General features: G+C 63.6%; 55 protein-coding genes and 1 tRNA gene (1 of these 56 cut by a window edge). 27 read left to right on the top strand and 29 right to left on the bottom strand.

Annotated elements, in window-relative coordinates; genetic code table 11:
* Positions 1-236: the 5' end (the start) of a tRNA glutamyl-Q(34) synthetase GluQRS gene (gene gluQRS / locus C7441_RS06835; protein WP_109612236.1), read on the bottom strand. 649 nt of this gene lie to the left of the window's left edge; 236 of the gene's 885 nt are visible here — the first part of the coding sequence; it begins with the start codon at positions 234-236; the stop codon falls past the left edge of the window.
* Between the two features lie 73 nt (positions 237-309).
* Between gluQRS and C7441_RS06830 the strand changes: the two genes are divergently transcribed.
* Entirely contained in the window at positions 310-969 is a 660-nt protein-coding gene (locus C7441_RS06830) for a DNA-3-methyladenine glycosylase family protein (RefSeq protein ID WP_109612235.1), read from the top strand.
* Positions 970-1,079: 110 nt separating this feature from the next.
* A complete protein-coding gene (locus C7441_RS06825; protein WP_019172221.1) occupies positions 1,080-1,637 on the top strand; it encodes an HNH endonuclease in 558 nt (185 codons plus the stop codon).
* Positions 1,638-1,774: 137 nt separating this feature from the next.
* Here C7441_RS06825 and C7441_RS06820 read toward each other — a convergent pair whose 3' ends face one another.
* The 4 genes from C7441_RS06820 to C7441_RS06805 all read right to left on the bottom strand — a co-directional run bounded on the left by C7441_RS06820 (position 1,775) and on the right by C7441_RS06805 (position 4,902).
* Entirely contained in the window at positions 1,775-2,290 is a 516-nt protein-coding gene (locus tag C7441_RS06820) for a disulfide bond formation protein B (RefSeq protein ID WP_019172220.1), read from the bottom strand.
* A gap of 30 nt (positions 2,291-2,320) precedes the next feature.
* Entirely contained in the window at positions 2,321-2,908 is a 588-nt protein-coding gene (locus tag C7441_RS06815) for a YqaA family protein (RefSeq protein ID WP_109612234.1), read from the bottom strand.
* A gap of 236 nt (positions 2,909-3,144) precedes the next feature.
* Positions 3,145-4,377, bottom strand: a complete 1,233-nt coding sequence (locus tag C7441_RS06810) for an HlyD family secretion protein (RefSeq protein ID WP_109612233.1) — start codon at positions 4,375-4,377, stop codon at positions 3,145-3,147.
* A gap of 3 nt (positions 4,378-4,380) precedes the next feature.
* A complete protein-coding gene (locus tag C7441_RS06805; protein WP_109612232.1) occupies positions 4,381-4,902 on the bottom strand; it encodes a hypothetical protein in 522 nt (173 codons plus the stop codon).
* 364 nt (positions 4,903-5,266) lie between these two features.
* Here C7441_RS06805 and C7441_RS23995 point away from each other — a divergent pair, with 364 nt between their 5' ends.
* Positions 5,267-5,416, top strand: a complete 150-nt coding sequence (locus C7441_RS23995) for a hypothetical protein (protein ID WP_170125035.1) — start codon at positions 5,267-5,269, stop codon at positions 5,414-5,416.
* Positions 5,417-5,623: 207 nt separating this feature from the next.
* Here C7441_RS23995 and C7441_RS06800 read toward each other — a convergent pair.
* A tRNA-Leu gene (locus C7441_RS06800) sits at positions 5,624-5,708 on the bottom strand.
* A gap of 341 nt (positions 5,709-6,049) precedes the next feature.
* Between C7441_RS06800 and C7441_RS06795 the strand changes: the two genes are divergently transcribed.
* The 4 genes from C7441_RS06795 to C7441_RS06780 are packed head-to-tail and all read left to right on the top strand — an operon-like array spanning position 6,050 to position 9,553.
* On the top strand, positions 6,050-6,958 hold the full coding sequence (locus C7441_RS06795) for a metal ABC transporter substrate-binding protein (protein WP_109612231.1): 909 nt from the start codon (positions 6,050-6,052) through the stop codon (positions 6,956-6,958).
* The gene (locus tag C7441_RS06790; protein WP_019173971.1) at positions 6,955-7,860 is read left to right on the top strand and encodes a manganese/iron ABC transporter ATP-binding protein; all 906 of its coding nucleotides are present in this window, start codon (positions 6,955-6,957) and stop codon (positions 7,858-7,860) included. Before C7441_RS06795 ends, C7441_RS06790 begins: the two co-directional genes overlap by 4 nt.
* The gene (locus C7441_RS06785; RefSeq protein ID WP_109612230.1) at positions 7,857-8,717 is read left to right on the top strand and encodes a metal ABC transporter permease; all 861 of its coding nucleotides are present in this window, start codon (positions 7,857-7,859) and stop codon (positions 8,715-8,717) included. Before C7441_RS06790 ends, C7441_RS06785 begins: the two co-directional genes overlap by 4 nt.
* Positions 8,714-9,553, top strand: coding sequence for a metal ABC transporter permease (locus C7441_RS06780; protein WP_109612229.1), 840 nt, complete (start codon positions 8,714-8,716; stop codon positions 9,551-9,553). Before C7441_RS06785 ends, C7441_RS06780 begins: the two co-directional genes overlap by 4 nt.
* Before the next feature lie 54 nt (positions 9,554-9,607).
* Here C7441_RS06780 and C7441_RS06775 read toward each other — a convergent pair whose 3' ends face one another.
* Together C7441_RS06775 and C7441_RS23990 are read right to left on the bottom strand one after the other, a co-directional pair.
* Positions 9,608-9,880, bottom strand: a complete 273-nt coding sequence (locus C7441_RS06775) for a hypothetical protein (RefSeq protein ID WP_109612228.1) — start codon at positions 9,878-9,880, stop codon at positions 9,608-9,610.
* A 159-nt stretch (positions 9,881-10,039) separates the two neighbouring features.
* Complete coding sequence (locus tag C7441_RS23990) at positions 10,040-10,183, bottom strand: hypothetical protein (protein ID WP_157173767.1); 144 nt, start codon at positions 10,181-10,183, stop codon at positions 10,040-10,042.
* A 171-nt stretch (positions 10,184-10,354) separates the two neighbouring features.
* On the opposite strand from C7441_RS23990, the gene C7441_RS06770 reads away from it, so the two are divergent.
* Positions 10,355-12,148 (top strand): ABC transporter ATP-binding protein/permease, encoded by a 1,794-nt coding sequence (locus tag C7441_RS06770; protein WP_109612227.1) that lies wholly within the window; start codon positions 10,355-10,357, stop codon positions 12,146-12,148.
* Between the two features lie 84 nt (positions 12,149-12,232).
* On the opposite strand, the gene C7441_RS06765 is transcribed toward C7441_RS06770, so the two are convergent.
* Both C7441_RS06765 and C7441_RS06760 read right to left on the bottom strand, forming a co-directional pair.
* Positions 12,233-12,850, bottom strand: a complete 618-nt coding sequence (locus C7441_RS06765) for a methylated-DNA--[protein]-cysteine S-methyltransferase (protein ID WP_109612226.1) — start codon at positions 12,848-12,850, stop codon at positions 12,233-12,235.
* A 7-nt stretch (positions 12,851-12,857) separates the two neighbouring features.
* The gene (locus C7441_RS06760) at positions 12,858-13,610 is read right to left on the bottom strand and encodes a 2OG-Fe(II) oxygenase (RefSeq protein ID WP_170125034.1); all 753 of its coding nucleotides are present in this window, start codon (positions 13,608-13,610) and stop codon (positions 12,858-12,860) included.
* 220 nt (positions 13,611-13,830) lie between these two features.
* On the opposite strand from C7441_RS06760, the gene C7441_RS06755 reads away from it, so the two are divergent.
* Positions 13,831-14,229, top strand: a complete 399-nt coding sequence (locus tag C7441_RS06755; RefSeq protein WP_109612433.1) for a low affinity iron permease family protein — start codon at positions 13,831-13,833, stop codon at positions 14,227-14,229.
* Positions 14,230-14,336: 107 nt separating this feature from the next.
* On the opposite strand, the gene C7441_RS06750 is transcribed toward C7441_RS06755, so the two are convergent.
* Genes C7441_RS06750 through C7441_RS06740 form a run of 3 tightly spaced genes read right to left on the bottom strand, consistent with a single transcriptional unit; the run spans position 14,337 to position 16,342 of the window.
* A complete protein-coding gene (locus C7441_RS06750; RefSeq protein ID WP_026060754.1) occupies positions 14,337-14,984 on the bottom strand; it encodes a response regulator in 648 nt (215 codons plus the stop codon).
* A gap of 9 nt (positions 14,985-14,993) precedes the next feature.
* Entirely contained in the window at positions 14,994-15,791 is a 798-nt protein-coding gene (locus C7441_RS06745; protein ID WP_109612225.1) for a sensor histidine kinase, read from the bottom strand.
* Positions 15,713-16,342, bottom strand: a complete 630-nt coding sequence (locus C7441_RS06740) for a PAS domain-containing protein (protein ID WP_109612224.1) — start codon at positions 16,340-16,342, stop codon at positions 15,713-15,715. The genes C7441_RS06745 and C7441_RS06740 overlap by 79 nt, the downstream gene beginning before the upstream one ends.
* Before the next feature lie 453 nt (positions 16,343-16,795).
* Here C7441_RS06740 and C7441_RS23985 point away from each other — a divergent pair, with 453 nt between their 5' ends.
* The 4 genes from C7441_RS23985 (at position 16,796) to C7441_RS06715 (ending at position 20,722) form a co-directional block, all read left to right on the top strand.
* Positions 16,796-17,362 carry a hypothetical protein gene (locus C7441_RS23985; RefSeq protein ID WP_210205611.1) on the top strand — a complete coding sequence of 189 codons (567 nt, stop codon included), beginning with the start codon at positions 16,796-16,798 and terminating at the stop codon, positions 17,360-17,362.
* A 119-nt stretch (positions 17,363-17,481) separates the two neighbouring features.
* Entirely contained in the window at positions 17,482-18,051 is a 570-nt protein-coding gene (locus C7441_RS24485; protein WP_019173914.1) for a hypothetical protein, read from the top strand.
* Entirely contained in the window at positions 18,020-18,829 is an 810-nt protein-coding gene (locus C7441_RS24480) for a hypothetical protein (RefSeq protein ID WP_210205610.1), read from the top strand. The genes C7441_RS24485 and C7441_RS24480 overlap by 32 nt, the downstream gene beginning before the upstream one ends.
* A gap of 258 nt (positions 18,830-19,087) precedes the next feature.
* A complete protein-coding gene (locus tag C7441_RS06715; protein ID WP_109612221.1) occupies positions 19,088-20,722 on the top strand; it encodes an AMP-binding protein in 1,635 nt (544 codons plus the stop codon).
* A gap of 12 nt (positions 20,723-20,734) precedes the next feature.
* Here C7441_RS06715 and C7441_RS06710 read toward each other — a convergent pair whose 3' ends face one another.
* Positions 20,735-22,018 carry a GNAT family N-acetyltransferase gene (locus C7441_RS06710; RefSeq protein WP_109612432.1) on the bottom strand — a complete coding sequence of 428 codons (1,284 nt, stop codon included), beginning with the start codon at positions 22,016-22,018 and terminating at the stop codon, positions 20,735-20,737.
* Complete coding sequence (locus C7441_RS06705; RefSeq protein ID WP_109612220.1) at positions 22,015-23,424, bottom strand: lipopolysaccharide biosynthesis protein; 1,410 nt, start codon at positions 23,422-23,424, stop codon at positions 22,015-22,017. Before C7441_RS06705 ends, C7441_RS06710 begins: the two co-directional genes overlap by 4 nt.
* A 170-nt stretch (positions 23,425-23,594) precedes the next feature.
* Here C7441_RS06705 and ubiG point away from each other — a divergent pair, with 170 nt between their 5' ends.
* A complete protein-coding gene (ubiG, locus tag C7441_RS06700; RefSeq protein ID WP_109612219.1) occupies positions 23,595-24,344 on the top strand; it encodes a bifunctional 2-polyprenyl-6-hydroxyphenol methylase/3-demethylubiquinol 3-O-methyltransferase UbiG in 750 nt (249 codons plus the stop codon).
* 5 nt (positions 24,345-24,349) lie between these two features.
* Here the strand turns inward: ubiG and C7441_RS06695 are convergent, their stop codons facing one another.
* From C7441_RS06695 to C7441_RS06675, 5 genes are all read right to left on the bottom strand, one after another.
* Entirely contained in the window at positions 24,350-25,243 is an 894-nt protein-coding gene (locus C7441_RS06695) for a DMT family transporter (protein ID WP_109612218.1), read from the bottom strand.
* 153 nt (positions 25,244-25,396) lie between these two features.
* Positions 25,397-25,822, bottom strand: coding sequence for a DUF1178 family protein (locus C7441_RS06690; RefSeq protein WP_109612217.1), 426 nt, complete (start codon positions 25,820-25,822; stop codon positions 25,397-25,399).
* On the bottom strand, positions 25,819-26,688 hold the full coding sequence (locus tag C7441_RS06685; protein WP_109612216.1) for a carbon-nitrogen hydrolase family protein: 870 nt from the start codon (positions 26,686-26,688) through the stop codon (positions 25,819-25,821). Before C7441_RS06685 ends, C7441_RS06690 begins: the two co-directional genes overlap by 4 nt.
* Before the next feature lie 10 nt (positions 26,689-26,698).
* Entirely contained in the window at positions 26,699-26,965 is a 267-nt protein-coding gene (grxC, locus tag C7441_RS06680) for a glutaredoxin 3 (RefSeq protein WP_109612431.1), read from the bottom strand.
* A 135-nt stretch (positions 26,966-27,100) separates the two neighbouring features.
* A complete protein-coding gene (locus C7441_RS06675; RefSeq protein WP_109612430.1) occupies positions 27,101-27,886 on the bottom strand; it encodes a ComF family protein in 786 nt (261 codons plus the stop codon).
* Between the two features lie 63 nt (positions 27,887-27,949).
* On the opposite strand from C7441_RS06675, the gene C7441_RS06670 reads away from it, so the two are divergent.
* A complete protein-coding gene (locus C7441_RS06670; protein WP_019173925.1) occupies positions 27,950-28,825 on the top strand; it encodes a methyltransferase domain-containing protein in 876 nt (291 codons plus the stop codon).
* Between the two features lie 24 nt (positions 28,826-28,849).
* Here the strand turns inward: C7441_RS06670 and C7441_RS06665 are convergent, their stop codons facing one another.
* The 3 genes from C7441_RS06665 to C7441_RS06655 all read right to left on the bottom strand — a co-directional run bounded on the left by C7441_RS06665 (position 28,850) and on the right by C7441_RS06655 (position 30,745).
* Positions 28,850-29,029: a Flp family type IVb pilin gene (locus tag C7441_RS06665; protein ID WP_019173926.1), complete on the bottom strand. Its 180-nt coding sequence runs from the start codon at positions 29,027-29,029 to the stop codon at positions 28,850-28,852.
* Between the two features lie 100 nt (positions 29,030-29,129).
* Positions 29,130-29,426, bottom strand: a complete 297-nt coding sequence (locus tag C7441_RS06660) for a hypothetical protein (protein WP_244916078.1) — start codon at positions 29,424-29,426, stop codon at positions 29,130-29,132.
* A 56-nt stretch (positions 29,427-29,482) separates the two neighbouring features.
* A complete protein-coding gene (locus C7441_RS06655) occupies positions 29,483-30,745 on the bottom strand; it encodes a multidrug efflux MFS transporter (protein ID WP_244916077.1) in 1,263 nt (420 codons plus the stop codon).
* A 180-nt stretch (positions 30,746-30,925) separates the two neighbouring features.
* On the opposite strand from C7441_RS06655, the gene C7441_RS06650 reads away from it, so the two are divergent.
* Positions 30,926-31,672, top strand: coding sequence for a DUF4336 domain-containing protein (locus C7441_RS06650; RefSeq protein WP_109612213.1), 747 nt, complete (start codon positions 30,926-30,928; stop codon positions 31,670-31,672).
* A gap of 9 nt (positions 31,673-31,681) precedes the next feature.
* Here C7441_RS06650 and mutT read toward each other — a convergent pair whose 3' ends face one another.
* The 4 genes from mutT to C7441_RS06630 all read right to left on the bottom strand — a co-directional run bounded on the left by mutT (position 31,682) and on the right by C7441_RS06630 (position 34,438).
* Positions 31,682-32,086: an 8-oxo-dGTP diphosphatase MutT gene (gene mutT, locus C7441_RS06645; RefSeq protein WP_019173930.1), complete on the bottom strand. Its 405-nt coding sequence runs from the start codon at positions 32,084-32,086 to the stop codon at positions 31,682-31,684.
* Positions 32,083-32,865, bottom strand: a complete 783-nt coding sequence (locus tag C7441_RS06640; protein WP_019173931.1) for a GNAT family N-acetyltransferase — start codon at positions 32,863-32,865, stop codon at positions 32,083-32,085. Before C7441_RS06640 ends, mutT begins: the two co-directional genes overlap by 4 nt.
* Before the next feature lie 8 nt (positions 32,866-32,873).
* Positions 32,874-34,115, bottom strand: coding sequence for a bifunctional glutamate N-acetyltransferase/amino-acid acetyltransferase ArgJ (gene argJ / locus C7441_RS06635; protein WP_109612211.1), 1,242 nt, complete (start codon positions 34,113-34,115; stop codon positions 32,874-32,876).
* 89 nt (positions 34,116-34,204) lie between these two features.
* Positions 34,205-34,438, bottom strand: a complete 234-nt coding sequence (locus tag C7441_RS06630) for a putative antibiotic biosynthesis monooxygenase (protein WP_019173933.1) — start codon at positions 34,436-34,438, stop codon at positions 34,205-34,207.
* Between the two features lie 117 nt (positions 34,439-34,555).
* On the opposite strand from C7441_RS06630, the gene C7441_RS06625 reads away from it, so the two are divergent.
* Both C7441_RS06625 and C7441_RS06620 read left to right on the top strand, forming a co-directional pair.
* Complete coding sequence (locus tag C7441_RS06625) at positions 34,556-35,152, top strand: TetR/AcrR family transcriptional regulator (RefSeq protein ID WP_019173934.1); 597 nt, start codon at positions 34,556-34,558, stop codon at positions 35,150-35,152.
* A 107-nt stretch (positions 35,153-35,259) separates the two neighbouring features.
* Positions 35,260-36,666, top strand: coding sequence for an MFS transporter (locus C7441_RS06620; protein WP_109612210.1), 1,407 nt, complete (start codon positions 35,260-35,262; stop codon positions 36,664-36,666).
* Positions 36,667-36,763: 97 nt separating this feature from the next.
* Here C7441_RS06620 and C7441_RS06615 read toward each other — a convergent pair whose 3' ends face one another.
* Positions 36,764-37,669 (bottom strand): peptidylprolyl isomerase, encoded by a 906-nt coding sequence (locus C7441_RS06615; protein ID WP_019173936.1) that lies wholly within the window; start codon positions 37,667-37,669, stop codon positions 36,764-36,766.
* Between the two features lie 235 nt (positions 37,670-37,904).
* Between C7441_RS06615 and secA the strand changes: the two genes are divergently transcribed.
* The 9 genes from secA (at position 37,905) to C7441_RS06570 (ending at position 53,845) form a co-directional block, all read left to right on the top strand.
* Positions 37,905-40,637 carry a preprotein translocase subunit SecA gene (gene secA, locus C7441_RS06610; protein ID WP_109612209.1) on the top strand — a complete coding sequence of 911 codons (2,733 nt, stop codon included), beginning with the start codon at positions 37,905-37,907 and terminating at the stop codon, positions 40,635-40,637.
* A 423-nt stretch (positions 40,638-41,060) separates the two neighbouring features.
* Entirely contained in the window at positions 41,061-42,314 is a 1,254-nt protein-coding gene (locus C7441_RS06605; RefSeq protein WP_109612208.1) for an aspartate kinase, read from the top strand.
* A gap of 78 nt (positions 42,315-42,392) precedes the next feature.
* Complete coding sequence (gene ptsP / locus C7441_RS06600) at positions 42,393-44,666, top strand: phosphoenolpyruvate--protein phosphotransferase (RefSeq protein WP_109612207.1); 2,274 nt, start codon at positions 42,393-42,395, stop codon at positions 44,664-44,666.
* A 16-nt stretch (positions 44,667-44,682) separates the two neighbouring features.
* Positions 44,683-45,759 (top strand): peptide chain release factor 1, encoded by a 1,077-nt coding sequence (gene prfA / locus C7441_RS06595; RefSeq protein WP_109612206.1) that lies wholly within the window; start codon positions 44,683-44,685, stop codon positions 45,757-45,759.
* A gap of 55 nt (positions 45,760-45,814) precedes the next feature.
* A complete protein-coding gene (prmC, locus tag C7441_RS06590; protein WP_109612205.1) occupies positions 45,815-46,687 on the top strand; it encodes a peptide chain release factor N(5)-glutamine methyltransferase in 873 nt (290 codons plus the stop codon).
* A gap of 308 nt (positions 46,688-46,995) precedes the next feature.
* A complete protein-coding gene (locus C7441_RS06585; protein ID WP_019173941.1) occupies positions 46,996-47,814 on the top strand; it encodes a DUF4167 domain-containing protein in 819 nt (272 codons plus the stop codon).
* Between the two features lie 199 nt (positions 47,815-48,013).
* Positions 48,014-50,629, top strand: a complete 2,616-nt coding sequence (gene clpB, locus C7441_RS06580; protein ID WP_109612204.1) for an ATP-dependent chaperone ClpB — start codon at positions 48,014-48,016, stop codon at positions 50,627-50,629.
* Between the two features lie 150 nt (positions 50,630-50,779).
* Positions 50,780-52,246, top strand: a complete 1,467-nt coding sequence (locus tag C7441_RS06575; protein WP_109612203.1) for a L,D-transpeptidase family protein — start codon at positions 50,780-50,782, stop codon at positions 52,244-52,246.
* Positions 52,247-52,408: 162 nt separating this feature from the next.
* Positions 52,409-53,845 (top strand): MFS transporter, encoded by a 1,437-nt coding sequence (locus tag C7441_RS06570; RefSeq protein ID WP_244916076.1) that lies wholly within the window; start codon positions 52,409-52,411, stop codon positions 53,843-53,845.
* 27 nt (positions 53,846-53,872) lie between these two features.
* On the opposite strand, the gene C7441_RS06565 is transcribed toward C7441_RS06570, so the two are convergent.
* Complete coding sequence (locus C7441_RS06565; protein ID WP_019173948.1) at positions 53,873-55,825, bottom strand: M23 family metallopeptidase; 1,953 nt, start codon at positions 55,823-55,825, stop codon at positions 53,873-53,875.
* Positions 55,826-56,221 lie beyond the last annotated feature (396 nt).

Below are 56,221 nucleotides of genomic sequence, written 5' to 3'. Positions count from 1 at the left end.
TGGCGGCGGACCGGCTCCTCCCAGCCTATGCCCAGCCAGGCAAGGTCACGCAGCAGCGCCGCCTCGAAGGCGGGCGTGCAACGGGTGATGTCGATATCCTCGATGCGCAGCAGCAGGCGGCCGCGCAGGGCTGCGGCAAGGTCCGAGTTGAGCAGCGCCGAACAGGCATGGCCCAGATGCAATTCGCCGTTCGGGCTTGGCGCGAAGCGGAAGACCGGCCTGGCAGGAGAGTTCATCTGCAATGCCTGTATCGGATTGAACGGATCATGATCCGATTGCTACTTTGCCGCCCGAACCGGAACAAGACCCATGCGCCGAATCACCTGCCTGGACGACATTGCCGAAGGGCTCGACGCGCTCTGCGCCATCGATCCGCGCCTGAGCGACGTGCGCGCGCAGGCGGGCGAGGTGCCGCTGCGGCTGTCGGAACCGGGGTTTTTCAGCCTCGCCTCGATCATCGTTTCGCAGCAGGTGTCGCGCGCCAGCGCCGACGCCATCTTCGGGCGGCTGATCCGGCTGGTCGATCCGCTCACCCCGCAGGCGCTGCTCGATGCGGGCGAGCCGGTGTTTCGCGAGGCCGGCCTGTCGCGGCCCAAGATACGCACCCTGCTTGCCGTGTCGCGGGCCGTTCAGGAGGGGCTCGACCTCAATCATCTGTGCAGGCTCGACGCGGAGGATGCAATCCATCACATGACGGCCGTGCCGGGCATCGGCCCGTGGACGGCGGAGGTCTATCTGCTGTTCGCCGCCGGCCATCCCGACATATTTCCCGCGCGCGACGTGGCATTGCAAACGGCGGTGGGGCAGGCGCTCCGCGTGGACCCGCGCCCGGGCGAGAAAGCGCTGATCGGGCTGGCCGAATCATGGAGCCCGTGGCGGGGCGTCGCGGCCCGGCTTTTCTGGTCATATTATCGTGAAACGCGTGGCAGAGACGCCGCACCTCCCTCGCAAATGCCAAAAAAAGCCTGAAATCGGTGTTTTTTCCACGGGGTGAATGACACCGAAACTGCTTCACATCCCTGTCATGCCGGGCGTACAGTATTTGCGCCGACAGGTTCGATGAACAAGGAGGTACGTCAGTGACGGTCACCGTCTCACCGGATGGCCTTCCCGCACTTGTGCTGAACGCGGATTATCGCCCGCTCAGCTATTACCCCTTGTCGCTCTGGTCGTGGCAGGATGCCATCAAGGCTGTGTTCCTCGACCGGGTCAACATCGTCGCCGAATATGAGCACGCGGTTTCGTCGCCGTCCTTCTCGATGCGCCTGCCCAGCGTCGTCAGTCTCAAGACCTACGTCAAGCCGTCGCGCTATCCGGCCTTCACCCGCTTCAACGTGTTCCTGCGCGATCGCTTCCAGTGCCAGTATTGCGGCACCCCGGAGGACCTGACCTTCGATCATGTCATCCCGCGCCATCGCGGCGGGGCCACCACCTGGGAGAACGTGGTTGCCGCCTGCTCCCCCTGCAATCTGAAGAAGGGCGGGCTGATGCCGGCGCAGGCCAGGATGTGGCCGAAGCAGACGCCCTATCAGCCGACCGTGCACGACCTGCACAACAATGGCCGGCTGTTCCCGCCCAACTATCTGCACGAAAGCTGGATGGACTATCTCTACTGGGATGTCGAACTGGAACCGTAGAGGCTGATCCCGGAAATCGGGAGCCCGTATTCGTGGAAAATGGCCACTCTTTTGGGTAAAATGAGAGGGACCGGGGCGACGATTCATGCAAATCGTCGTCCCGATTTGATGGTTTCAAGCCGCCTTTTTGCAGATATTCACGGCTTTCCGGTCGCGCCGCGAAAGGCGATGACCGTCAGGATCAGGCTGGCGATGACGTTCCAGCCGGCCATGGAAAGACCCAGGATACGCAAGGCCGCCTTCTCGCAGGAGGGTGGCATCACCGTGTTGAGGGCGTCGAGAATGCCGCCGCCATTGGTGTTCACCGGCGCCGAAACCGCCGTGCAGTCGGCCGGACCGGGCCACCAGCCCCATTCGACGCCCGAGTGATAGGCCGCGAGGCCGAGGCCGTAGAGCATCAGCAAGCCGCCGATCAGGAGAAGCCCGCGGGTGATCATCGCTGGCCAGTGCAGGGTCGACGACAGCGCGGCGACGGCCATCAGCGGCACGCCGATATAGTATGGCGTGCGCTGCTCAAGGCACAGTTTGCAGGGTATGTAGCCGCCGATATGCTCGAAGCCGAGCGCCGTGCCGACAACCGCCGCCATGGCGACGAGCAGCAGGAGCGCGGTGACGGTCTGGACGCTGCTGGTGGGTTGGGTGAGGCTGGACATGAGGGTCTTCCGTTGCCGTGATTTGCGGGGTCAGAGGGCGTATCTGACCGCGACGTAGAGAACGATGAGCGCGGCCGCCGCACCGCCCGCGATAAGCCCCAGGCGCTCCTCGATGAAATGGCGGATCGGTGCGCCATAGCGGCGCAGCAGCCAGGCCAGGAAGAAGAAGCGCGCACCGCGCGCGATGATCGCCGAGACGATGAACAGGCCCAGATTGACATGCATGACCCCGGCCAGGATCGTCACCACCTTGATCGGCGGCAGATGGGCCACGCCGGAGGTGACGAGCATCAGCAGGATGAAGCCCATGCCCGAAGACGTCCGGAGCGCTTCGAACTCGTCGAACTTGCCGTAGAATTCCAGCACCGGCCTGGCGATGCTCTCATAGGCGTAATAGCCGAGATACCAGCCGGCGATGCCGCCCAGCACCGAAGCGATGGTGGCGACCAGCGCGTAGCGATAGGCCCGGTCGGGCCGTGACAGCGCCATCGGCAGATAAAGCACGTCGGCCGGAACGAGGAAGACGGAGCTTTCCACGAAGGCAATGAAGGCGAGCCACCATTCGGCGGATTTGCGCGCGGCCAGCGACAGGGTCCAGTCGTAAAGTCTGCGAAGCATGGAATGTTCCGTTGGTGGGTTGCCTTGTCTAGAAAGATTTCCGTGGCTTCACAATGGCGGACGCTTCACGAAATCGACAGAATGACCCCGTGCGCGCGCCAGCGCGGCGTATGTGAGCCAATGCGGGCAACGCGGCGACTGGGTATAATTCCAGATTTAGGGCCGGTTTTGTCCGATGCCCCGGGCCGGCGTCCCGAACGATCCGTGAACCGGTGCTGTCGTGATGTGGGCGCCAGTCAATGTCCGCTGAAGACAAGGGTTTGAACCGGCAGCAGCAGCGCCTGTATCCGCAAGATCATGGCATGTACGACCCCGACGGTGTCCACCACATGGAGGAACAGTGAATGTGGCGTGCTCAGCTTGCCTGACGCGATGGCGTCGTGATTGTTGGTGTAGGCATTGGCGATGCAACTGCTTCCCGGCGGGATACCCTCGAGTTGCCCTGCGAAGAGCGGCTCCAGAAAGACCGTTATCGTTCCCGGCCGCGCTATCTGCTGAACATCGATCAGTTGATCGGTCGGACGGATTTGACCCGCGGCAATAACGTCCTGGACCTGCGTTACGACCATTGGAATGATGGTGAAGGGTTTGCCGATGCAGGTAACCTCCGCGATCATGCCGGCTTTCATGACCTGCGCTTCGATCTGGCCAAAGCCTGCAATCAGGGCCTTGCGCCCTGCTTCGGCAGGAACGAGGATGCCTGCCGCGCGCAGCATGGGATTGACGATGTCGCCGGGCCGAAGCGTGAACTGCTGGACCGTTCCGGCAATGCCGGCACGGACAAGCGTTTTGTCCAGATCGATCTGTGCCTGGGCCAGGGCCGCTTCCGCGCTGTCCTTCTGGGCGGGCAGAAGTGAAGACAGCTTCGTTTCCAGGGTCCGCTTGTTGGCGACCGCCGCGTCGACCGCGCCCTGTTGGGCATCAACCGCGACTTGCAGGCGCTCGATTTCACGAGCCGCGACGACATCCTTGTTTCGTGCCCGCAACTGGGTTTTGGTCTCCAGTTCGTTGATGGCCTGGGAATGAGCGCCCTGCGCCTGCCTGATCCGGCCATCAGCTTCGGCCAGTTCCACCTGCGCCACCGCAATCTCTGCATCGACTTCAGCGATACGTCGTTGAGCCGTCTCGCGTGCGGCTTCCTGCTCGGAACTGTCGAGCCGGAACAGGGGTGCACCAGCTTCGACCTTTTCGTTCACGTCCACATAGACTTCGGCGACACGACCGCTCGTTTCGGGAAGGATGGTGACCGTACGGAAAATGGCCGCGACATTGGTTGTCGAGGGGTGGAAGTAGAAGATCAGGGTGATCAGTGAAATCGTAAGCAGCAGACAAGCCGTGATGCCCCATCGCAACTCATACCAAACGGAATAAAGGGTCAGTTCGCGCCCGATTCTCTTGCCCTGAACGTAGCGGCGAAAGAGATAGTCCGGGAAAATCGTGACCATGGAACAGAGCAGCAATTCCAACATGGCTCAGTTTCCATCTTTTGGCGTCTCGGCAGCCGGTGCCGCAGTATTGTCCTGGATGTCCTCTCCCGCGGCGCGAGCTTCGGGCGCGTCGGGAGCCCGCGCCGTGCCCGCAGGTGAATTTCGCTCGCTGCGGAGGGCATCGGCCCGGTCGGCAAGCTTCTTGAGCGAGTCGGCCATCGAGGCCATCGGCGTCGACAAATCCGGCAGCCTGACGAGGGCCAGCAGAAGGGCGGCAATCCAGTAAAGGTGATTGTGGGTGAAAAGAGCGAGCAGTGCGAGGACGGCCACAATCTCCAGCTGAACCTTGCTCGTGCGATGTGCCACGCGTTCCGGGAGGGCATGAAGCTGGAAGTAGAGGTTGCCGATGATGAGGATCATCGCCACCAGGAATATGGCCACGACGACGAAGAGGACATCGGTTTGGCCGGGAGCGGTGATGAAGAATGGCAAATGCTCGATTGCGGCCGGATGCGCCGTGGCCGTCTCCTGCGCGAAGGCGGCATGGCCGGCAAGCAGACTGAACATCTCGACGAGTCCCCCCAGCACGGTCGGCCGGATAACTGGTGACATGTCCTGCTGCCTTCTCTCGGCGTAAAGTCAGGCTCAGTCATGGTTGCAGCGGTGAGCGGTTCAACACAAGCCGGGAAAATCCCTATGGGCAGGATCTCGGTTCAGGCGTGTCCGAGATTCGGAAAAGCTGCTGGCCGATCGTGCCGGCTTTCATTGCGGACAACCCCGACACGGTGAAGGATCCCCTCCGACTTGAGATGGCCTGTTGATCTGCCACGCTTCCCAGCCCGCATCCCAGCTTTTCCGTGCGCGATCTGTGGTTCACGCGGTGGCCATCCCGCCTTAGTGTGGAATGTCGTAGCGGGCATGGGAGTGTGAAATGGCCAATGAGCGAACTCCGAAGAAGCCGGTCACGACCACAGGCGATGCGGCAAGCGGTGGTGATTCCGGAAGCACCCTCCTGCCGATGCTGATCGGTGGTCTGATACTTATCGTCATCGGCGCGATCGTCGTAATGGTGTTTGTCTAGGCGCAAACGCAGAAGGAGCCCGGTGGCGAGGCTGGCTTTCGCCGCTGTGGCGGATGTCTCTTCCGGGAGTTCATGGCCGACTGCGACGCAGGTGACGCGCAGCGTGTTCGCCAGGTCAGCCTGCGCGTATGAGCCAACAAAAAAGCCCGGAAAACCGGGCTTCCTGATATCATGCGCCGCAGCCATGAACGGCTGTGACCGGGTATATGGTGCCCCTTGCCGGACTCGAACCAGCACTCCTTTCGGAAACGCATTTTGAGTGCGCCGCGTCTACCAATTCCGCCAAAGGGGCATTCGGGATTCGCCCGTAGCATATCGGCTTCGGCGAAGGAAGTGGTCAAAGCAGATGAAATTTCATCCGGCCCCGCTGGCTCGTCCTTCCCTCATTGACGACGGCGCACGGGCGGCCGCGTGTGCGCACATTGGTTGACGGGGTCGTAGAGCTGCGCGACGGTAAATGAACTGCGTGGCCTCACGCCAACCGCCTGGGCGGTTTCGTGAGGATGGCGGGCTGTCCGGCTTGCCGGTGTCGTGTGCCATTTCTTTTTCTTGTTGCAAACGAATTGCAATTGCAATGTTGTGATGGCCCGTATACACATGCAGATGAGATTTAGTTGCAAGAAGGATGAGGGAATGCTGGATAAGCTCAGGCGCGCGGTTCTCGCCGGTATGATCGGGGGCGCTGTCGCGGCCATGTCGGTGGCCGCGCTTGCTTTTGCGCAGGAGAAGTTCAAGGCGGTGACGACCTTCACGGTCATCGCCGACATGGCACGGAACGTGGCCGGCGATGCCGCGACCGTGGAATCGATCACCAAGCCGGGCGCCGAAATCCACAATTACCAGCCCACGCCGGGCGACATTCGCAAGGCGCAGGGCGGGCAGCTTATCCTGTGGAACGGGCTCGGTCTGGAACTGTGGTTCGAGAAATTCTTCCACAACCTGAAGGACGTGCCGGGCGTGGTCGTTTCGGAGGGCGTCGAGCCGATGGGCATTGCCGAGGGGCCTTATACCGGCAAGCCCAATCCTCATGCCTGGATGTCGCCATCGGCCGCGCTCACCTATGTCGACAATATCCGCGATGCCTTCGTGACGCACGATCCGGCCAACGCCGAGGCCTACAAGGCGAATGCCGAAGCCTACAAGGCCAAGATCAATGCCGCCATCGATCCTATCCGGGCGGAATTGTCCGCCATTCCGGAGGACAAAAGGTGGCTCGTTTCGAGCGAGGGGGCATTCAGCTATCTGGCGCGCGATTTCGGCCTGAAGGAACTCTATCTGTGGCCGATCAACGCCGATCAGCAGGGAACGCCGCAGCAGGTGCGCAAGGTGATCGACGCGGTCCGGCAAAACGGCATCGCCGTGGTGTTCTCCGAAAGCACGATCTCCGACAAGCCGGCCAGGCAGGTGGCGCGCGAGACCGGCGCGACCTATGGCGGCGTGCTCTATGTCGATTCGCTCACCGAGGCCGACGGGCCGGTGCCGACCTATATCGACCTGCTCAGCGTGACCTCCGACACCATCGCCAAGGGGCTGGCGCAATGAATGAGCGCGCGCCCTCCCGTGGCCCCGTATCTTCCGATGCGGGGCAGGGACTTGCGGTCAGCAATGCGACCGTCACCTACCGCAATGGCCACACCGCCCTGCGTGATGCCAGCTTTGCGATCCCGACCGGTACGATCACGGCACTGGTCGGCGTCAACGGTTCCGGCAAGTCCACGCTGTTCAAGGCCATCATGGGCTTTGTGCGGCTGGCGCAAGGCGAAATCTCCATTCTTGGCCAGCCGGTGGAGCGGGCCTTGAAGCAGAACCTCGTGGCCTATGTGCCGCAGAGCGAGGATGTCGACTGGAACTTCCCCGTTCTGGTCGAGGACGTGGTGATGATGGGGCGCTACGGCCATATGGGCATGATGCGCATTCCCCGTCACGCCGATCGTGAGGCGGTGGCGGCGGCGCTCGCCCGTGTCGGCATGAGCGATTTCCGCAAGCGCCAGATCGGCGAATTGTCGGGCGGGCAGAAGAAGCGCGTCTTCCTGGCCCGCGCACTGGCGCAGGACGGGCGCGTCATCCTGCTCGACGAGCCTTTTACCGGCGTCGACGTCAAGACCGAGGACGCAATCATCAAGCTGTTGCGCGCGTTGCGGGCAGAGGGCCGGGTGATGCTCGTTTCCACGCACAATCTGGGCTCCGTTCCGGAATTCTGCGACCGCACCGTGCTTTTGAACCGCACCGTGCTTGCCCATGGCCGCACCGAGGAGGTGTTCACCCAGGCCAATCTGGAAAAGACCTTCGGCGGCGTGCTGCGCCATTTCGTGCTCGGTGGCGCCGGCCTGCACGAAGACGACGACAGGCGCCGGCTTGCCGTCATCACCGATGACGAGCGCCCGGTGGTCTTTTACGGCGAAAACGGCCACATGAAGCAGAAGCGGAGCGGAGAGCGCGAATGAGTTCCCTGCTGCTCGAACCGTTCTCCTACAGCTACATGGTCAACGCCATGTGGGTTTCGGCCCTCGTCGGCGGCGTCTGCGCCTTTCTGTCGGCCTATCTGATGCTCAAGGGCTGGTCGCTGATCGGCGATGCGCTTTCGCACTCCATCGTGCCGGGGGTGGCCGGCGCCTATATGCTGGGCCTGCCATTCTCCATCGGCGCCTTCTTTTCGGGCGGCCTCGCGGCGGCGGCGATGCTTTTCCTCAATCAGCGCACCAGGCTCAAGGAAGATGCCATTATCGGCCTGATCTTCTCTTCCTTCTTCGGGCTCGGCCTTTTCATGGTTTCGCTGTCGCCCACCTCGGTGGACATCCAGACCATCGTGCTGGGCAACATCCTTGCCATCACGCCGGAGGACACGCTGCAACTGGCCATCATCGGCTTCGTGTCGCTGGCGATCCTGCTGGTGAAGTGGAAGGACCTGATGGTCGTTTTCTTCGACGAGAGCCATGCGCGCTCGATCGGTCTCAACCCGTCGCTGCTCAAGATCATGTTCTTCACGCTGCTGTCGGCCTCCACCGTGGCGGCGCTGCAGACGGTCGGGGCCTTTCTGGTCATCTGCATGGTCGTGACGCCGGGTGCCACCGCCTATCTGCTGAGCGACCGCTTCCCGCGGCTGCTGGTGATTGCGGTGGTCATCGGCGCGGCCACCAGCTTCGTCGGCGCTTATGTCAGCTATTTCCTCAACGGCGCGACAGGCGGCATCATCGTGGTGTTGCAGACGGCGATCTTCCTCGTCGCCTTTTTCCTCGCGCCCAAGCATGGCATGCTGGCGGCGCGCCGGCGTGCGGCGCAGGCGCTGGAGGCGGACCGATGAGCTTCCTCGAAACGCTTCTCATGCCCTTCCAGTTCGATTTCATGGTCAATGCGCTGATCATCTCGGTGCTGGTGGCGGTGCCGGCGGCGCTGCTTTCCTGCTTCCTGGTGCTCAAGGGCTGGTCGCTGATGGGCGACGCGATCAGCCATGCCATCCTGCCGGGGGTGGTGCTGGCCTATATACTCAACCTGCCGCTGGCGCTCGGCGCTTTCGCAGCCGGCATGGCCTGTGCGCTCGCCACCGGCTATCTGAAGGAAAACAGCCGCATCAAGCAGGACACCGTCATGGGCGTGGTGTTTTCGGGAATGTTCGGGCTGGGCCTGGTGCTGTACGTCAAGATCGAGACCGATGTGCATCTCGACCACATATTGTTCGGCGACATGCTGGGCGTGAACTGGGGCGACATCCTGCAAACCGGCATCATCGCCGTGGCGGTGGCCGGGGTAATCGCGGTCAAGTGGCGCGATCTGCTGCTGCACGCTTTCGACCCGGCGCAGGCGCGGGCGGTTGGCCTGCCGGTGCGCCTTCTGCATTACGGCCTGCTGGCGATCCTGTCGCTGACCATCGTTGCCGCGCTCAAGGCCGTCGGCATCATCCTTGCCATCGCCATGCTGATCGCGCCGGGAGCCATCGCCTTCCTGCTGGCCAGGACCCTTGGCGGGATGCTGGTCGTGGCGGTCGTCGTCGCGGTGCTGGCCTCGTTCTTCGGGGTCTATCTGGCGTTTTTCATAGACAGCGCGCCGGCGCCCACCATCGTGCTGCTGCTGACCGCCGTGTTCATCGCCGCCTTCGTGCGCACGACGCGCAAGGCAAGCCGCGCCGGCATGGCCAATTGATGCCTGTCTTATGCAGACGCCCTCGCATGTCTAAACATGCGAGGGCGTTACGGCTCAGCCGTGGTGATGGTGATGATGGCGGGGCGGTCGGTACTCGGAACCGCCGGCGGGTGCATGCTGCCAGGCCCCACGGGTTTTCAGGTACCGATGCAGGGCCAGCATCAATGCGGTTTCCTCGGTCACGCCTTCCTGGAACTTGCGCGTAAGATAGTTGGCGGCGCCGAGGCGCTCAAATTGGCCATAATAATTGCCAGCTTCGGCCAAAACCCGTTCGATCTTGGTCATGTCGTCTGGCGACAGATAGTATTGATAAGCATTGGAAGACACATTTCCCTCCCTTGGGTGGTTAGGATTCCGTGGTCCCCCTGGACAGTTCATCATGCTCTACCGGTGATACAGAGTCCACCTGCAAGGCTTGCTGACACCTGTGATTGATGAGCCGTGATGATGGCGATTGCGGGGCAAAAGCCGACCATCGGGTCTCTCTCAGAGAAAACGCCGCACGATCGGCCACAGGACAAGCGCCAGGCTTGCCGCAAAGACGAGGTTTCCGATCACGGTGCCGACCTTCTCGGGCACGCCGTCGGGCGGTTCGGGCGTTTGCGTGCGTTGAGCAAGCGGTGCGGCCATGACATCCTCCCTCGATGAAGCCTGCGCCAATCTAGAAGCTCTGCCGCCGGAGGGAAAGCGCCTGCCGTTGCCGACCTGCCACCACGCAGAGTTGATCGGCAGGCTGGCAAAGATCATCCGCTTCAGCGCATTATCCTCAACGAGGACCGTGACGGCAAAAGGATTGCGCCCATGGCCGAAGCCAAGTCGGATGCCCTGCCACCGGAAGGCCATGAGGAGCGGCTGGGATTTCAGCTTGCCATGATGTGGCGCGCTTTCCTTTCCTCGCCCACGCGCAACATGCTTTTGCTGCTGTCGTCGGGAATGATGCTGGTGGTGGTGGCAACCGCTGTCGGGCAGGTGCTGCTCAACCGCTGGAACCGCCCGTTCTACGACGCCATCGAGCGGCGCGACCTGCCCGAATTCTTCCATCAGCTCGTCGTCTTTGCCGAGATCGCGGTTTTTCTGCTGTTGCTCAACGTCGCCCAGACATGGCTCAACCAGATGATCCGGCTGAAGCTGCGCGAGGGTCTGACGCGCGATCTCATCGGGGTGTGGATGGAGCCGCGGCGTGCCTTCCGGCTCGCCAATGCGGGTGCGATCGGCGTCAATCCCGACCAGCGGCTGCACGAGGATTCACGCCATCTCAGCGATCTCTGCACGGATCTCGGGGTAGGGTTGCTGCAGGCGATGGTGCTGCTCATCAGCTTCGTCAGCGTGCTGTGGTCGCTGTCGGCGGGTTTCGTCTTCCATGTCGCCGGCTCGAGCTTCGCCATTCCGGGCTACATGGTGTGGGCCGCCATCCTCTATGCCGGAACGGCATCCTGGCTGAGCTGGCTGGTCGGCCGCCCGCTGATCAAGCTCAATGCCGACCGCTACGCGAAGGAAGCCGAACTGCGCTACTCGCTCATGCGCGTCAACGAGCATATCGACGCCATCGCGCTGGCCGGCGGCGAGGCGGACGAAAAGCGGCGGCTGGACTTCGATCTCAACGCGGTGCTCGCAGCGACGCGCCGCATCCTGTGGGCGCTGACGCGGCTGACATGGGTGACAGCCGGCTATGGCTGGGGCGCGGTCGTGGCGCCCATCGTTGTGGCCGCTCCGGTTTACTTCGCCGGTGACATCAGCTTCGGCGGCCTGATGATGGCCGTCGGCGCGTTCAACCAGGTCCAGGCATCGCTGCGCTGGTTCGTGAACAATATCGACGGCATCACGGACTGGCGCGCCACGCTGCTGCGCGTCTCGGCCTTCCGCACCGCCGTGCTGCGCACCGACGTGCTGCACGAGGTGGAAAAGCGCATCGAGTTCTTCCCCTCCGACGACGGGAAGATGACCTTCGAACGGGTCGCCGTCGTGTCGCCCGGCGGCACCACCCGGCTGGTCGATGAACATGTGGAGATATTACCGGGCGAGCGCGTGCTGCTGACCGGCGTGCCGGGCACCGGAAAGACGCTGTTCTTCCGGGCCATCGCCGGTTTGTGGCCGTGGGGCAGCGGCCGCATCGGCCTGCCGGAAGGCGAAACGCCGGCTTTCGTGCCGCGCCGGCCCTACTTCCCTCCGGGCACCTTGCGCGATGTGCTGTGCTATCCGCGCGGCATCAAGGCCTTCGAACCAACCGATCTCGCCACGCGTCTCGAAGAGGTCGGCCTTTCCCGGCTGACCGGCTCGCTCGATCGCAGCGCGCGCTGGGAACGCGAGCTGAGCGAGGACGAGCAGCGTATGCTGGCCTTTGCCCGGCTTGCGCTGCACAAGCCGGGATGGATCGTCATCGACGAGGCGCTGGACATGGTGGACCCGGACACGCACCGGCGTATGCTGGCGATACTGGAGAAAGACCTCGCCCATGCGACGATCATCAATATCGGCCGCGGCGAGCGCAACGGCCATTTCTTCAAGCGCACATTGCGGCTCGCCAAAGACCCGGCCGGTCAGGCGCTGAAGCCGCTGCATGTCGCGACATCGGATGCGGTGGCGCCAACCGCGTGACGCTATCGGCTATTTGCCGATAGACCATGATGCCGAACCGAAGGACCGCGTCAGCGAAAAGCGTGAAGCGGTTTTCGGGCGACATCATGGTCTATCTGATTGATTTTTCCGGTTGTGTGCGACGCCATGCGATTCCACCTGGCTGCAACATGCTCCAGCGCGCGCCTCATGGTCGATCAGCCAGCGCTTGCGTTCGATGCCGCCGCCATAACCCGTCAGCGCACCGTTTGACCCGACGAGGCGATGACAGGGCACGATGATCGAGAACGGATTGGTGCCATTGGCATGCCCCACCGCGCGAGAGGTCTCCGGCCTGCCGATGCGGGCGGCGAGCGTGGCATAGGAAATGGGAGCGCCGGCTTCCACCGTGCGCAGGGCGGCCCAGACGGAATTCTGGAACGGCGTGCCGTCCAGCACCGTCTCGATGCTGTCTATGGCGCGGATGTCGCCGGCGAAATAGCTTTCGAGAGCCATGGATATGGTGTTCGTGCCGGCGCCCTGTTCGAGCCGGTGGCCTTCACGGCCGAATCGCAGCAGCAGCGAGCGTTCCAATCGCTCGGGCCGGTCTTCGAATTCCGCGGCCCGCAACCGGCCTTCCGTATCCACGACAGTCACGAAACCGCCAAGCGGCGTGGCCAGCGTGCAGGCAAACAGCCGGATCGGCTCGCGGGGTGCTCTGCGGGCGGGCTGTGATCCGCTCATATTCTTCCTATCTGGCATCGTGGAAGATGATGCCCAGCGTTTGCCGCCGACCGGAGCGCAGGCGACTCACCCCATGACGCAGATTGACCCTGTAGGCACCTTTGGTACCGTTCACCGGGCGGTTGTGCACGGCAAACACCACCGCATCGCCCTGGCGCAGCGGCACCACTTCCGCGCGGCTTTGCATGCGCGGGCGCTGCTCGGTCAGCACGAATTCGCCGCCGGTAAAATCCCGTCCGGGTTCGGAAAGCAGGATGGCCACCTGCAGCGGAAAGGCAAGCTCGCCATAAAGGTCCTGATGCAGACAGTTGAAATCGCCCGCAACATATTGCAGCAGCAGCGGTGTCGGCCGTGTCTGCCCGGATTCATGGCACAGCCGCAGAAAATCGGCGTGGCCGGCCGGATAGCGCATGGCGACGTTCAGGCGTTCGTTCCACGCATTGGCGATCGGTGCAAGGCGGGCATAGAGCGCAGTGCGCAGACCATCCAGCAATTCCGGCAGCGGATAGCGGAAATAGCGGTATTCCCCCTTGCCGAAACCATGCCGGGCCATCTCGATATGGCTGCGAAAGTGCTCCTCCCGCGCGTAGAGCGCCGCGAAATCCCGGCATTCCTGCGGGGTCAGCAGCTTTTCCAGTACCGCACAGCCGTAGTCGTCCAGTTCTGCGGTAGTCGCCGGCCAGTCGCGGGCCGCGACGCGTGCGTCGGCGGAAGGCGGCGGGGCTTCCTGTGACATGGCGGTGTTCGCTTGGGTATTCATTCTTTATTTCCTGCGGATTCGGCCTCAGGCGGGCGCGGCCGCCTGAGGCGACTATGGGAGCCACCCATTCTGGCATGCGGCCACCCGACCGCCACCCGATTCCTGCCAGGGGGTCCCGGCGCGCGGAATGCCGGCCACTGGAACCTTAAATTCGTGGTTCCGTTCCCTTTTCCAAGTCATGTCCATTGTCCGCTCGTCGGCATCACCCGGAAATATGCCCATGTCCTCGAACAGAATCTTCACCGACATCGCCAACAGGGTCGCGCATGCGGCGGGCCTGCCGCTGACCTTCATGATGTGCTGCGCCGCGATCGTCATCTGGGGCAGCACGGGGCCGCTTCTTCACTTCTCCGATACCTGGCAGCTTATCATCAACACCGGCACCACCATCATCACCTTCCTGATGGTGTTCCTGATCCAGAATACGCAGAATCGCGACGGCGCCGCCATTCAGGCAAAGCTGGACGAACTGATTCGCGTCAGCAAGGGCCGGAACCTGTTCATCGGCATCGAGCATCTGACGGAAGAGGAGGTGGAGGAATTCCGGCAGCGCTGCGAGCGGGCCGCAAGGAAGGCGGGACATTCCGTTGCCGGCAAGGCGATGCCGGATGCGGGTTAGAGCCTTTCCAGCAAAAGTGCGAATCGGCTTTGCGTCCGCAAATGCGTGGAAACAAATAGATGGGGCGGCCAGCCGCTCCGTAAAACCAGGAAACGCTCCAGCGGGCGTTATTCGACCATCCATCCTTCCAGGGTGGCGTAGCGCACGAGCGCGGCGCGGGTTCTCAGGCCGAGTTTTTCGGCAGCCCTTGCGCGATAGGTCTCGATCGTCTTGACGCTGAGGGAAAGCTGCGCCGAAACCTCCTTGTTGCTGTAGCCTTTGGCGACCAGCTTGATCACCGAGATTTCGCGCTCGCTCAGCGTCTCGGCGCTGGCGACCGGCACTTTCGGCGCGCTCAGTATCTTCGCCGCAATGGTGGGATCGATATAAATGCCTCCGGCCAGAACCGAGCGAATCGCATGGATAAGCTCCTCGGCGGCTGATCGCTTGAGGATGAAACCGCGTGCGCCCGCCTGTAGCAGCTGATGGACGTAGGCCGATTCCTCGTGAACGGTGAGGGCGAGCGCCGAAAGCTGCGGGAATTCCTGCCGTAACCTTTCCACCAGCGCGATGCCGTTGGTGCCAGGCAGCGAGACATCCATGACGACCACATGCGGGTCGGTCTCGCGAATGCCGTTTATCGCGCTTTCCGCGTCGCCGGCGACGCCCACGACCTTGAGGTCGCGTTGCGCCTCGACCATGGATTTTACCCCGGCCAGAACCACGGGATGATCATCAACCAGAAAAACGCGACGACAAGGGGGGACTTGCACCATGACAAAAACTCAAACGTGAATAGAAGGGGATGATGGAAGTGCTGCGTAAACCGTCGTGCCCTGGCCGGGGGCCGTTTCGACACTGAGATAGCCGCCGACGAGGGCCAGTCTCTCGCGCATGCCCGACAGGCCCAGGCAGTTCGTCTTTCTGCGCCTGTCCGGATTGGGATCGAAGCCGCGGCCGTCGTCCTCGATGGCGACACGCACGACGCCGTCGGCCCATTGCGCGGTGACGCTGACCGATTTGGCTCCCGAATGCTTGGCGACGTTGGTGAGCGCCTCCTGCACCACGCGATAGACGACCAGCTGGCCTTCGTCGCTCAATTGCCCGTCGAGCGCTTCGAGATGGGCGTCGGCGCAGATGTCGAGCCGCTCCGCCCATGAGGCGACAAGGCAATTCAGCGCCTCGCGCAAGCCAAGGTCGGTCAGCGATGTCGGTCGCAGCGAGGAGGCGGTGCCATGCACCTCGACGCTCATATGCTCGACGATGGCGCGCATCTCGGACAGTCGCGTCTGCAGTTTCTTCTCCTTGAGCGCCGGCTCGAGTTCCATGCTCTTGAGGCCCAGCGACAGCGCGGTGAGGTCCTGGCCGAGCTCGTCATGCAATTCGCGGGCGATGCGCAGGCGCTCCGCCTCCTGGGCTTTCAGCAGGCGCCTGGTCAGCCGGTCGCGCTCCGCGTCGGCGGACTTGCGATCGGTGATGTCGGTCAGGGTCACGACGGCCGCCGTCATGCGGCCATGATTGTCGCGGATCGGCACCGCGTTGGCCGAGATGCAGCCGCGCGTGCCGTCGCCGCGCTGATCCACATCTCCTCGTCCAGCACGATGTTGCCGTGCTCGAGCGCGCGCGCCAGCGGCCAGTCCTTGGCCTCGTAGCTGCGGCCGTCGGAATGGTAGCCGACATAGCGCTCGTCATCGGCAACGCTGCCGAGAGCCGCATCGGGGAAGCGCCACAGATGCTGGAAGCTCTGGTTGCTGAGCACGATCCGGCGGCCGGAGGCTTCCGCCACCGCAACGCCGACCGGCAGGTTCTCGACGATGGTTTCCAGGCGCGCGCGACTTTCCTGCAGGGCGCGCTGCACGTTCTGCCATTCGGCCTCGGCGGCGGCGACACGGCCGGCCGAACGCACCAGCGCATAGACCAGCATGATGATCAGGGAGAGTGCGAAGATCAGAATCCAGTCTTCCTGGTCGGGATGGCGATACACCGGCGACAGGAAGCCGATCGAGAAGATCTTCGTCACGAGGACGACGAAGCCGATGGTGAGCGTAAGGCTGGCGATCACTTTCTGGCGGGTGCCGAGGTTCCGCTCGGCCCCAACCCCATGAAGCTCGCCAATACGGAATGTCTCTGACATGAGTTACCTCTCCTGCGTCCCAGCCGCAGGCATTCACAGGTGCAGTGACCGTTAGAACCGAGGTAGATCGTGGTTAAATCGCGATCCCCGCCGACCGCTCTTTGCTCCTGGTGCCCGTCGCTTTTTCCGAAGCTTCCTCTCCAAAAAAGGCAAATTCTGGATCGCCTGAATTATCGTTCAGGAATTTCGGAATTGTATTCTCATCTACCCCGAATTCCTACGCCTAATTCCCCTATATTTCTTGTCAGGTTTAACCCGCATCGTTTGTGGGTAATTGCGGTGAGGTATTCCGACTTTTACCTCATGGATAACTGTATTTCTCCCGAATTGTTATTCAGTTGCATAGAAGCAAACATGGTGACGTTGCGGGCGAAGCTTTTTGTATGAAGCTTTGTTGAGCAATTTAACATTTGAGGTCCAGCAATAAAGCCTCGTCAACGAAGGGAAACTGTCATGAAAAAGCTCCTCCTCACGATGACCGCCCTGGTCGGCATGACCGCTCTTGCTATGGCCGGCAGCGGCAATGGCAACGGCAACGGCAACGGTAATGTCGGCAACGGCAACGGCAATGATAACGGCAACTACAATCACGGCGACGGCAACGGCAACCTGAACGGCAACGGCAATTTCGGTAACGGCAATGGTTCGGGCAACGGCAACGGCAACCATGGCGACCTGAATGGCAATGCCAACGGTAACGGCAACTGGGGTTCCGGCAACGGCACCGGCAACGGCAACGGCAATCACGGCTTCGCCAACGGCAACCTGAACGGTAACCTGAACAAGGGCTATGGCAACGGCAACGGCAACGGCAATGCCAACTGGGGTGGCTTCAACGGCAACGTGAACGGCAACAAGAACCACGGCTCGGGCAATGGCAACGCCAACGGCAACGCCAACGCCGGCTTCTTCAACGGCAACGTGAATGGCAACAGGAACCACGGCCATCTGAACGGCAACTACAACGGCAATGGCGGCTGGGGCAGCTTCAACGGTAACAATAACGGTAACCATAACTGATCCAGCCCGCGGATCGGGGTCGTCGCCATGGTTTTGCGTCGCGGCGACCTCGATCGCTTTTCAGTCAAACCATTTGTCGGCGCAGCGGCACGGCTGTCTGCGGGGAAGGGAATCGTATCATGTCTTATATCAAAGCATCATTTGCCGGCGTGGCGATCATCGCGTCCGTAGCGTTTGGCGCACCGGCATGGGCAGGTGACATTGCAGATGCAATGATGTCGGCGGCCGCCAAGGTCGGTGGCCCGCAGAACGGCCAGAACTGGGGCTTCGGCAATACCGGCTCTGGCAATATCGGCGCCTTCAATGGCGGTACCGGCAATGTCGGCGCCATGAACGGCAACGGCAACTCGTCGTCGAGCAGCGGCAACCACAATATCGGTTCCTACAACGGGAATCTCAACTCCGGGTCGCATGACGGCAATCGCAATATCGGTGCCTTCAACGGCAACCTCAACAGCGGCTCGCGCGACGGCAACGGCAATGTCGGCTTCGGCAACGGCAACCTCAACAGCGGCTCGCGCAACGGCAACGGTAACTGGGGCAACCTGAACGGCAATCTCAACAGTGGCCATCGCAACGGCAACGGCAACTGGGGCAACTTCAACGGCAACTTCAATGGTGGTTCCCGTAATGGCAACGGCAACATTGGGAACTACAATGGAAATAACAACGGAAATCACAACAGGTAAACGTAAGTTTCGCCAAAGCAAGTCAAAGGAGGCGAAAATGTACAAGATCCCGATTGCTATACAGCGCTTGCCGCTGGTTCTGGCGGCATCATTGCTCTTGTCCTCGCCACTTCCTTCCGCTGTTTATGCCGGAAACGGCAATGGCAACGGTAACGGGAATGGAAATGTCGGCAGCCACAACGGTAACGGCAACGGGAACGGCAACATCGGCTCCGGCAACGGCAATCTGAATGGGAACGGCAATATCGGTTCCTGGAACGGAAACGGTAACGGCAACGGCAATAAGGGTTCCGGTAACGGCAATCTGAATGGAAACGGCAATATCGGTTCCTGGAATGGAAACGGTAACGGCAACGCCAATAAGGGTTCCGGCAACGGCAACAGTAACGGAAACGGCAATATCGGTTTCGGTAACGGCAACGGTAACGGCAACGCCAATAAAGGTTCCGGCAACGGAAACAATAACGGCAACGGCAATATCGGCTCCGGTAACGGCAACCACAACGGGAATGGCAACCATCATCACCATCATCATCATCACCCCCACAATCCGGGCGGTGGCGGCAACAATGGCGGTGGCGGCAACAACGGCGGCGGCGGTAACAACGGCGGCGGCGGCAACAACGGTGGTGGCGGCACCAATGGCGGCGGCGGCAGTGCAGTCGTGCCGGAAGGCGCGCTCTTCCATGATCGCGGCGGTAACGGCGGCATCACGGCATGTGCCTCGACCGGAAACGATCTGTCCCCCGCTTTCGGCTGCAGCTTCAGAATAGAGTAGCAGTCTATCCCCATGGAACAGGGCTGGCCGCTAACGGCCCTGTTCCCGCCCGCGCCCGTCCCCCGCGCCGGCGCGAAGGCCTGGATGTCCAAGAAGACCTTCGTTCCGAAGGCACTTTGGCTCCGGGCCTTCTTTCGTGACTGAGCGCCGGAACTTCTCGTGCCCCCAGTGCGGCGGCGAGGTTGACGCTGTCCTTTCTGAATCGTTATCTGCGCATGTCGTTACCAGAGGCGGCGGCAAGCAAGGGCGCAGATATCTATGCTCGAAGAGCGCGACGACTATGCAAGCCTCTACGGCGATTTTCGCTGGCAGCTACCAAAGCGGTTCAACATAGGCGTTGCGGTGTCCGACCATTGGGCTGCGCGCGAGCCGGATCGTCCGGCGCTTTTCGACTATGGTCCGGACGGAAACGTGGAGCGACTGAGCTTTGGGGAGCTGTCGGCCCGTTCCAATGCATTCGCCAACGCGTTGCGCGGCCTGGGCGTGCGCCGGGGCGAGCGGATCGCGCTGCTTTTGCCGCAATGCTTCGAAACGGTGGTCGCGCATCTGGCCATCTACAAGCTCGGCGCCATCGCCGTGCCGCTTGCCCTGCTGTTTGGAACCGAGGCGCTCGAATACCGGTTGCAGACGGCGGGTGTGAAGCTGGTGGTGACCAGTTCGGCAGGCTGTGCGAAGCTCGCCCGGATCGCCGGGCGGTTGGCGGCGCTCGAAAGCATCGTCTCGATTGACGGCGAAGAGGGCGTGGCGCTGGATTTCCATCGGCTGCTTGCCGCGCACCCGACGCGCTTCCTCACCGAGGACACCACGCCCGACGACCCGGCCCTGATGATCTTCACCTCCGGCACGACCGGGCCGCCCAAGGGCGCGCTGCATGGCCATCGGGTTTTGCTTGGCCATTTGCCGGGTGTGCGCATGGCCTACGAATCCCTGCCGCAGCCGGGTGACCTGATGTGGACGCCCGCCGACTGGGCCTGGGCGGGCGGGCTGCTGAATGCCCTGCTGCCGTGTCTCTATTTCGGCGTTCCGGTGGTGGCGAGCCGTTTTGAGAAATTCGACGCCGAGGCGGCGCTTACATTGATGGAGCGGATGCGGGTGCGCAACGCCTTCATTCCGCCGACGGCGCTTCGGATGCTGAAAGGTGCACCCGGCATCATGCAGCGCTTTGACCTCGACCTGCGCTCTGTCGGCTCGGCCGGCGAGGCGCTCGGGCGTGAGACCTACGACTGGGCGCGGGCCGAACTCGGGCTCACCATCAATGAATTCTATGGCCAGACCGAGTGCAATTTCGTGCTGTCGTCCTGTGCCGCGCTCGGTGTCAGCAGGGGAGGGACCATAGGCAGGGCCGTTCCCGGCCATGCGGTCGCCATTATCGACAGTGCAGGCAGGCCCGTCGCCGCGGGCGAGGTGGGCCAGATCGCGATCCGACGCCCCGATCCGGTAATGTTCCTCGAATACTGGCAGAACCCGGAAGCGACCGCGAAAAAATTCATCGGCGACTGGATGATCACCGGCGACCAGGGCATCGAGGACGAAGACGGCTATGTGCAGTTCTTCGGGCGCGATGACGATGTCATAACCTCCGCTGGCTTCCGCATCGGTCCCGGCGAGATCGAGGACTGCCTGACCGGCCATCCGGCAGTGGCGCTGGCCGCAGCCGTGGGCAAGCCCGACGCCCTGCGCACCGAGATCGTGAAAGCCTATGTGGTGCTGAAGGAGGGCTTCGCCGGCAGCGCGGAACTGGCGGAGGAAATCCGGCTTTGGGTGCGCGAGCGGCTTTCGGCGCATGAATATCCGCGTGAGGTGGAATTCGTCGATTCCATGCCGCTGACCACCAGCGGCAAGGTGATCCGCCGCATTTTCAGGGATCGCGCCAGACGCGAGGCCGGGCTGTGAGTGGCGAAGCCGTCAGCAGCGCTTGAGAAGGTCGCGCACGCGGTTGCGCAGGAGCCGCGCCATGTTGCGGGTCTCGCGATAGAGGTGAAGCTGCGAGGCCGCCTGTCGCGTGGGCCGGTCGGCATCGGGCGTGAGGCCGATGAGGATCGTGCCGATGCGCCGCCGCTCCGTCCACATCCGGCTCACCATCGGATGGTCGGGCACGGCGCAGGAGTCGGTGAGCATGACGTTCGGGTCTTCCAGGTGCTGCTTCGTCACCTCGATCATCAGCAGCGTGCCGGGGGAATAGGCCGCGTAGCGTTCGTCGTAAGCGGTTTTCCAGGTGTAGGCCACGCCCGCCTCGATGAAGACGATGAGGCTTGCAATGGTTTCGCCACCGAGCGTCAGCGAATGGACGCGGCAGAGATCACGTTCGGCCAGGCGGTGCATGGCTTCGCGCGCGAAGGCGGCGCGGAAGCGATCGACGGCCATGGCGGTGCGGCGGTGTCCCTTCCAGCCGGAGGCCTCGAGGGTGAGGAAGATTTCGGTGGCCTGACGGATCTCGTCCGGGCCACGCGCGACGATATGCTCGACCGGCCCCTGTTCGGCCAGACGGCGTTTCAGGCGGCGGAACTCGCGATAGTGACGGTTGTGCAGCGAAGCCCTGAGATAGTCGTCTCCTTCCAGATCGCTTTGCAGAAAGGGCCGCTCAACGGTGTTGGTGACGGCGACCGGAAGACCGCGCGTTTCGGCCACCCGGTGCAGAATTGCCGCAGCCGTGCCGTCGAGCATCATGTCGGGCAGGACGAAGACCTTTGGCAGCTTCAGGTGCGGCCGGGCCAGAATGGCGAGGAAATCGTCGATTACGCCTTCGGGATCGTCGCGGTCGATCAGCGGTGTTCCGAGCGGCCCGAATGGATTTGCCCAGCCGCGCAAGATGGGCACGCCGAGTGGTATGTTGGGGCGCTCGACCGAATAGGGCAGCAGGAGGCGCAACCGGCTGCGATGCCCGTCGCCGTCGCGCATCACCGCCAGCCGTACCTCGCGATCCTCCAGCCGGGGCATCGCGGGAGCGAGGAAACGCGGGTTGAAGAATATATTGGGTTCCACCGCGCGGGTGCACAGATGGTCCAGTTCCTCGATCAGGTCGAACCCTGCGGAAGCCGAATAGATCGCCAGCCGCCGCGGCCTGCGTTCGCTGGCGATGAGCTCGACATGGGCGGGGTCGGTCGCGCCGTCGCGCATGTCGGCAAGGCCTGAAAGCAGGGTGCCTGCGGGACCGCCGCTCGTTTCTTCCAGAAGGGGCGTGGCCATCAGCCGGCCTCCTCCGCAGGCCTGCCGGGGATGAATATGGCCATGACGATGCCGAGCCGCCGCCAGACTGTGTAGGAGAGTGCGCTGGCCTCGAACATCATCGCCGCCGCCGTGGCGATGGCCGCGCCCCACAGGCCGAATTGCGGAATGAGCAGTATGTTCAGGCCGATATTGATCGCCAGGGTCAGCGCATAGACCAGCGCGCAGATATTCTGGTTGCCGCTCATGGTCAGCAGGCTTTCGCAGGGGCCGACCGCCGCCCGCGCGACGACGCCGAGGGTGAGCACGAAGAGCAGGGGATAGCCTTCAGGGAAGTCGGGACCGAACAGCATCAGCATCGGCTTGCCCAGCGCCAGCACGACCAGAGCCATCGCGACCGAGGGCCAGAATGTCCAGGAAACAGTTTCTCGGGCGAAAACCGCCAGCCGCTCGGGATCGCCGTGGGTGAATTGCGCGTAGCGCTGCGCGACGCCCGCCTTGACCGCGAAATAGACGAAATGCACCAGCGCCAGCGTCTTGACGGTCGCGAAATAGATGCCGACGTCGCGCGGGTCCATATAGGCGCCGATCATCAGCACATCGGCATTGGTGAGAATGAAGAAGAAGCTTTCGACCAGGAAGATCGGCGCCGAAACCGCAAACCAGTTCTTCAAGAGCATGCGGCGAGGTCCCGCCGGCAGCTTCGCGTCGACGCGGGCACTGACGCTGACCAGTTGCAGGACGGTGGTGACATAGGTTGCCGCTATCGCAGCCAGTATGGCGGTCACCGCGGTCGGCGGAAATCCTGCCAGCAGTGCGCCGGCCATGAACGCCAGGATCAGGACAGGCCGCGTGAGATAGGTCGGTGAAAGTGCCGAGATCGCCCAGGAATAGGCGCGCGACACGCCTTGCAACAGGTCGGACAGCGCAATCATGGGCATGCACAGGACGCCGAGCAGGAAGGGGATCACGTAGTAGTTCTCGATCCTGTCGGAAAACAGCCAGATGACGAGAGCCCCGAGGCCGGCCATCAGCGTTGCGGCCACCAGCGAGAACAGGCGCCCGGCAAACAGCACGCCGCGCAGTTCGGCAAGCATGTGCTTTTCGCGATATTCCTGGATGAAGCGGATGATGGAGGTGTGTGCGCCCAGACAGGCCAGGTTGCCCACGATGATCATCGTGACCCAGACCAAAACGAAGATGCCGTATTCGAAGCCGCCCATCCAGCGCGCCAGCAGGACCTGGCTGACGAAGGCGATGACCGCACTGACGATACGGATGGAAAAGGCAATGAGCGACATGCGCCCTGCCTCGCCCCGCTCGTCGGACGCAAACAGCGCGGCATCTATCCTGCCCAGCAATGGCCGCATCCGTAGCGCCAGCGGTGCAGGCAGGAAACGCTCGGCCGTCCTTGTCACGGAAAAGCGCACGTCTCACTCCGTCTTTTGTAACTTGTGAGCCATACCGCGCACTGTTTAAGAAACAGTTGGGAGCCTGACGCAAGGTGAGGCGCCATGAAGGGCTACGGCCTTTCGAATGAAATGCTGCCTTGACATTCGGCGTCTCACCGCCGACTTCCTTGCGACGAAGGAGACGAGCCATGCCCGAAGCCACACGATCGACGATCGACACCGCAGAGGTGGAACGCTTTTCGGCCCTCGCCGCCGAATGGTGGAACCCGAATGGAAAATTCCGCCCGCTGCACAAGTTCAATCCCGTGCGCCTCGCCTATGTGCGCGACCAGGTGGCAGCGCGTTTCGGCCGCGATGCGCATCAGGCCCGTCCTTTCGAGGGGCTGCGCATCCTCGACATCGGCTGCGGCGGCGGTCTGCTGTGCGAGCCGATGGCGCGGCTGGGCGCCGAGGTCGTCGGCGCGGACGCCTCCGAGACCAATATCGAGGTGGCGAAAATCCACGCCGCCGACAGCGCCGTGAGCATCGATTACCGCGCCACCACGGCAGAGGCGCTGGCAGATGCCGGCGAAAAGTTCGACGTCGTGCTCAATATGGAGGTGATCGAGCACGTTTCGGACCCGCAGCTCTATATTTCCAAGTGCAGCGACCTGGTGAAGCCGGACGGCATCATGTTCGTGGCCACGCTGAACCGCACGCTGAAGGCGCTTGGCCTGGCGATCGTCGGGGCGGAATATATTCTGGGCTGGCTGCCGCGCGGCACGCATCAATACAGCAAGTTCATTCGGCCCGACGAACTGGAACAGCTGCTCGCCAATGCGGATATGAGCATCATCGACCGCACCGGCGTGATCTACAATCCGCTTGCCGACCGCTGGCAGCGCTCCAGCGACATGGACGTGAACTACATGGTCATGGTGGAAAAGCGGCGCGCCTGAGGGCGTCAGGCGGCCTGGCGAAGCTGCGCCCTGGTCGTCATGACCAGACCGATGGAAATCAGGACCGCGCCGAGCCAGGTTTCGGGCCGGTAGCTTTCGCCCAGGAAGAACATGCCTGAAACCAGGCCGATTGCCGCCGCGACATAGCCGATCTGGCTGAGATAGACGGGGCCGCCCACCGCCTGCAGGCGGAAAAACACGGCAAACATCGCCGACGAGACGATGACCTGCGCCACCACCAGCCAGGGCACTTGCACAAGCGGCGCGAAGGGCGCGCCACCTGTACCGGCCATGGCCGCCACCAGCAGCATCACGGCAGCCGACAGGTGACTGCCTGCGGCAAGCTGAATCGGCCCACTGCCTTCCGGCCAGTCGAGCGTGCGATATACATTGCCGATGGCGAGGCTGACCGGGATGAGCAGGCCGGCCGCGACCCAGATGGGCTCTGCCGGCTGGCTTGCCTCGCCGCGGGTCAGCGCCACCAGAAGCGCGCCGAGGAAGCCGACCCCGATGCCGGCAGTGCCGAGCAGGTTCGGCCGCTGCAATCTGAGCATCAGCGAGAAGGCGAGCGTGAACAGCGGCGAGATGGTGAACATGATGCCGCTGAAACCAACGCCGAGATGCGGAATGGCCGCGAAAAGCAGCAGGTTTGGAATGGCGTAGGACACCGCCGCGACGATTGTGAAATAGCGCAGCCTGTGCTGGTTGAGGCGGAAGCCCCCGCCATGCATCAGCAACGCCGACAGAAGCACCGCGCCCGCGCCGCAGGAAATGACGAAGGCCCAGACCGCAGGCGGCACGCCGGCTGCCGCCGCCATCTTGCCGAAGGGCAGGGTCAGGCCCAGCAGCGTGCCGTTGACCAGCAACAGGCCGATGGCCGAATTCCACAATGCTTTCATCGCGCTTCCTTGCAGACTTCAGCGTGATCTGACCGCAAAAGCGGGACTGGCGAATGCGCCAGCAGGCGGAAATGGGAGGGGCAAGGAACCGGCCTGTCTGGAAAGGAGCCAGGCAGGCCGGAACGGAGACTCATGGATATGACCGGATTGCCGTCAGTTGCGGTCGTCCGGAAAGACCGGCAGCGGCATGAAGTCGACGCCGTCGTCGGCAAGGCCCTTTGCCTCCTCAAGCGTTGCCTCGCCGTAAATTCCGCGCGCCTCGGTCTCCCCGAAATGGATCTTGCGCGCTTCCTCGGCGAATTTGTCGCCGACATAATCGGAATTTTCGCGGACTTTTTCCGACAGCGCCTTGAGTTGCGCCAGTGCTTCGCGCTGCTGGGCGCTCACGGCCAGCGCGATCTTCTCCTGCCGGCGACCGGTGGAAACGGCCGGCGCCATCAGCGCCTTTTCGACCTTGTGCGAGCCGCAGACGGGGCAGTTGACCAGCTTGCGCTTCTTTTGCGTTTCGAAATCGTCATTGCTGCGGAACCAACCCTCGAATTCGTGGTCGTTCTCGCAGGAAAGCGAAAAACTGATCAAGATGCAGCTCCTCGCAGCGGCTCTCCCTCGCCAGCCGTCACCGAACCGACGGAGAATTCGCGTGCATTCTTCAGGTTGGGAATCTTGCCGCGCGCGGCGGCCGAAAGCGCGGTGTCGATCTCGGCAACGATGACGCCCGGTTCGTCATGGTCGGCTTCGGCGAGAACCTTGCCCCACGGATCGACGATGATCGAATGGCCAAAAGTTTCGCGGCCGTCCTCATGCCTGCCGCCCTGCGCGGCGGAGATCATGAAGGCCCCGTTCTCGATGGCGCGGGCGCGCTGCAGCACATGCCAGTGCGCCTCGCCGGTCTGGCGGGTGAAGGCGGCCGGGGCGGTGATCACATTGGCGCCGGCCAGCGCTTCGGCGCGGAAAAGCTGCGGGAAGCGCACGTCATAGCAGATGCCGAAGCCGAGCTTTGCGAAGGGCAGATCGGCCACCACCGCCTGCGTGCCAGGCTCATAGGCCGAGGATTCGCGCCAGCTCTCGCCATTGTCGAGATCGACGTCGAACATATGGATCTTGTCATAGGTGGCGACGATCCGGCCTTGCGGCGACAGCAGCAGGGCGCGATTGGCCAGCTTGCCGTCCTCGCGCACGATGGCGGTGGAGCCGACATGGATGAAGATGCCGAGTTCGCGCGCGAGCCGCGCCGCGGTCGCGGCCATCAGATCCTTGTCCTGCGTGGTGAAGGCGGCCTGCCGGGCCTCGGCATCGCGCACCATGGCGCCGGTCATCTCCGGCGACTGCACATAGGTCGCGCCCTTGCCGGCTGCCTCGCGCACCAGCGCCTCGAAGGTCTCGGCATTCTTTTTCGGATCGACGCCCGACCGCATCTGGATGGCGGCAGCCGTGAATTTGCTCATGATAATCTCCTCAGCCGAGTGTTCCCGTGGCAAGCAGCCCGTCGAGCCGCCCTTGCGCATCCAGGTCATGCAGGTCGTCGCAACCGCCCACATGGACGTTGCCGACGAAAATCTGCGGGAAGGTGAAGCGTCCCGAACGCCCGATCATCTCCTGACGAAGTTCCGGCGCGGAGGTCGCGTCGCGCTCGTCATAGGCGACGCCCTTCCCGTCGAGCAGACGCTTGGCGGCGCTGCAATAGCCGCACATGGCACGCGTGTAGATCGTTACATCGACCATCAAACAATGTTCCCGGCGCAGTTCCGCTCTGTTCGAGGTCATGTCCTCCAAAGACGCGAAAATGCGCAAACAAAATCAAGCTTCCGACTCCAGTGCCGCACCATCGATGCGGTCCCTGCGCCGGTTCACATACGCTTATATAGTCTCTGCCTCGCCGGGCCGGAAGTCCCCCGGCAGGACGCGCGCGAAGGTCAGCACGTCGACGGCGCCGGCCCCGCCCTTCTTCAGCGCCTTTGCCACGGCATTTGCAGTCGCGCCGGTGGTGTAGACATCGTCGATCACCAGCACCCGCCGCCCGCGCACCTCGATGTCGCGCTCGGGCTGTACGCGGAAGGCGGCGCGCACATTGTCCTCGCGCTCGGCGCGCTGGAGCCCGACCTGCTGGCGCGTGACCTTGACGCGGGCAAGCGCCAGCGGTGCGAAGGGCAGGCTCGCAAGCTCGGCCACCACCCGGCCAAGCTCCGCCGACTGATTGAAGCGCCGCTGAAGGAACCGCCGCCAGTGCAGCGGCACCGGCACCACGACATCGGCATCCGCGACAAGCTCGGCCCCGGCGCGCAGCATCCAGCGCGCCATCCACGGCGCCAGATGCGTGCGGTCGGAATATTTCAGCCCCTGCACCATCTGCATAGCCACGCCCGAATAGGAAACGGCCGCGCGTGCCCGCTCGAAGGGCGGTGGATTTGCAATGGCCTCGGCAGACAGGAAGCCAGCCCCCATATCATGGGTGAAAGGCGTGCCCATTACCTCGCACCAGGGTTTTTCCAGAAAGCGCAGTTGCGGCCAGCATTGCGCGCAGAGCGATCCGGGCTGCGAGACATGGCGACGGCAGCCGGCGCAGACCGGCGGAAACAGCACACGTGCCGGCCAATCCAGCGCGGCGAGGGCAAGGCTCTTGAATTGCGGCATAGGATCGGCCACGAGGTTCAGGCTGCTTGCCCGACCATAGGCCGGGTGCGGCCACAACATCAAGGATTTCGGCTTTTGCAACCGCTGTTCGACACCAGGCTCCTCATTGCGCGCAAGCGCCGGGCTCTCTCGCGCCCCGTCGCCGGCGCCGATTTCCTGCTTGCCCGCGCCGCCGAGGAACTGGCCGACCGGCTGGCCACCGTCGAGCGCCGCTTCGAAAATGCGGTGGCCGCGTTCTGCGTCACGCCGGCGGCGCGCGATGCCATGCTGGCCAGCGGGAAGGCCGCGAAGGTGCAGCGCATCGAGGCCGATGCCGCCTTTCTGGGGGAGGATGACGGGCAGGTGGCCGAACCGGAAATACTGCCGCTGGAGCCGGAGAGCGCCGATCTCATCGTCTCGCTGCTGGCGTTGCAGGAGGTGAACGATGTGCCCGGCATGCTCGTCCAGATCCGCCGGGCGCTGAAGCCGGACGGGCTGTTCCTGGCCGCGATGGCCGGGGCCGATACGTTGACGGAACTGCGCGAAAGCCTGCTTGCCGCCGAAACCGAACTGTCGGGCGGGGTCAGCCCGCGCGTCAGCCCCTTCACCGATGTGCGCGACGCCGGCGCGCTGCTGCAACGCGCAGGCTTCGCGTTGCCGGTGGCTGACATCGACACGGTGACGGTGCGCTACGATCATATGTTCGCGCTGATCCGGGATTTGCGGGCCATGGGCGCGACCAATGCGTTGACCGACCGCTCGCGGCGGCCGGCGAGCCGCGCCCTGTTTGCGCGGGCGGCGCAAATCTATGCCGAGCGCTTTTCCGATCCCGACGGACGGGTGCGCGCGACGTTCTCTTTCGTGTGGCTGTCGGGCTGGGCGCCGCACGCCTCGCAGCAAAAGCCGCTCAAGCCCGGTTCGGCGCAAGTGTCCTTGGCGAAGATACTGGATGAGGACAAGGGCAAGGGCTGACCCTGACCACCCGAACCGGGGAGTTCAGCCCTTGAAGGATTCGACCAGCTTGCTGTCGGTGTCGCTGAACAGGAACGTGATCCTGTCGCCGACGCTGCCGAGCGCGGTGACGATGCCAAGCATGATCAGGCCGACGATCAGTCCGTATTCGATGGCGGTGGAGCCGCGGTCGTCCTTCTGAAATCGGCGGGTCAGTGGTGTCATTTGTTCTCGCCTCTGGTCGCGAGAACCTTAGAACCGAGCCATTAAGGAAGGTTAGCGAAACACGCTTAACAAGCGATGAACCCGGAAGCGAAGGCCGCGTTCAGCAATCGCCGCGATGCGTCCCGTTTTCGAGAATGACGCAAATGGCGCTGGGCGAGGATTGCAGCACGCTGCGGCGAATGGTGTAGCTGCTGCTGCCGCGATCGATCGAGCCGGTGGTGGTCATGTCGATATTGGCGCGCGCGGTATTGAGCCGGACGCGTGAATCGAGCAGCGGCACCGCCAGCATGGCAAAGGCGATCACCACCGAACCGAACAGCAGGGCCACGCGCAGCGCGCCGCCACGAACCAGTTGCCACTGCCCGTCGGATTTCATCGGATCGTCCCTCGCGCCCACGGCCAGCCATCCGGTCGGCCCTTGAGTCAATTTTTCATGAAGGGTTAAAGAATTGCTTAACGATTTGGCACGGTCGCCGGCCGGGCTTCGGGGCGCGCCAGCCAGTTCGAGGCTGCTCCAGCCGCCATCAGCACGGCCGTGCCGAGAAACACCGCGCGCATGCCGATATGACCGCCCACGAAGCCGCCGGCGAGCGGACCTACCACCTGCCCGGCATATTGCGCCGAGGTGGAGATGCCGAGCACATTGCCGGCTATGCGGTCGGGCACGTTGTGACGGATGACGCTGGCGATGCAGGGCAGCAATCCGCCCAGCGCCAGGCCCATCAGGAAGCGCAGGGCAACCAGTTGCCAACCGGTGGTGACGAAAGCCTGCGGCACCAGCAGCAGCGCCGAAACCGCAAGACAGCCGATGATGACGCTCCAATGCCCGACACGGTCGGCAAGCTTGCCGAGCCGCGACGCCGACAGGATGGCGCCAAGTGCCGTCGCCGACATGACGAGGCCGGAAACCATCGTGACATGGGCGTTGTTCTCGACGAGCTGCGCCACATAGACGGTGATGATCGGCTCGATCGACATGTTGGCGACCATCAGCAGCATGCCGGTGGCCATCATGGCAAGCACCGGCCGCTTGTCGGGAATGGCGGCCCATCCGCCTTCTCCCTTCGCCGCCTTTTTGCGCTTGGGGCGCGCCTCCTCGCGAATGAAGAAGGTGGTCGCCAGGAAGGTGAAGAAGATCACGCCGCCGGCCAGCAGGAAGGTTTCGCGAATGCCGATCAGTTGCGGCAGCGCGCCGCCCACCAGCGGCCCCACCAGATTGCCGGCCATGACGCCGGAAGACAGCACGCCGAGCGCCCAGCCGGAACGCTGCCTGGGCGTCTGCGTGGCGACGAGGATGACGGAGCCGGAGGCATAGCCGCCGGCAATGCCGGCAAACAGGCGCAGGGCAACCAGTTGCCAGACATTCTGCGCCATGCCCATCAGCGACATGGAAACGGCCATGCCGAGGCTGGCGCGGATGAGCATGGATTTGCGGCCATAGCGGTCGCCCAGCCGCCCCCACAGCGGCGCGGTCAGCGCGGCCGAGAAGAAGGTCGCGCCATAAGCGATGCCCGACCATTGCACGATTGCCGCGTGATCGCTGACGCCAAGCTGCTCGACATAGAGCGGCAGGAAGGGCAGCAGCAGCGTCATGGCGATGATGGTGGTGAACGACCCCAGCAGGCAGACGACGAGATTGCGCCGCCAATGGATGGATTGACCGTCCTCGGCGGTGGGTTCTCCGGCTTTCGTCTTCTCCTGCGTCCCGCTGTCCATGTTCTGGCCTTTCTGTTGGCTGCGTGAATAGCAGCTGGCGATGCCGGTTCGGTATCCCCAATTCGGTCATCGACAGCTGAAATGAGCCCGGCGGACGTTCAGTTTCGCGTGAACGAGGGCCGCGCCATAAAAACAGCCCAATGCCCGAGACGATCAGGCTGTATCCTCGGGACCCACCTCATGCGCGCGCAGGCATCAGGCACCTATCCTCCGCTCAACCGGCTCAAGCCGGTCTGCCCGGACGTCTGGATCGTTGATGGCCCACTCATTCATTTCGGCCTTCCCTGGCCGAAAATGCCGTTTCCGACGCGCATGACGGTGATGCGCGTCGGCGAGGAGCTGTTCATCCATTCGCCGACGCCGCTGGTTTCGGAGCTTCGCGCGCAGATCGAGGCGATTGGCCGGCCACGGTGGATCATCGGCCCGAACCGGCTGCATTACTGGTGGATACCGGAATGGCGCGCGGCGTTTCCGCATGCCAGCGTCTATCTCGCCCCGCGCATCGAGGAACAGGCGCGAGGCCGCATCGACTTCGATCATTTCATTCTCGACCGCGATGGCGGCTACCCCTGGGACGCCGACATCGCCACGCTGCGGGTGACAGGCAGCTACATGACCGAGGTGGATTTCTTCCACCGGCCCAGCCGCACCTTGGTGCTCACCGACCTCATCGAGAATTTCGAGCCGGACAAGCTGCATTCATGGTTCATGCGGCTTTTGATCCGGCTTGGCGGGGTGCAGGACCCCGACGGCCAGATGCCCAGGGACATGCGCCGCACCTTCTCGGCGCGCCGGCCGCAACTGAAGGAGGCGGTGGAGACGATGCTGTCGTGGAATCCGGAACGGGTCATCCTCGCGCACGGCCGCTGGTATGAGCATGGAGGCGCCGCCGAATTGCGTCGCGCTTTCCGCTGGCTGCTGGATTGAGCGTCCCGCTCAGAGCAGGTCGATGAGGAAGGGTATCAGCGGCTCGTCGGCCGGCGGCATGGGGTAGTCGCGCATCTGGCGCGGGCGCACCCACTTCAGCACCTGCCCTTCGCGCGGGTGAGGGGTGCCTTCGAAACGTCGGCAGACATAAAGCGGCATCAGCAGGTGGAAATCGTCATAGGTGTGGCTGGCGAAGGTCAGTGGCGCGAGGCAGGCGATTTTGGTCTCGATGCCGATTTCCTCGCGCAATTCGCGGATCAGCGTTTCCTCCGGCGTCTCGCCGGGCTCGACCTTGCCGCCGGGAAACTCCCAGAGGCCGGCAAGCGTCTTGCCTTGCGGGCGCTGTGCCAGCAGCACGCGCCCATCGGCATCGACCAGCGCGCAGGCGGCCACCAGAAGAATGCGCCTGGTCATGCCTGAGCTCCGGGTGGCCTGCGATAGTGATAGCGGTAGACTTCCCGGAACCCGAGCGCTTCATAGAGATGGCGCGCGCCCTCATTGGCGGCTTCCACCTGCAGCCAGGCTTGGCGCGCGCCGCGCAGCCGCGCCCATTTCAGCGCCGAGCGGATGAGGCGGCGGCCATAGCCCTTGCCTTGCTCAGCCGGTGCGGTGGCGATTTCGAACAGGCCGGCCAGATCGTGGTCGTGCACGCAGATTGCCGTCGAAAGCGGCTCGCCCTTGTTTTCCAGCACGAACATGCCGGTTTCGACGCGGATCGCGCCGATGATCTCGGACAAGCCCGGCCGCAGCGCTGCCGGGATCGCGCCGGCCTTGATGGCCGCGGCGGTAAAGCGGCCGATGTCCTTCAGCGGGATCTGGTCGATTGCGTCTTCCACACCCGCATGGATGAGCGGCAGGCGCATGACCAGCGATTCGGCAAACCGCTCCCAGCCGAGCGTGTCGAGATGCTGCGACAGCACCTCGCCCGAGAGCGGCGACATGCGAAAGACAAGCGGCCGGCCATAGGCCTCGAAGCGGTTGGCAGCGCGCGCGATGCGCTCGTCCAGATTGGCGACATCGCTCGGATCGAGCGGATTGACCGAATTCAGCCGCTTGGCAGGATGCCCGGCCGTGAGGCGCACCAGCCATGTGCCGTCATAGGTGACGGCGGCGGCCGGCCATGCCCGGAAGCCCGCCGCCTCGAAGCGGCGTACTTTCGCCAGATCGGTTGTGGTATCGGGTGATCCGCCCACGCTGCGCTTCAGCTCCGATAGTCGCCGTTGATGGCAACATATTCCTTGGTGAGATCGCAGGTCCAGACCGTGGCCTTGCCACGGCCGATGCCGATGTCGGCGCGGATGCGGATCTCATCCTTCTTCATATAGGCCGAGGTCTGTTCCTCGGAATAGGTCGGATCGCGCTCGCCATCGACGGCCAGGCGGTTGTCGCCGAACCAGATCGACAGGCGGTCGCGGTCGGCAGGCTCGCCGGATTTGCCGACAGCCATGACGACGCGGCCCCAGTTGGCGTCCTCGCCGGCAACGGCCGTCTTGACAAGCGGCGAATTGGCGATCGACAGCGCGATGCGCTTGGCCGAACGCGCGGACTTCGCGCCGGTGACGGTCACTTCCACCTGCTTGCGGGCTCCTTCGCCGTCGCGCACCACCTGCAAGGCGAGGTTCTTCAGGATCTTGTTCAGCGCGCGCTTGAACTGCGCCAGCCTCGCGTCCTTGGCATCCGAAATCCTCGGCGCGCCGCGCCTGGCCGCAGCACCAGTCGCAAACAGCAGCAGCGTGTCGCTGGTGGAGGTATCGCTGTCGACCGTCACCGCGTTGAAGGTCGGCGCAACGCCCCTGGACAGCAGCGCCTGCAGCACCGGCGCCTCGATGGGGGCGTCGGTGGCGACGAAGGAAAGCATCGTCGCCATGTCGGGCGCGATCATGCCGGCGCCCTTGGCGATGCCGTTGATGGTCACATCGACGTCACCCAGCTTCACCGTGGCGGTTGCCACCTTCGGATAGGTGTCCGTGGTCATGATCGCCCTGGCGGCCTCGGTCCACTGTTCGGCCCTGGCGTCCTTGACCATACCGGCCAGGAGATGGCTGAAGCGCGAGGCGTCGAGCGGCTCGCCGATCACGCCGGTGGAAGCCTGGAACACTTCGCCAACCGTGCAGGCAGCAGCAGCGGCAGCGGCCTTGCCGGTCATGCTGGTGGTCTCGCGACCTCGTCTGCCGGTGAAGGCATTGGCGTTGCCGGAATTCACGACCAGAATGCGCGCCTTGCCGCCGGGAAGGCTCTCGCGGCAGAAATCGACCGGAGCGGAAGGGCATTTGGAGCGGGTGAAGACGCCGGCAACGGTCGTGCCTTCGTCAAACACCATGGCCAGAAGATCGGTGCGGTTCTTGTACTTGATACCGGCTTCGGCGGTGGCGATGCGCACGCCTTCAATGGCCGGCATTTTGGGATATTTCTTGGGCGCGAGAGGGGAAATCGTCTCGGACATGGGACCTCGTCAGGCATGGAGCGCAAACCGTGGCTCCGTTTGCCCGATAGCGCGAAACCGCGCAAGGCGTTTTCGTGCCTGAGGACGGATCAGAGCCTGACCTTGGGATTGATGAAGCCGGGGAACAGCTTGTGCAGCACCGGAATGAGACCCCAGATCATCGACGTGACCATGATCGGCACGATGACGAGCGTGCGTTGCCAGATCGTCCAGCCGCTGGTCAGCGGGAAGACGATGTAGAGCAATGCGGTGATGAGCGGATAGACGCCAAGCAGCACGAGCAGCGCAAAGCGCGGGCGGGAGAAGCGGGTGGGGGAGGGCATGAGAACCTATATCGAAACGGAACGTTCCGTTAAATAAAACGAACCGTTTCGTTTCGTCAAGCCGTCATGTTATCGTTCCGGGAAATTTTTCGGGGGTATCGGAATCGGGATGGAGACATGACCGCGAATATGGAGGAGACGCGCCGCTCCATCGGCGCAAAACGCAATCCGGCCAGTGCCGACGCCATCCGCGAGGCGGCGGAGGCGGTATTGCTGGAGGCTGGTTACGCGGGGTTTTCCATCGAGGCGGTGGCGCGCCGCGCGCGGGCGGGCAAGCCCACCATCTATCGCTGGTGGCCGAGCAAGGCTGCCCTGCTGATCGACGTCTACCAGCGCCAGAAGCGCGTCGACAATCCCGATACCGGCAATCTGGAAGAGGACTTCGTCCAGTTCGTACAGGCGCTGTTCCAGCACTGGCGCGACACACCTGCCGGCAGCATCTTCCGCTCGGTGATCGCCGAGGCCCAGAGCGACGAGGCGGCGGCGACCGCACTCACCGAATATGCCCACAACAGGCGTGCCCACACCGGGCGCATGGTGGCCCGCGCCATCGAGCGGGGCGAGGTGCGCGCCGATGTCGAGCCTACGGTGGTGGCCGATCTCGTTGCCTCATATGCGTGGGTGCATCTGCTGACGGGGCGCATCGGCGAGGACGAGGCAACGACCCGCGTGGCCATCCGCGCCATCATGCACGGTATTCTCGCCGACGCATAAGCAGCCGCGTGACCGACAAAATGCTGGACCGCCGCATTGCGGAAATTGAGGCATTGCGATCCGGGGCCGCAGCGTCCAGTTTCCCGTCTCCACGAGAAGGACGAAGCATGACGCAATTGTCGCAACGCGCCGAAACCGGATGGGCGGACCTGTTCGCGGAAGGCAGGCTGCCCCGCTTTGCGCTGATCTGCCTCGGTATCTGGCTGAACGCCGCCGACACGCTGGTCACGGCCACGATCATGCCGAGCGTCGGCGCCGAGCTTGGCGGTTATGCCTATTTCAGCTGGGCCGTCGCCGGCTTTCTGGTGGGCGCGATCCTGGCGGGCGCAAGTTCGGGCAGGCTTTCCGAAATCTTCGGCCTGCGGCTTGCCACGACCATCGCCGGCCTCGTCCTGACCGCAGGCTGCGCGCTCAGCGCGGCTGCGCCCGACATGGGCACCTTTCTCGCCGGCCGCATCCTGCAAGGCATCGGCTGCGGCTGGATCGCGGGCTTTGCCATGGTCGCGACGGCAATGCTTTTCCCCGAACGGCATCTGGCGCGCGTGTTCGCCTCGATCTCCGGGGTCTGGGGCGTCGCCACCGTTCTCGGTCCGCTGGTGGGCGGCCTGTTTGCCGAGGCAGGCGACTGGCGCTCGGTGTTCTGGCTGTTTGCCGCGCAGGCGCTGCTGTTCGGCGCCGCCGCGCCCTTCCTGCTCAAGGGCACCGTGAAATCGCAGGGGCGGACAGGCGTGCCATGGCTACAGCTCATCACGCTGGGCCTCGGCGTCACCGCGATCTCGGTGGCCGATATGGTTCCTCAGCCGGCGGTGACGGTCGCACTCGTGGTGCTGGGCCTTGCCATTCTCGCCCTTGTCCTGCGGATAGACGCGACGGCCAAAGTGCGGTTGCTGCCGCACCAGGCGGGGGACCTGCGGACGATTTGCGGTTCCGGCTATGCAGCGCTTTTCGCCCTCACGGCCGCCTCCATGGGGCTGACCGTCTATGGTCCGGCGATCCTGCAGACGCTTCATGGCCTGTCGCCGCTGGCGGCGGGCTATATCGTCGGTATTCAGGCTTTGTCGTGGACGCTGGCTGCCTTCACCGTGGCGGGTATTTCGGGCGGCATCGGCGAGCAACGCGCGATCCGCCGCGGCGCGATATGCATTCTTCTCGGGGTTGCGATGCTTGCGCTGTTCATGCACAGCGCCCCGCTGGCCTTCGTCATTGCTGCAGCCGCGACTGTCGGCGCGGGGTTTGGCTTTTCCTCCAGCCTGATGAACCGGCGGCTTCTGGGCGTGATCGCCGATGAAGACCGCGCCATCGGCGCCTCGGCCTTCATTGCCGTGCGCCAATCCGGCGGCGCGGTCGGCGCGGCAATCGCGGGCGCGACCGCCAATCTCGTGGGGTTCGGCGGCGGGCTGACGGTCGCCAGCGCGCAAGCGACCGCGATCTGGGTTTTCGTCACCGCCTTGCCGATGGCGTTCGCCGGTTTCCTTGCCGCCTGGCGGCTGAGCGGGGTGGCGGTCAAGGCCTGAGAAACGGATCGCCGAAAGTACCGCGTCAACAAAAAAGGGCCGCGAAAGCCGCGACCCTTTTTCCGATCCGGTCGGCCCGAAGGGGCCCGATGGCTGTTTACTTGCCCTGGTCGATCTGATCGACGGACTTCTTCAGTTCGGGGTCCGTGACGTCGATCTTGGCCGCGCCGCGCAGTGACTTGACCAGCGCGAAATACTTGTCGCGCAGCAGCAGCGAGCGCACCTGCTCCTTCACCTGGTCGAATGCCGGCGGCTGCTGGGCGCGCTTGTCTTCCACCTTGATGATGTGCCAGCCGAACTGGCTCTGCACCGGCTCCTTGGTGTAGGAGCCCGGCTCCAGCGCGAAGGCGGCCTTTTCGAACTCCGGCACCATCTGGCCGGGGCCGAAATAGCCCAGGTCGCCGCCATTGGCGCCCGAGCCCGCATCGCTGGACTTCTCCTTGGCGATGTCCTCGAACTTGGCGCCACCGTCGAGCTGCTTGATGATGGCCTCGGCTTCTTCCTTGGTCTTCACCAGAATGTGACGGGCGTGAACCTCGTTCACGGCCGGCGCGGCGGCGATTTCCTTGTCGTAGCGGGCGCGGATCTCGTCGTCGGTGATCGCCTTGGCGACTTCCTGCTCGACGACCTGGCTATGCAGGGCACGGTCCTGCAGGAACTTCATGCGGCGCTGGAATTCGGGGTCCTTGTCCAGGCCCTTGGCCTGTGCTTCCCCTGCCAGCAGGCGGATCTCGATGATTGCCGACAGGGCGGCAGCGCGACGCTGCTCGGCCGGAAGCCGCGAAAACTGTTGATCCAGGTCGCTTTCCGCGCTGGTTAGGTCGCCTTCGGTGATGGTTTGGCCGTTGACGGTCGCCACCACGGCGGCAGGGTCGACCGGCTTGGCCGGCGCCTCGGCAGCGGGCTTGCTTTCCTGCGCGAAGGCCTGCGTGGCAGCCGGCGCGGCCAGCGCAAGCATCACGCCGAGGCCGGCAAGCGTGGCGCGTCGGAACGAAAGGGGCATCAGAAACTCTCCAGTGGGATGGAAGAAACCTTCAGATCAGCACAAATATGGCTGAATTAGGCTGGGGCAACAGCAACGCTGCCACGTTGACATCGCTTCAGGCCCCTCTTATCTGTCCTTCGACTTCGCGTCCAGAACCGTTTTCCGGGCGCTTTTCGGTGTTACCTGTTTCAGATGGACCTGTGCGGGTTGCGCCGGCATCCGGTCGGCAAGATTCGAACTGAAAGGCCTTTTGATGGTCAGTCTCGGCGGTATCGCCCGTAAGATTTTCGGCTCCTCCAACGATCGTCGCGTGAAGGCGACAAGGCCCCGCGTGGCGGCGGTCAACGCTCTCGAAAACGAGATGCGCGCGCTTTCCGACGACGAGTTGCGTGCCCGCACCACCCAGTTCCGCGAACAACTCGCCAACGGCGCCAATATCGACGACCTGCTCGTGCCGGCCTTCGCGGTCGCCCGCGAGGGCGCGCGCCGGGCCTTGGGCCTGCGCCCCTTCGACGTCCAGCTCATCGGCGGCATGGTGCTGCATGACGGCGGCATCGCCGAGATGCGCACGGGCGAAGGCAAGACGCTGGTCGCGACCCTGCCCGTCTATCTCAATGCGTTGACCGGCAAGGGCGTGCATGTCGTCACCGTCAACGATTACCTCGCCAGGCGCGACGCCGAATGGATGGGGCGCATCTATCGCTTCCTCGGGCTGACCGTCGGCGTCATCGTTCACGGCATGAGCGACGAGGAGCGCCGCGCGGCCTATGCCTGCGACGTGACCTACGCCACCAACAACGAACTCGGCTTCGACTATCTGCGCGACAACATGAAATATGAGCGCGCCCAGATGGTGCAGCGCCCGCACAATTTCGCGATCGTCGACGAGGTCGACTCGATCCTGATCGACGAGGCGCGCACGCCGCTGATCATCTCCGGTCCGCTCGAGGACCGTTCCGAGATGTACAATACGGTCGATGCCTTCATCAAAACGCTGGAGCCGGCCGACTACGAGGTCGATGAGAAGCAGAAGACGGCGATCTTCACCGAGGAAGGCACCGAAAAGATCGAGAATCGCTTGCGCGATGCCGACCTTCTCAAGGGCGAGTCGCTCTACGACATCGAAAATGTCGCCATGGTCCATCACGTCAACAATGCGCTGAAGGCCCACCGGCTGTTCCAGCGCGACAAGGACTATATCGTCAAGGACAACGAGATCGTCATCATCGACGAATTTACCGGCCGCATGATGCCGGGCCGCCGCTATTCGGAAGGTCTGCACCAGGCCCTGGAGGCCAAGGAGCATGTGACCATCCAGCCTGAAAACCAGACGCTGGCCTCGGTCACCTTCCAGAACTACTTCCGCATGTATGAGAAGCTGGCGGGCATGACCGGCACGGCCGACACGGAAGCGGAAGAATTCGGCAATATCTACGGTCTGGAAGTGACCGTGGTGCCGACCAATCTGCCGGTCCAGCGCATCGACGAGGACGACGAGGTCTACCGGACCGTCGAGGAAAAATACAAGGCGATCGTCAAGGAGATCCGCGAAGCCAATTCGCGCGGCCAGCCGACACTGGTGGGCACCACCTCGATCGAGAAGTCCGAGCAGCTTGCCGAGCGCCTGCGCAAGGAGGGCTTCACCGATTTCGAAGTGCTGAACGCCCGCCACCACGAGCGCGAAGCCTCGATCGTCGCCCAGGCCGGCAAGCCAGGCTCCATTACCATCGCCACCAACATGGCCGGCCGCGGCACCGACATCCAGCTCGGCGGCAATGCCGAGATGCGCATCGCCGAGGAACTGGGCGACATGCCGGAAGGCGCGGAGCGCACCGCCCGCGAACAGGCGATCCGCGACGACATCGCCAAGCTCAAGGAAAAGGCGCTGGCCGCCGGCGGCCTCTATGTGCTTGCCACCGAGCGCCATGAAAGCCGCCGCATCGACAACCAGCTTCGCGGCCGGTCCGGCCGTCAGGGCGACCCCGGCCGCTCGAAGTTCTTCCTGTCGCTGCAGGACGACCTGATGCGCATCTTCGGTTCCGAGCGCATGGATGGCATGTTGAAGAAGCTCGGCCTGAAGGAAGACGAGGCCATCATCCATCCCTGGATCAACAAGGCTCTCGAAAAGGCGCAGACGAAGGTCGAGGCGCGCAACTTCGACATCCGCAAGAACCTGCTCAAATATGACGACGTGCAGAACGACCAGCGCAAGGTGGTGTTCGGCCAGCGCCTCGAGCTGATGGACGGTGCAAACCTTTCCGAGACCGTCGCGGAAATGCGCCAGGATGTCATCGAGGACATCGTCGCCAAGAACATTCCGGAAAATGCCTATTCCGAACAGTGGGATGCGGCCAACCTGAAACAGGAAGTGCTGCAATATCTCAATCTCGACCTGCCGATCGAGGACTGGGCGCAGGAAGAAGGGATCGGCGAGAACGACATTCGCGAACGCATCACCGAGCGCGCCGATGCCGCCGCCGCGGACCGCGCCGAACGCTTCGGTCCGGAGGTCATGGCCTATGTCGAGCGCTCCGTCGTGCTGCAGACGCTCGACCATCTGTGGCGTGAGCATCTGGTCAACCTCGAGCACCTGCGTTCGGTGGTCGGCTTCCGTGGCTATGCCCAGCGCGACCCGCTGAACGAGTACAAGTCTGAGGCCTTCGAGTTGTTCCAGGCGATGCTGGGCAATCTGCGCCAGGCCGTGACCGCGCAGCTCATGCGCGTCGAACTGGTGCGCGAGGCGGCCGATGCCCCGCCGCCGCAGGCGCCTGAGACCTTCGGCCAGCATATCGACGCCTCCACCGGCGAGAACGACTTCGGCGATGACGGCGGTGTTGCCGTGGCGGTTCTGGAAGACACCCGCGTGGTGGCGCCCGAAGACCGCGATCCGGCCAACCCCGACACCTGGGGCAAGGTCGGCCGCAACGAAGCCTGCCCCTGTGGCTCGGGCAAGAAGTACAAGCACTGCCACGGCGCTTTCGCCTAGATCGTGATTCCCGAAGGGTGGAAGGCCGCTTTTCGGGAAAGATCATGCCCAAACGAACTGCCCGATAGCGATGCGAGGAGACGTCGTCGGGCTTCGGGGCTGTCCTTTCCCCGCTTGGGGGAGAGAAGCCGGCGTGCTTCATTCCGCGCCCCTGGTTCAGGGCGCGGCGAGGGGACATTCATCGTGAGGCTATCGCGTTGATGCCGCTCCGTCGGTCTTGCGGCGGCGTGGAGCAATGTTTCATCAAATCGGTCGGGCCAGACTTTACTGCATTGCGGGCGCGGCATTGCGCGTCTTGCGAAACGCATGGGTTTTGGTTATTCAGGCCGCGGCTTGGCACCCGGTTTGTTCGCGGTGCTTTGGTTTCGATTTTCCGGTGGCAGCAGCAGGTCTCCGGGGCAGTGTAGAGGGCGACCGGTTTACATGGCGCGTATCGTGATGAAATTCGGCGGAACTTCCGTCGCCGACATCAGCCGCATTCGCAATGTGGCCCGCCATGTCAAACGCGAGGTCGATTCCGGCCACGAGGTGGCGGTTGTCGTTTCGGCCATGTCCGGAAAGACCAACGAACTGGTCTCCTGGACGCGCGAAGCGTCCCCCATGCACGACGCGCGCGAATATGACGCCGTGGTCGCTTCCGGCGAACAGGTCACGTCCGGTCTGCTGGCGATTGCGCTGCAGAATATCGGCGTCAACGCCCGCTCCTGGCAGGGCTGGCAGATCCCGATCCGCACCGACAACGCTCATGGCGCGGCGCGCATCCTCGATATCGACGGCACCGAGCTCATCTCGCGCTTCAAGCAGGGGCAGGTGGCCGTCATCGCCGGTTTTCAGGGGATTGGGCCGGACAACCGCATCGCCACGCTTGGCCGCGGCGGTTCCGACACCAGCGCGGTGGCGATCGCAGCCGCTGTGAAGGCCGATCGCTGCGACATCTACACCGATGTGGACGGCGTCTACACCACCGACCCGCGCATCGAACCCAAGGCGCGGCGCATGAACCGCATTTCCTTCGAGGAAATGCTGGAAATGGCTTCGCTCGGTGCCAAGGTGCTTCAGGTGCGGTCTGTCGAGCTCGCGATGGTGCATGGGGTGCGCACCTTCGTGCGGTCCTCCTTCGTGGAGCCGGACGCACCCGGAATGGCGGATTTCGACAATCCGCCCGGAACGCTCATTTGCGACGAGGATGAAATCGTGGAACAGCAGGTCGTCACCGGTATCGCTTACGCCAAGGACGAAGCGCAGATTTCGCTGCGTCGGGTCGCCGACCGGCCGGGCGTCGCCGCAGGCATTTTCGGCCCGCTGGCCGAGGCCAACATCAATGTCGACATGATCGTCCAGAATATCTCCGAGGACGGCAAGTCGACCGACATGACCTTCACCGTGCCGTCGGCGGACATCGACAAGGCGCTGGCGGTGCTGGAGAAGATTCGGCCGGAGATCGGCTTCGACGCCGTCCAGCACGATGCGGGCATGTCCAAGATTTCGGTCATCGGCATCGGCATGCGCAGCCATGCGGGCGTTGCCGCCACGGCGTTCAAGGCGCTCGCCGACAAGGGCATCAACATCCGGGCGATCACCACGTCGGAGATCAAGATTTCCATCCTGATCGACGGCCCTTACACCGAGTTGGCCGTTCGCACTTTGCATTCCGTCTACGGGCTCGATAAGCAGTAGACTGACGATTTTTCGTCCGCGCATTCGCCGGCGTGTGGCACAATGCACGCTGGCCAATGACATTTGGAGCGACGCCTGATGCGTGACACGGCTGGCGGTCCCCGCGTTCTGTTGAGACGGCTGCGCGAGCTCATGGCAGAGCCGCTCGAGCCGCAGGAGCGACTCGACCGAATCGTGCACGACATCGCCCAGAACATGGTGGCGGAAGTCTGCTCGCTTTATGTCCTGCGCGCCGACTCGGTGCTGGAACTCTACGCCACCGAAGGCCTCAACCCCGGATCGGTCCACCTCGCGCAATTGCGGCTCGGGCAGGGCCTTGTCGGCACCATCGCCGCCAGCGCCCGCGCGCTCAACCTTTCCAATGCGCAGGAACATCCGGCCTTCGCCTACCTGCCGGAGACGGGTGAAGAGATCTACCACTCCTTCCTCGGCGTGCCGGTGCTGAGGGCGGGACGCACGCTGGGCGTTCTGGTTGTCCAGAACCGCACCAAGCGCCACTACCGCGAGGAAGAGGTCGAGGCGCTGGAAACCACGGCCATGGTGATTGCCGAGATGATCGCTACGGGCGATCTGGCGCGGCTGACGCGCCATGGCGGGCTGGAGCTCGACCTGCGCCGGTCGGCCACCATCAAGGGCCTGTCCTTCAACGAGGGCGTGGGGCTCGGCCATGTCGTGCTGCATGAGCCGCGCATCGTCGTCACCAATCTTTTCAATGAAAACAGCGAGCATGAGCTGCGCCGGCTGGAAACGGCGCTCGGCTCGCTCAGGCTTTCCATCGACGACATGCTGGAGCGCCGCGAGGTCGCCTTCGAGGGCGAGCATCGTGAGGTGCTGGAAGCCTATCGCATGTTCGCCAACGATCGCGGCTGGGTGCGTCGTCTCGAAGAGGCGATCCACAACGGCCTGACGGCGGAAGCCGCAGTCGAGAAGGTGCAGAGCGACACACGCGCGCGCATGCTGCACATGACGGATCCCTATCTGCGCGAGCGGATGAGCGATTTCGACGATCTCGCCAACCGGCTGCTGCGGCAGTTGATGGGCGGAACGCCCGAAGATGTGGCCGAAGCGCTGCCGAAGGATGCCATCGTCGTTGCGCGTTCCATGGGCGCGGCCGAGATGCTCGACTATCCGCGCGACAAGCTGCGCGGGCTGGTCCTGGAAGACGGGGCGGCCACCAGCCATGTCGTGATCGTTGCGCGCGCCATGGGCATTCCCGTCGTCGGGCAGGCCAAGGGCGCTGTGTCCATGGCCGAGAACGGCGACGCCATCATCGTCGATGGCGAGGATGGCACGCTGCATCTGCGTCCGCAGGCCGATGTGGAAGCGGCCTTTGCCGAGAAGGTGCGGTTCCGCGCGCGCCGGCAGGAGCTTTACCGCGAATTGCGCACAAGGCCGCCGAAAAGCAAGGACGGCGTCCATATCGACCTGTTCATCAATGCCGGCCTGGCGGTGGACCTGCCGCAACTCGCCGATGCCGGCGCTGACGGCATCGGGCTGTTCCGCACCGAATTGCAGTTCATGGTGGCCTCGACATTCCCGCGCGCGGAAGCGCAGGAGAGGCTTTACCGCGACGTTCTCGACGCCGCGCAGGGCAAGCCCGTCACCTTCCGCACCATCGACATCGGCGGCGACAAGGTGCTGCCCTACTTCAAGAACACGGCGCATGAAGAAAACCCGGCGCTGGGCTGGCGCGCCATCCGCCTGACGCTGGACCGGCCGGGCTTGCTGCGCTCGCAGGTCCGGGCTTTGCTCAAGGCCGCCGGCGGGCGCGAGCTCAAGCTGATGCTGCCGATGGTGACGGAACTGGGCGAAATCGCCCAGGCGCGCGAAATCATCGACCGCGAGGTGCGTCACCTGTCGCGCTTCGCCCATCTGTTGCCCACCAGCCTGAAGGTCGGCGCCATGGTCGAGGTGCCGTCGCTGCTATGGCAGCTCGACGAACTGATGCAGGCGGTGGATTTCGTCTCGGTCGGCTCCAACGATCTGTTCCAGTTCGTCATGGCCACGGATCGCGGCAATACCCAGCTTGCCGATCGCTTCGATCAACTGTCGGTGCCGTTCCTGCGGGTGCTGAAGCATATTGCCGATATCGGGCGGCGCCACCACAAGCCGGTGACGCTGTGCGGCGAACTTGCCGGCAAGCCGATCTCGGCCATGGCGTTGATCGGCCTCGGCTACCGCTCCATCTCCATGTCGCCGGCCTCGATCGGCCCGGTGAAGGCGATGCTGTGCGAACTGCCCGTGAACGAGATCAAGGCGTTCATGGAAGACAATCTTGGGGGTCCGCGGGTCGATCTGCCGATGCGCGCGCTGCTGCAGACCTTCGCCGATGACCGCGGCATCCCGCTGTAATGTGTAAAGACCGCCTATGATCAATCTGCCCCGCGACCGCATGGACCAGGTAGTCAAGCGTTTCGAAATGCTCGAAGCGCAGATGGCGGCAGGCCCGGACCCGGACGCCTATGTGAAAATGGCGTCGGAATATTCCGACATCCAGGACATGGTCGGCAAGATCAGGGATTTGCGCGGAGCCGAGCAGGAGCTTGCCGATCTCAACGCAATGCTCTCAGACAAGGGCACGGACGCCGAGATGCGGGCGCTGGCCGAGACCGAGCTGCCCGAGGTGGAGGACCGGATCGAGGCGCTGCAACAGGACATCCAGATCCTGCTCTTGCCCAAGGATGCCGCCGACGAAAAGAACGCGATTCTGGAAATTCGCGCCGGCACCGGTGGCGACGAGGCGGCGCTGTTCGCGGGCGATCTGTTTCGCATGTATGAACGCTATGCGGCCGAGCAGGGCTGGCGCGTGGACGTCGCTTCGATAAGCGAGGGCGATGTCGGCGGCTACAAGGAAATCATCGCCACGGTTTCGGGCAAGGGCGTGTTCGCCAAGCTGAAATACGAGTCGGGCGTGCATCGTGTGCAGCGCGTGCCCGAAACGGAAGGCGGCGGGCGCATCCACACGTCGGCCGCGACCGTTGCCGTGCTGCCCGAGGCCGAGGAAGTCGACATCGAAATCCGCTCGGAGGACATCCGCATCGACACGATGCGCGCCTCCGGCTCGGGTGGCCAGCACGTCAACACCACCGATTCGGCCGTGCGCATCACCCACCTGCCCACCGGCATCATGGTGGTGCAGGCCGAAAAATCGCAGCACCAGAACCGGGCGCGCGCCATGCAGATCCTGCGCGCGCGCCTGTTCGACATGGAGCGTTCCAAGGCCGATGCCGAGCGCTCCGAATCGCGCAAGGCGCAGGTCGGCTCCGGCGACCGCTCGGAGCGCATACGCACCTATAATTTCCCGCAAGGGCGCGTGACCGACCATCGCATCAACCTCACCCTTTACAAGCTGGACCGGGTGATGATGGGCGAGATGGACGAGATCATCGACGCGCTGATCGCCGACCATCAGTCGAAGCTGCTGGCCGAGTTCTCGGAAAACTGAATTCCGGGAAGATGGAGAGCGGATGCGTTGCGATCCTTCAGCGTAGGGTAGTGTCATGACCGCTTCCGTTGCCTCGCCGACGCTTGCCGAAACTCTCCGTGCCGCCCGGCAGCGACTTGCCGCTGCCGGCATTGAAGACGCCGCGCTCGATGCACGGCTGATCATCGAGCATTTTTCCGCCACGACGCGGGCCGATGCCATTGCTTCACCCGGCCGTGTGCTGGACAGCGCCGCATTGCAACAGATAGAGGCCGCGCTTTCCCGCCGCCTTGCGGGTGAGCCCGTGCATCGCATTCTCGGCTTTCGCGAGTTCTACGGGTTGAAGCTTTTCCTGTCGCCCGAGACGCTGGAGCCCCGCGCCGATACCGAAACGCTGGTCGATATGGTGCTGCCCTTCGTGCGGAAGGTGGCCGCACGGGAGGGAACCTGCCGCATCCTCGATCTGGGCACGGGCACCGGCGCCATTCCGCTTGCGCTGCTTGCCCAGGTGCCGCAGGCAATGGCGGTCGCGGCCGACATCGCGCCGGGCGCGCTGGCCGCTGCCGGGCGCAATGCGCGCCTGCTTGGCCTGTCCGATCGCTTCGAGACTGTTGAATCCGACTGGTTTGCAAAAATTTCCGGGCGTTTCCATTTAATCGTCTCAAACCCGCCTTATATAAAGAGCACGGACATTGGCGCGCTCCAACGAGAGGTGCGCAGTTTCGACCCCATGCTCGCACTGGACGGAGGCGGCGACGGCCTTGAGGCCTACCGCCTGATTTCCGCGGGCGTTGCCGGGCATCTGGAAGATGGCGGTCGGGTCGCTGTGGAGATCGGGTTCGATCAGAAGACGGACGTTACGGATATTTTCGACCAAGCCGGGTTCGAGCTTGTGCAAGCCGGACAAGATCTGGGCGGAAACGACCGTGTGCTTGTTTTCCGGTGCTGAATCAAAGTGTTGAACCGGATCGAAAAAATGCTTGGCAACTCTTGGGAATGCCGCTAGGTTCAAAACACCGGATGAGACGAAGCAGGCAGTGCTCTTAGCGATTCGGTTCCCTTGGAAACAAACTGCCTTCTTGCGTGAACGACGCTTCAGCTTCGTGCGGGGATCACCCGGCAAGTGACACGAGACCGGAACGGAATGGTACGTGACGCCAACGCAAGCAATGCGGGCGAACACCGTCGGAGCACCACAAGGCGGCTGGATGCTGATGCACGCCGTCCGCGGAATTTTTTCGAAATGAAGAGAGTCGGATGAGGCCACAACAGCAGAACAGGCGCATGCGCGGCCGCAACAATGGCGGTAACAATAACAACAATGGTCGCAAGGGACCAAATCCGCTGACGCGCAGCTATGAGAGCAACGGGCCGGACGTGAAGATCCGCGGTTCTGCCCAGCAGATCGCCGAGAAATACGCTACCCTCGCACGCGACGCACAAAGCGCCGGCGACCGCGTGATGGCGGAAAACTATCTCCAGCACGCCGAACATTACAATCGCATCATTGCCGCCGCGCAGGCGCAGATGGCGATCCAGCATGTCCCGCAGACCCGCGACGATTTCGACGAGGACGAGCAGGAACGCGACGATTTCGACAATGCCGGCAATGCGCAGCCGACGAGCGGCCAGCAGAATGCACCGGCGCCAGAGGCGACCGCCGCTTCCACGCCCACGAGCGATGCAGGTACCGGCCCGCAACCGGTCATCGAAGGCACGCCGGCCGAAATCGCGCTGAACAGCGAATCGACCGCTGAAAGCGGCAATACGCGTGGTGAAAACCGCGGACGCGGCCGTGGCCGCCGGCCGGCGCGTGAGCCGCAGCCGGAACAGCCGCAGGAGCAGGCTTCCGCCCAACAACAGCAGGCCGAGGCAGCAAACGTCGCGCCCGAGGCGGCCGAAGACGCGAGCGCCGCTCCCGCAAGCGAAGAGCAGGCCGCTCCGGCACCGCGCCGGGGACGCCGTCCGCGCCGCAGCGCGGATGCGGCGGCCGAGAAGAATGCCGAAGGCGATGCCGCGCCGGCCCCCGAAAATGGCGGCGAGGACACGGTGTTGGCTGCTGCGGCCAATGGCTGACCGGCCAAGGGATTAACCCTATCTGGACGGCGGAGACGATGTCTCCGCCGTTTTTGTTTGTCTGCCTGCCCGAGCTGTCTTGAGGATTTTTCCCGCATGCCCATATCTGGGTGGAAATGGGTTCGGCTCGATAGGGCGGGCCCGTCACCGCAATCTGATCCGGTGCCGCAAAGCGGGCCGGTGACGGAAGGAGACAGATATGAATTTAGAGAAATATTCCGAGAGGGTTCGGGGATTCATCCAGTCGGCCCAGACACTTGCCCTTTCCCGGAACAATCAGCAGTTCACGCCCGAACATATGCTGAAAGTCCTCGTCGATGACGACGAGGGGCTCGCCGCCTCGCTGATCGAGCGCGCTGGCGGAAATGCGCGCGACGTCAGGCTCGGCGTCGAAAGCGCGCTCGAGGCTCTGCCCAGGGTCGAGGGCGGCAACGGTCAGCTCTATCTCGCGCAGCCGCTGGCCAAGGTATTTTCCACCGCTGAGGACCTGGCCAAGAAGGCCGGTGACAGCTTCGTCACCGTCGAGCGCCTGCTGCAGGCGCTGGCCATGGAAAAATCCGCCAGGACTTCGGAGATTCTCGCGAAGGCGGGCGTGACCCCGCAGGCGCTGAACCAGGCGATCAACGACATCCGCAAGGGCCGCACCGCCGATTCGGCGAGTGCGGAGCAAGGCTATGACGCGCTGAAGAAATATGCGCGCGACCTGACGGCGGATGCTCGTTCCGGCAAGCTCGACCCGGTCATCGGTCGCGATGACGAAATCCGCCGCACCATCCAGGTGCTGTCGCGGCGCACAAAGAACAACCCCGTGCTGATCGGTGAGCCCGGCGTCGGCAAGACGGCGATCGCCGAGGGCCTGGCGCTGCGCATCGTCAATGGCGACGTGCCCGAATCGCTGAAAGACAAGCAACTGATGGCGCTCGACATGGGCGCGCTGATTGCCGGCGCGAAATATCGCGGCGAGTTCGAGGAGCGGCTGAAGGCCGTGCTTTCGGAAGTCACCTCCGCTGCTGGCGGCATCATTCTGTTCATCGACGAGATGCACACGCTGGTCGGCGCGGGCAAGGCGGACGGCGCGATGGACGCGTCGAACCTCTTGAAACCCGCGCTTGCGCGCGGCGAACTGCACTGCGTGGGCGCCACGACGCTTGATGAATATCGCAAATATATCGAGAAGGACGCGGCCCTTGCCCGCCGCTTCCAGCCGGTGTTCATCGATGAGCCCACCGTGGAGGATACGATCTCGATCCTGCGCGGGCTGAAGGAGAAGTATGAGCAGCACCACAAGGTGCGCATCTCCGATTCGGCGCTGGTTGCGGCCGCGACGCTGTCCAATCGCTACATCTCCGACCGCTTCCTGCCCGACAAGGCGATCGACCTGGTGGACGAGGCGGCCTCGCGGCTCAGGATGCAGGTCGATTCCAAGCCCGAGGCGCTGGACGAGATCGACCGCCGTATCATGCAGCTCAAGATCGAACGCGAGGCGCTGCGCGTCGAAAAGGACGAGGCTTCGAAGGACCGGCTCGTGAAGCTCGAGACGGAGCTGACCTCGCTGGAGGAGGAATCCGACGCCCTGACGGCCAAGTGGCAGGCCGAGAAGCAGAAGCTGGGCCTTGCCGCCGACCTGAAGAAGCAGATCGACGATGCCCGCAACGAACTGGCCATCGCCCAGCGCAAGGGCGAGTTCCAGCGCGCCGGCGAGCTTGCCTATGGCAAGATCCCCGAACTGGAGCGTCAGCTCACGGAGGCCGAGGCAAAGGATCAGGATGGCAAGGACGGCATGGTCCAGGAGACCGTGACGCCGGACAACATCGCGCACATCGTTTCCCGCTGGACCGGCATTCCGGTCGACAAGATGCTGGAAGGGGAGCGCGAGAAGCTGCTGCGCATGGAAGACGAGATCGGCAAGCGGGTCGTCGGTCAGGGCGAGGCGGTGCAGGCGGTGTCCAAGGCGGTTCGCCGTGCACGCGCGGGCTTGCAGGATCCGAACCGGCCGATCGGCTCGTTCATGTTCCTCGGCCCCACGGGTGTGGGCAAGACCGAACTCACCAAGGCGCTGGCTTCCTTCCTGTTCGATGACGAGACGGCGATGGTGCGCATCGACATGTCGGAATTCATGGAGAAGCACTCGGTCGCCCGGCTGATCGGCGCGCCTCCCGGCTATGTCGGCTATGAGGAGGGCGGCGTGCTGACCGAGGCGGTGCGCAGGCGGCCTTATCAGGTGATTCTGTTCGACGAGATCGAAAAGGCGCATCCGGATGTCTTCAACGTGCTCCTGCAGGTTCTCGATGACGGCCGCCTGACCGACGGACAGGGCCGCACGGTGGACTTCCGCAACACGCTGATCATCATGACCTCCAATCTTGGGGCGGAATATCTGGTCAATCTCGGCGAGAACGAGGATGTCGACGCCGTCCGCGACGAGGTTATGGCTGTGGTTCGGGCGTCGTTCCGGCCGGAATTCCTCAACCGCGTGGACGAGGTGATCCTGTTCCACCGCCTGCGCCGTCAGGACATGGACAAGATCGTCGAAATCCAGCTCAAGCGGCTGGAAAAGCTGCTGGCCGATCGCAAGATCACGCTGGATCTCGAAGAAGATGCCATCGAGTGGCTGGCTAACAAGGGCTACGACCCGGCCTATGGCGCGCGGCCGCTGAAGCGGGTGATGCAGAAGGAACTGCAGGACCCGCTGGCCGAGAAGATTCTCGGCGGCGAGATTCTCGATGGCTCGACCGTCAAGGTCACCGCGGGTTCCGACCGGCTCAACTTCCGCTCCAGACCGAGCACGTCGGCGACGACCGAAAAGGCCGCCTGAGCCGTTTACCGGTCGCATATCCGGGCGGCCATTTTCATGCCCGGTTCATGTGGGAACCGGTAGGCATACGGTGAAAGTCATAGTGGTGTGCGTCGAATCACTGCCGGATTGTCGTGCCGGCCGCGATGCATCGGGGAAATCTGAACGAATATGAAGAGCAGGATCGGTCTTTTGTCCCTGGCGGTGCTGGCCGGGTTGTGGGCTCCCGCCGCAATCGCGGCGGTTGGCGCCACTCCGCAGGAGGCGCAGAAGAGGCCGCAGGGCGATACGTTGCAGCTCGCCCAGCGCGGAGACGTCGAGATTTATTTCGACGGCAACGGCAACCGGGTCATTGTCGATTCTTACACGGGCGAGATCATTGCCGTGCAGCCGCCGCGCAGCGCCATCGGTCGCCAGGGTGAAAGGCGCGCCGCGCGCCAGCGCGATCGCTACTATCTCGACGACTCCTATGAAGTGGAGCGGCTGCCGCGCGACTATCGCCAGTATCAGGACCGGTATCCCGAGCCCCCGGTCGACGACACCTATCAGGATTACAGCCGCGCGCCGGGGCTGAACGATTTCCCGCCGCCGCCCGGCCGGTTCCCCGACGACGAGGCCCTGCCGCGCAACGGCTACGGCCAGCGGCAGAACGAGGAACCGCAAGTCGTGCGCCGCGAGCCGGTGACGCGCGCCCCGCTCGGCGATCCGCTTGAAGCCGCGCCGCAGGAAACGACGCCCGATACGGTCATCGAGACGCCGCCGGCCACCGGCAAGGTGATCGCTCCCGCCTTCACCGCGCGCGAGGACGTCGCGGCGCTGCAGATCCTGCTCGACAGGGCAGGGGCATCGCCCGGCGTCATCGACGGCAGGTTCGGCTCCAATGTCGACAAGGCGCTGATCGCCTATCGCGATATCACGGGCGTCAATCTGAAATCGACGGACACGGCGGACATCAAGGCCGCGCTGGCAGCAACGGGCGGTGATCCGTTCATCGAATACACCATCACGCCCGAAGATGCCGCTGGTCCCTTCGTGGCGTCCGTGCCGGCCGATTACAGCCAAAAGGCCCAGCTCGATCATCTGAGCTTTACCTCGGTGACCGAGATGCTGGCCGAGCGTTTCCATATGGACGAAACCTATCTGAAGGCGCTCAATCCAGAGGCCAATTTCAACCGTCCCGGCACGATCATCCGGGTGGCGAATACCGGGCGCAAGGCGACCACCAAGGTTGTGCGCATCATCGCCGACAAGGGCCTCAAGCAGGTCCGCGCCTATGACGAATCGGGCAAGCTGGTCGTTGCCTATCCGGCGACCATCGGCTCGGCCGACACGCCGTCGCCGACCGGCATCCATGCGGTGTCGCGCGTGGCGCTGAACCCGAACTACACCTACAATCCCAAGCTCAATTTCAAGCAGGGCAACAACGACAAGATTCTCACCATTCCGCCGGGCCCGAACGGACCGGTTGGCACGGTGTGGATCGCGCTCGACAAGCCGACCTATGGCATTCACGGGACGCCCGATCCCTCCAAGATCGGCAAGACCGAAAGCCATGGCTGCGTGCGCCTGACCAATTGGGATGCCGAGGAACTGACCAAGCTGGTCAGCCCTGGCGTACCGGTCGAGTTCGTGGAGTAGCCGGCGGGCGTCGCCGGGCATCTGGCCAGCAACGCGGAAGCGAATTAAGCTTCGACGATGTCCGCTCCGGTGTCATCGGGTTCGCTTTCCGCAGGCTCCCGGACTTTCTGTCCGCCGGAGGGGCGCCGGTTCGCCCTGATCGCCGCAATCCTCGCTTCCAGCATGGGTTTCATCGACGGAACCGTGGTGTCGCTGGCAATGCCGGTGATCCGTACGGATCTTGGCGCATCGCTGGCCGAGGCGCAGTGGATCGGCAACGCCTATATGCTGTTTCTTTCGGCGCTGGTGCTGATCGGCGGCGTTGCCGGCGATGTCTTCGGTGTACGTAACATCTTCGCCGTGGGCATTGCCATATTCATCGTCACCTCGCTCTTTTGCGCCATTGCGGCAGATGCGCAGATGCTGATCGCGATGCGCGCGCTGCAGGGCACAGGCGCGGCCCTCATGGTTCCGGGCAGTCTCGCCCTCATCGCCAAGTCTTATCCCGCCGACATAAGAGGTGCGGCCATCGGCAAATGGGCCGCCTATTCGTCATTGGCGACCGCCTTCGGGCCGGTCATTGGCGGCGCGGTGCTTTCGACCGGCGAACCGTGGATGTGGCGCATCATCTTCGCCATCAACGTCCCGATCGGGGTGGTGGCGCTCATGATGCTGATCCGCCATGTCCCGGCGGATCGGCCCTCCGCCAAGCGGCCAATGGATGTGTTGGGTGCGGTGCTGGCAACGGCCGGGCTGGGCCTTCTGGCCTGGGGGCTGACGGATATGGGCGCGGTGGAAGGGAGCCTGCCCATTTCTCCGGGGATGCGCATGCTGACCGGGACCGCCCTTCTCGCCGGGTTCGTTTTCTGGGAGCATCGGGCGCACAGCCCCATGGTGAAGCTGCAGCTCTTCCGCTATTGGGCCTTTTCGGGTGCGAATCTCTATACGCTGGTTCTGTTCTTCGCCTTCAGCGCAGTGCTGTTTTTCATGCCGATGACGCTGGTGGCGGGCTGGGGCACGCCCGAATGGCAGGTGAGCCTGCTGTTCCTGCCGATGTCGCTGTTCATTGCGCTGTTCTCGGGATTGGCCGGACGGCTGGCGGATCGCTGGGGACCGCGCTGGCCGCTGACGATCGGTGCGCTTGTCGTCGCGATGTCCTACGCTTTGCTTGCGATCACCCTGCCGGCCATGGAGCTGTGGGGGGCGACGTTCCTTGCGCTCGTGCTCAATGGTCTCGGCATGGCCATATTGGTGTCGCCGCTTTCGGCCGCGGTCATGCTGGCCGTGCCGGATGACGATACGGGCCTGGCATCGGGCATCAACAATGCGGTCGCGCGGGCTGCCGGCCTGCTTGCGGTGGCGGCATTGGGAGCGCTTGCGGCACTGGTCTTCCGTAACGTGCTCGGTGATGGGATAGAAGGGGCAGGCTTCGGCGAGGTGCCGAAGGTGACGCTCGATACGCTGGCGGAAGGCCGGCGCGTGACGGCGACCAACAGCGCGTTTCAGGTGATTTCTGGGATATCCGCCATTCTTTGCGCCGGAGCGGCCGTCATTTCCTGGCTGACGCAGCAATCCTGGCCCGATCGCGGCAAGGCTCCGGCGCCGTCCGGCACCGACTGACCGGAGCGGCAGGCGATTTCGCGTGCTCTACTCGCCGGCCTTGGCCACTTTCAGCGGGTTGGGCTTTTCTTCCTTGAGGAGATCGTCGATCCGTTCGCGCTCGCGCTTGAAGCTGACGAGTTCGTCGCCATCGAGCACGCGCCCGCCCGGCAGGCGCACGCGCATCGGGTCCACCTTCGTGCCGTTGACCATCAGCTCATAGTGCAGATGCGGACCGGTCGCGAGGCCAGTCGATCCCAGATAGCCGATGACCTGGCCCTGGCGCACCTTCGCGCCGGCCGTGATGCCGCGGGCAAAAGCGCTCTGGTGGTTGTAGGAGGTTTCGTAGCCATTGGCATGGCGGATGATGGTCTGCTTGCCGTAGCCGCCGGCCCAGCCCGACTTCTCCACTGTGCCGTTGCCGGCGGCAATGATCGGCGAACCGGTGGGAGCGGCCCAGTCGACGCCGGTGTGCATGCGGGTATAGCCGAGAATCGGATGGCGGCGCGCGCCGAAGCCGGAGCGGAACTTGCCGTTAGGCAAGGGGTTGCGCAGCAGGAACTGCTTGGCGCTGCGGCCGTCGCCATCGAAATAGTCGAAGCTGCCGTCCTTGAGCTGGAAACGATAGAAATTGCGCGTGGTGCCGCTGAACGTCGCCGAGACATAGAGGAGTTGCGAATCCTCGGACATCTGGTCGTCGCCGTCAGGTTCGGAAAACAGCACCTCCAGCTTGTCGGAGGAGTTGAGGCGCGACTGGAAATCCACATCCGACGCAAGCAGGCGAATGAGCTGCTTGGTCATGCTCCTGGACATGCCATAGGAATAAGCGGCGCGATAGATGCCGTCATAGGCGGTGGGCAGGTTGCCGCGCGGCAGGGCCGGGGGCGAATCGTCGAATGCCGTGAGCAGCTCCGGATTCGGCTCCGGCTCGTCGGTGGTCACATATTGCCTGTGGTCGTTGAGCGCGATGGTCAGCACATGCTGCGTGCGGTCATAAACGCTGGTGCGCACGATGCGTCCGGCATCGCCGCGCACTTCCAGGCCCACGCGCAGCACCGTGCCGGCCTTCAGCTTGGAGCCGTTGAGCATCTTGGCGATCGCCTCGGACATGCCGGTTGCATCGTCGCCCGTATAGCCGGAAGCGGTGAAGGCATCCGCGATCTCGCGATCCACGGTGAAGGGGATGATTTCCTCGGCATAGGCCATGGTGGCATCATCGGCGCCGCTGCGCGGGGCGACCGACACGTTCTCAGGCACGATGCGCACGCCATAAGAGCCGGCGAGGGCCTGGGTGGCGAGCGAATCGCCGAAGCGCTCCGGGTCCACATAGTGAAGAGCCGCGACCTGCACGTCGCCGTCGGTCAGGATCGCGCCGGTCGTGCGCACGACCTCCTCCACCTCATCGGCGGAAAGATCGCTCTTTTCGTCGAAGGCGGCGGTATCCATCGGGAAATCCACCGTCTTCAGGCTCATCTCGCTTTCGACCTTGACGCCATAGATCTGCCCGGCCGGCGCGGCGGCGGTCTGTGCCGCGCCATCTTCGGCAAAAACATCGAGCGGGTCGAAAGGCGGATAGCTGCGATTCGTCTTGTAGCCGGCGGCGAGCGCCATCTTGATCTGCACGAAGGGAACGGTGCGCACCACATCGCGGTCGCCGACCCGGCTGGCCATGGAGACTTCCATGCGGCGCCGGTCCTTGGCGCGGGCGATCTGGCGGGGCTGGACGACGCGGTCGGTCTTGGCGTTCTGCCCGCCATCGTCACCGGTCCGGCTCAGCGCCGCCAGTTCGGCGATCTCGGGCGGGGTTGCAAGCTGTTCGCGCCCGTTGAGCGCGGCAAACAAGGCCACCCCCATGAGCACGCTTGAGGTCACGCCGGTCAGAAAGGTGCCGGAAAGCCAGCGGGCTGAAACCTCGCGGCGATCGGGCGGCCCGCTGCGTCCGTCCGCGATCAGCGGCGGCTCGTTGCCGAGTTCGGCTATGGTCTGATCCATATCCTGCATGAAAACGGTGGCTTTTCCCGTCCTGATCGGCCCCGGAGGAATAATATGACCGCGACAATTGCCTGTCCCGGCGGGTGAAGTCAACGAAAGCTCCCCTTGGAATCCGCTCCAATCGGATCGGCCCCATATAAGGAACGCGCGCGAGTCATAATAGCGACCCGCTGGCAGGAAGGGATCGCCGCCGATTTGGGCCGCAATAGGGCTCTGACTCGGGAACGCCGGCAAAAAGCTTCACCGCCCCGCTTTTCCGGTTTGTGTCTGTGGATAGCGGGTTCGGCCTTCTGTGTTTGGAATCTTTGGTTTGGTGGTGGGATTGGTTGTGATTCTGCGTTTGGGTTTGGGTATGTTTTGTCTAATATGTTGTAATTGCTTGCATTTTTGATGTTTCCGGGGTTT

It is taken from the genome of Pseudaminobacter salicylatoxidans (assembly GCF_003148475.1).
In the GTDB taxonomy this organism is placed as follows: Bacteria; Pseudomonadota; Alphaproteobacteria; order Rhizobiales; family Rhizobiaceae; genus Pseudaminobacter; species Pseudaminobacter salicylatoxidans.
Note: the sequence above shows the minus strand (reverse complement) of the source record. Positions and strands in the feature narration are given on the sequence as shown.

Coding starts and splice junctions, on each gene's coding strand:
- C7441_RS06830 (WP_109612235.1), top strand. CDS start 310: ATGCGCCGAATCACCTGCCTGGACGACATTGCCGAAGGGCTCGACGCG.
- grxC (WP_109612431.1), bottom strand. CDS start 26,965: ATGGTCGATGTAACGATCTACACGCGTGCCATGTGCGGCTATTGCAGC.
- C7441_RS23990 (WP_157173767.1), bottom strand. CDS start 10,183: ATGGCCGCACCGCTTGCTCAACGCACGCAAACGCCCGAACCGCCCGAC.
- C7441_RS06685 (WP_109612216.1), bottom strand. CDS start 26,688: ATGAGCAAATTCACGGCTGCCGCCATCCAGATGCGGTCGGGCGTCGAT.
- C7441_RS06570 (WP_244916076.1), top strand. CDS start 52,409: ATGGGTTTCATCGACGGAACCGTGGTGTCGCTGGCAATGCCGGTGATC.
- C7441_RS06695 (WP_109612218.1), bottom strand. CDS start 25,243: ATGAAAGCATTGTGGAATTCGGCCATCGGCCTGTTGCTGGTCAACGGC.
- C7441_RS06820 (WP_019172220.1), bottom strand. CDS start 2,290: ATGTCCAGCCTCACCCAACCCACCAGCAGCGTCCAGACCGTCACCGCG.
- C7441_RS06655 (WP_244916077.1), bottom strand. CDS start 30,745: ATGGACAGCGGGACGCAGGAGAAGACGAAAGCCGGAGAACCCACCGCC.
- C7441_RS06810 (WP_109612233.1), bottom strand. CDS start 4,377: ATGTTGGAATTGCTGCTCTGTTCCATGGTCACGATTTTCCCGGACTAT.
- C7441_RS06790 (WP_019173971.1), top strand. CDS start 6,955: ATGAATGAGCGCGCGCCCTCCCGTGGCCCCGTATCTTCCGATGCGGGG.
- C7441_RS06765 (WP_109612226.1), bottom strand. CDS start 12,850: ATGAGCGGATCACAGCCCGCCCGCAGAGCACCCCGCGAGCCGATCCGG.
- C7441_RS06625 (WP_019173934.1), top strand. CDS start 34,556: ATGACCGCGAATATGGAGGAGACGCGCCGCTCCATCGGCGCAAAACGC.
- prmC (WP_109612205.1), top strand. CDS start 45,815: ATGACCGCTTCCGTTGCCTCGCCGACGCTTGCCGAAACTCTCCGTGCC.
- C7441_RS23995 (WP_170125035.1), top strand. CDS start 5,267: ATGGCCAATGAGCGAACTCCGAAGAAGCCGGTCACGACCACAGGCGAT.
- C7441_RS06780 (WP_109612229.1), top strand. CDS start 8,714: ATGAGCTTCCTCGAAACGCTTCTCATGCCCTTCCAGTTCGATTTCATG.
- clpB (WP_109612204.1), top strand. CDS start 48,014: ATGAATTTAGAGAAATATTCCGAGAGGGTTCGGGGATTCATCCAGTCG.
- ptsP (WP_109612207.1), top strand. CDS start 42,393: ATGCGTGACACGGCTGGCGGTCCCCGCGTTCTGTTGAGACGGCTGCGC.
- C7441_RS06665 (WP_019173926.1), bottom strand. CDS start 29,029: ATGACACCACTGACCCGCCGATTTCAGAAGGACGACCGCGGCTCCACC.
- C7441_RS06565 (WP_019173948.1), bottom strand. CDS start 55,825: ATGCAGGATATGGATCAGACCATAGCCGAACTCGGCAACGAGCCGCCG.
- C7441_RS06740 (WP_109612224.1), bottom strand. CDS start 16,342: ATGTCAGAGACATTCCGTATTGGCGAGCTTCATGGGGTTGGGGCCGAG.
- ubiG (WP_109612219.1), top strand. CDS start 23,595: ATGCCCGAAGCCACACGATCGACGATCGACACCGCAGAGGTGGAACGC.
- C7441_RS06815 (WP_109612234.1), bottom strand. CDS start 2,908: ATGCTTCGCAGACTTTACGACTGGACCCTGTCGCTGGCCGCGCGCAAA.
- mutT (WP_019173930.1), bottom strand. CDS start 32,086: ATGACCAGGCGCATTCTTCTGGTGGCCGCCTGCGCGCTGGTCGATGCC.
- C7441_RS06605 (WP_109612208.1), top strand. CDS start 41,061: ATGGCGCGTATCGTGATGAAATTCGGCGGAACTTCCGTCGCCGACATC.
- C7441_RS23985 (WP_210205611.1), top strand. CDS start 16,796: ATGAAAAAGCTCCTCCTCACGATGACCGCCCTGGTCGGCATGACCGCT.
- C7441_RS06805 (WP_109612232.1), bottom strand. CDS start 4,902: ATGTTCAGTCTGCTTGCCGGCCATGCCGCCTTCGCGCAGGAGACGGCC.
- C7441_RS06795 (WP_109612231.1), top strand. CDS start 6,050: ATGCTGGATAAGCTCAGGCGCGCGGTTCTCGCCGGTATGATCGGGGGC.
- C7441_RS06715 (WP_109612221.1), top strand. CDS start 19,088: ATGCTCGAAGAGCGCGACGACTATGCAAGCCTCTACGGCGATTTTCGC.
- C7441_RS06615 (WP_019173936.1), bottom strand. CDS start 37,669: ATGCCCCTTTCGTTCCGACGCGCCACGCTTGCCGGCCTCGGCGTGATG.
- C7441_RS06650 (WP_109612213.1), top strand. CDS start 30,926: ATGCGCGCGCAGGCATCAGGCACCTATCCTCCGCTCAACCGGCTCAAG.
- C7441_RS06575 (WP_109612203.1), top strand. CDS start 50,780: ATGAAGAGCAGGATCGGTCTTTTGTCCCTGGCGGTGCTGGCCGGGTTG.
- secA (WP_109612209.1), top strand. CDS start 37,905: ATGGTCAGTCTCGGCGGTATCGCCCGTAAGATTTTCGGCTCCTCCAAC.
- C7441_RS24480 (WP_210205610.1), top strand. CDS start 18,020: ATGGAAATAACAACGGAAATCACAACAGGTAAACGTAAGTTTCGCCAA.
- C7441_RS06630 (WP_019173933.1), bottom strand. CDS start 34,438: ATGCCCTCCCCCACCCGCTTCTCCCGCCCGCGCTTTGCGCTGCTCGTG.
- C7441_RS06785 (WP_109612230.1), top strand. CDS start 7,857: ATGAGTTCCCTGCTGCTCGAACCGTTCTCCTACAGCTACATGGTCAAC.
- C7441_RS06770 (WP_109612227.1), top strand. CDS start 10,355: ATGGCCGAAGCCAAGTCGGATGCCCTGCCACCGGAAGGCCATGAGGAG.
- C7441_RS06750 (WP_026060754.1), bottom strand. CDS start 14,984: ATGGTGCAAGTCCCCCCTTGTCGTCGCGTTTTTCTGGTTGATGATCAT.
- C7441_RS06620 (WP_109612210.1), top strand. CDS start 35,260: ATGACGCAATTGTCGCAACGCGCCGAAACCGGATGGGCGGACCTGTTC.
- C7441_RS24485 (WP_019173914.1), top strand. CDS start 17,482: ATGTCTTATATCAAAGCATCATTTGCCGGCGTGGCGATCATCGCGTCC.
- C7441_RS06755 (WP_109612433.1), top strand. CDS start 13,831: ATGTCCTCGAACAGAATCTTCACCGACATCGCCAACAGGGTCGCGCAT.
- argJ (WP_109612211.1), bottom strand. CDS start 34,115: ATGTCCGAGACGATTTCCCCTCTCGCGCCCAAGAAATATCCCAAAATG.
- C7441_RS06585 (WP_019173941.1), top strand. CDS start 46,996: ATGAGGCCACAACAGCAGAACAGGCGCATGCGCGGCCGCAACAATGGC.
- C7441_RS06760 (WP_170125034.1), bottom strand. CDS start 13,610: ATGAATACCCAAGCGAACACCGCCATGTCACAGGAAGCCCCGCCGCCT.
- prfA (WP_109612206.1), top strand. CDS start 44,683: ATGATCAATCTGCCCCGCGACCGCATGGACCAGGTAGTCAAGCGTTTC.